This is a genomic window from Arthrobacter zhaoguopingii (assembly GCF_009828605.1).
In the GTDB taxonomy this organism is placed as follows: domain Bacteria; phylum Actinomycetota; class Actinomycetes; order Actinomycetales; family Micrococcaceae; genus Arthrobacter_D; species Arthrobacter_D zhaoguopingii.
The window spans coordinates 115344-171840 of the sequence record NZ_WIAE01000003.1; the positions used below are offsets into that span (position 1 = coordinate 115344).

Annotated in this window: 55 protein-coding genes, 1 other RNA gene, 1 pseudogene and 1 riboswitch (2 of these 58 only partly in view); of the genes and pseudogenes, 27 read left to right on the forward strand and 30 right to left on the reverse strand. The window is 68.3% G+C overall.

The window, feature by feature from the left end; all coding sequences use genetic code 11:
* The 5 genes from GVV77_RS05665 to recR all read left to right on the forward strand — a co-directional run.
* Positions 1-540 carry the 3' end of an HNH endonuclease signature motif containing protein gene (locus GVV77_RS05665; RefSeq protein ID WP_159617192.1) on the forward strand. It extends 918 nt beyond the left edge of the window, so 540 of the gene's 1458 nt are visible here — the last part of the coding sequence; the start codon falls outside the window, past its left edge; it ends in the stop codon at positions 538-540.
* A 366-nt stretch (positions 541-906) separates the two neighbouring features.
* An RNA gene (gene ffs, locus GVV77_RS05670) (signal recognition particle sRNA small type) lies at positions 907-1002 on the forward strand.
* A 68-nt stretch (positions 1003-1070) separates the two neighbouring features.
* Positions 1071-1994 carry a tRNA glutamyl-Q(34) synthetase GluQRS gene (gene gluQRS, locus GVV77_RS05675; protein ID WP_201293182.1) on the forward strand — a complete coding sequence of 308 codons (924 nt, stop codon included), beginning with the start codon at positions 1071-1073 and terminating at the stop codon, positions 1992-1994.
* A 9-nt stretch (positions 1995-2003) separates the two neighbouring features.
* Positions 2004-5867 (forward strand): DNA polymerase III subunit gamma and tau, encoded by a 3864-nt coding sequence (locus tag GVV77_RS05680; RefSeq protein ID WP_159617194.1) that lies wholly within the window; start codon positions 2004-2006, stop codon positions 5865-5867.
* An 81-nt stretch (positions 5868-5948) separates the two neighbouring features.
* The gene (recR, locus tag GVV77_RS05685; protein ID WP_159617195.1) at positions 5949-6545 is read left to right on the forward strand and encodes a recombination mediator RecR; all 597 of its coding nucleotides are present in this window, start codon (positions 5949-5951) and stop codon (positions 6543-6545) included.
* A gap of 57 nt (positions 6546-6602) precedes the next feature.
* Here recR and GVV77_RS05690 read toward each other — a convergent pair whose 3' ends face one another.
* Together GVV77_RS05690 and GVV77_RS05695 are read right to left on the reverse strand one after the other, a co-directional pair.
* Positions 6603-7736: an ABC transporter permease gene (locus tag GVV77_RS05690; protein WP_159617196.1), complete on the reverse strand. Its 1134-nt coding sequence runs from the start codon at positions 7734-7736 to the stop codon at positions 6603-6605.
* Positions 7733-8665, reverse strand: a complete 933-nt coding sequence (locus GVV77_RS05695; protein ID WP_159617197.1) for an ABC transporter ATP-binding protein — start codon at positions 8663-8665, stop codon at positions 7733-7735. Before GVV77_RS05695 ends, GVV77_RS05690 begins: the two co-directional genes overlap by 4 nt.
* A 216-nt stretch (positions 8666-8881) precedes the next feature.
* On the opposite strand from GVV77_RS05695, the gene GVV77_RS05700 reads away from it, so the two are divergent.
* On the forward strand, positions 8882-10168 hold the full coding sequence (locus tag GVV77_RS05700) for an aspartate kinase (protein ID WP_201291367.1): 1287 nt from the start codon (positions 8882-8884) through the stop codon (positions 10166-10168).
* A gap of 53 nt (positions 10169-10221) precedes the next feature.
* On the opposite strand, the gene GVV77_RS05705 is transcribed toward GVV77_RS05700, so the two are convergent.
* From GVV77_RS05705 to GVV77_RS05715, 3 genes are all read right to left on the reverse strand, one after another.
* A complete protein-coding gene (locus GVV77_RS05705; protein ID WP_159617199.1) occupies positions 10222-10461 on the reverse strand; it encodes a hypothetical protein in 240 nt (79 codons plus the stop codon).
* Between the two features lie 59 nt (positions 10462-10520).
* Positions 10521-10733 carry a hypothetical protein gene (locus GVV77_RS05710; protein ID WP_159617200.1) on the reverse strand — a complete coding sequence of 71 codons (213 nt, stop codon included), beginning with the start codon at positions 10731-10733 and terminating at the stop codon, positions 10521-10523.
* A 124-nt stretch (positions 10734-10857) separates the two neighbouring features.
* Positions 10858-13992: a S8 family serine peptidase gene (locus tag GVV77_RS05715; protein ID WP_159617201.1), complete on the reverse strand. Its 3135-nt coding sequence runs from the start codon at positions 13990-13992 to the stop codon at positions 10858-10860.
* A gap of 223 nt (positions 13993-14215) precedes the next feature.
* Here GVV77_RS05715 and GVV77_RS05720 point away from each other — a divergent pair, with 223 nt between their 5' ends.
* From GVV77_RS05720 to purL, 5 genes are all read left to right on the forward strand, one after another.
* A complete protein-coding gene (locus tag GVV77_RS05720; RefSeq protein WP_159617202.1) occupies positions 14216-15136 on the forward strand; it encodes a 3-methyladenine DNA glycosylase in 921 nt (306 codons plus the stop codon).
* A gap of 221 nt (positions 15137-15357) precedes the next feature.
* Positions 15358-15732: a subtilase-type protease inhibitor gene (locus tag GVV77_RS18095; RefSeq protein WP_201293177.1), complete on the forward strand. Its 375-nt coding sequence runs from the start codon at positions 15358-15360 to the stop codon at positions 15730-15732.
* Positions 15733-15929: 197 nt separating this feature from the next.
* Complete coding sequence (gene purS / locus GVV77_RS05730) at positions 15930-16190, forward strand: phosphoribosylformylglycinamidine synthase subunit PurS (RefSeq protein WP_133404448.1); 261 nt, start codon at positions 15930-15932, stop codon at positions 16188-16190.
* Positions 16187-16975 (forward strand): phosphoribosylformylglycinamidine synthase subunit PurQ, encoded by a 789-nt coding sequence (gene purQ, locus GVV77_RS05735; RefSeq protein ID WP_201291369.1) that lies wholly within the window; start codon positions 16187-16189, stop codon positions 16973-16975. Before purS ends, purQ begins: the two co-directional genes overlap by 4 nt.
* Positions 16976-19261 carry a phosphoribosylformylglycinamidine synthase subunit PurL gene (gene purL, locus GVV77_RS05740; RefSeq protein ID WP_159617203.1) on the forward strand — a complete coding sequence of 762 codons (2286 nt, stop codon included), beginning with the start codon at positions 16976-16978 and terminating at the stop codon, positions 19259-19261. It abuts the gene before it with no gap.
* A gap of 124 nt (positions 19262-19385) precedes the next feature.
* Here purL and GVV77_RS05745 read toward each other — a convergent pair whose 3' ends face one another.
* Complete coding sequence (locus GVV77_RS05745; RefSeq protein WP_159617204.1) at positions 19386-19952, reverse strand: DUF1990 domain-containing protein; 567 nt, start codon at positions 19950-19952, stop codon at positions 19386-19388.
* 180 nt (positions 19953-20132) lie between these two features.
* On the opposite strand from GVV77_RS05745, the gene GVV77_RS05750 reads away from it, so the two are divergent.
* A complete protein-coding gene (locus GVV77_RS05750) occupies positions 20133-20960 on the forward strand; it encodes a DUF1206 domain-containing protein (protein WP_159617205.1) in 828 nt (275 codons plus the stop codon).
* A gap of 9 nt (positions 20961-20969) precedes the next feature.
* Here the strand turns inward: GVV77_RS05750 and GVV77_RS05755 are convergent, their stop codons facing one another.
* Positions 20970-21386, reverse strand: a complete 417-nt coding sequence (locus GVV77_RS05755; RefSeq protein ID WP_159617206.1) for a CoA-binding protein — start codon at positions 21384-21386, stop codon at positions 20970-20972.
* A gap of 310 nt (positions 21387-21696) precedes the next feature.
* Between GVV77_RS05755 and GVV77_RS05760 the strand changes: the two genes are divergently transcribed.
* From GVV77_RS05760 to acs, 4 genes are all read left to right on the forward strand, one after another.
* Positions 21697-22509 (forward strand): ABC transporter ATP-binding protein, encoded by an 813-nt coding sequence (locus tag GVV77_RS05760; RefSeq protein ID WP_159617207.1) that lies wholly within the window; start codon positions 21697-21699, stop codon positions 22507-22509.
* 199 nt (positions 22510-22708) lie between these two features.
* Positions 22709-23746 (forward strand): aliphatic sulfonate ABC transporter substrate-binding protein, encoded by a 1038-nt coding sequence (locus tag GVV77_RS05765; RefSeq protein WP_159617208.1) that lies wholly within the window; start codon positions 22709-22711, stop codon positions 23744-23746.
* Complete coding sequence (locus GVV77_RS05770) at positions 23743-24561, forward strand: ABC transporter permease (protein WP_159617209.1); 819 nt, start codon at positions 23743-23745, stop codon at positions 24559-24561. Before GVV77_RS05765 ends, GVV77_RS05770 begins: the two co-directional genes overlap by 4 nt.
* Entirely contained in the window at positions 24558-26501 is a 1944-nt protein-coding gene (gene acs, locus GVV77_RS05775) for an acetate--CoA ligase (protein WP_343033043.1), read from the forward strand. The genes GVV77_RS05770 and acs overlap by 4 nt, the downstream gene beginning before the upstream one ends.
* Positions 26502-26781: 280 nt before the next feature.
* Here the strand turns inward: acs and GVV77_RS05780 are convergent, their stop codons facing one another.
* The gene (locus GVV77_RS05780; RefSeq protein ID WP_159617210.1) at positions 26782-27876 is read right to left on the reverse strand and encodes an NAD(+)/NADH kinase; all 1095 of its coding nucleotides are present in this window, start codon (positions 27874-27876) and stop codon (positions 26782-26784) included.
* 107 nt (positions 27877-27983) lie between these two features.
* Positions 27984-28088, forward strand: a riboswitch (SAM riboswitch).
* Between the two features lie 4 nt (positions 28089-28092).
* On the opposite strand from GVV77_RS05780, the gene sfnG reads away from it, so the two are divergent.
* From sfnG to GVV77_RS05795, 3 genes are read left to right on the forward strand one after another with little or no spacing between them, the layout of a single operon-like run.
* On the forward strand, positions 28093-29247 hold the full coding sequence (sfnG, locus tag GVV77_RS05785) for a dimethylsulfone monooxygenase SfnG (RefSeq protein WP_159617211.1): 1155 nt from the start codon (positions 28093-28095) through the stop codon (positions 29245-29247).
* Entirely contained in the window at positions 29247-30632 is a 1386-nt protein-coding gene (locus GVV77_RS05790) for an O-acetylhomoserine aminocarboxypropyltransferase/cysteine synthase family protein (protein ID WP_246199664.1), read from the forward strand. The genes sfnG and GVV77_RS05790 overlap by 1 nt, the downstream gene beginning before the upstream one ends.
* Entirely contained in the window at positions 30629-31123 is a 495-nt protein-coding gene (locus GVV77_RS05795; RefSeq protein WP_159617212.1) for a CoA-binding protein, read from the forward strand. The genes GVV77_RS05790 and GVV77_RS05795 overlap by 4 nt, the downstream gene beginning before the upstream one ends.
* Positions 31124-32487: 1364 nt before the next feature.
* Here GVV77_RS05795 and GVV77_RS05800 read toward each other — a convergent pair.
* Complete coding sequence (locus tag GVV77_RS05800; RefSeq protein ID WP_159617213.1) at positions 32488-33042, reverse strand: RNA polymerase sigma factor; 555 nt, start codon at positions 33040-33042, stop codon at positions 32488-32490.
* Positions 33043-33494: 452 nt separating this feature from the next.
* Here GVV77_RS05800 and GVV77_RS05805 point away from each other — a divergent pair, with 452 nt between their 5' ends.
* The gene (locus tag GVV77_RS05805; protein ID WP_159617214.1) at positions 33495-34880 is read left to right on the forward strand and encodes an FAD-binding protein; all 1386 of its coding nucleotides are present in this window, start codon (positions 33495-33497) and stop codon (positions 34878-34880) included.
* On the opposite strand, the gene GVV77_RS05810 is transcribed toward GVV77_RS05805, so the two are convergent.
* A complete protein-coding gene (locus tag GVV77_RS05810; RefSeq protein ID WP_159617215.1) occupies positions 34786-35592 on the reverse strand; it encodes a carbon-nitrogen hydrolase family protein in 807 nt (268 codons plus the stop codon). The two genes, GVV77_RS05805 and GVV77_RS05810, sit on opposite strands and share 95 nt — an antisense overlap.
* A gap of 80 nt (positions 35593-35672) precedes the next feature.
* On the opposite strand from GVV77_RS05810, the gene GVV77_RS05815 reads away from it, so the two are divergent.
* On the forward strand, positions 35673-36167 hold the full coding sequence (locus GVV77_RS05815; RefSeq protein WP_159617216.1) for a DUF427 domain-containing protein: 495 nt from the start codon (positions 35673-35675) through the stop codon (positions 36165-36167).
* Between the two features lie 28 nt (positions 36168-36195).
* Here the strand turns inward: GVV77_RS05815 and GVV77_RS05820 are convergent, their stop codons facing one another.
* Positions 36196-37485 (reverse strand): adenylosuccinate synthase, encoded by a 1290-nt coding sequence (locus GVV77_RS05820; RefSeq protein WP_159617217.1) that lies wholly within the window; start codon positions 37483-37485, stop codon positions 36196-36198.
* 158 nt (positions 37486-37643) lie between these two features.
* Here GVV77_RS05820 and GVV77_RS05825 point away from each other — a divergent pair, with 158 nt between their 5' ends.
* Positions 37644-38243, forward strand: coding sequence for a hypothetical protein (locus GVV77_RS05825; RefSeq protein ID WP_159617218.1), 600 nt, complete (start codon positions 37644-37646; stop codon positions 38241-38243).
* 99 nt (positions 38244-38342) lie between these two features.
* Here the strand turns inward: GVV77_RS05825 and GVV77_RS05830 are convergent, their stop codons facing one another.
* From GVV77_RS05830 to GVV77_RS05845, 4 genes are all read right to left on the reverse strand, one after another.
* Positions 38343-38549 carry a helix-turn-helix domain-containing protein gene (locus GVV77_RS05830; protein ID WP_246018982.1) on the reverse strand — a complete coding sequence of 69 codons (207 nt, stop codon included), beginning with the start codon at positions 38547-38549 and terminating at the stop codon, positions 38343-38345.
* Positions 38550-38698: 149 nt separating this feature from the next.
* Positions 38699-39118, reverse strand: coding sequence for a DUF3151 domain-containing protein (locus GVV77_RS05835; protein WP_159617219.1), 420 nt, complete (start codon positions 39116-39118; stop codon positions 38699-38701).
* A 2-nt stretch (positions 39119-39120) separates the two neighbouring features.
* Complete coding sequence (gene fbaA, locus GVV77_RS05840; protein WP_133404418.1) at positions 39121-40140, reverse strand: class II fructose-bisphosphate aldolase; 1020 nt, start codon at positions 40138-40140, stop codon at positions 39121-39123.
* Positions 40141-40311: 171 nt separating this feature from the next.
* A complete protein-coding gene (locus tag GVV77_RS05845) occupies positions 40312-40914 on the reverse strand; it encodes a TrmH family RNA methyltransferase (protein ID WP_246199669.1) in 603 nt (200 codons plus the stop codon).
* A gap of 147 nt (positions 40915-41061) precedes the next feature.
* Here GVV77_RS05845 and GVV77_RS05850 point away from each other — a divergent pair, with 147 nt between their 5' ends.
* A complete protein-coding gene (locus GVV77_RS05850) occupies positions 41062-41841 on the forward strand; it encodes an HAD-IIA family hydrolase (RefSeq protein WP_159617221.1) in 780 nt (259 codons plus the stop codon).
* Positions 41842-42003: 162 nt separating this feature from the next.
* On the opposite strand, the gene GVV77_RS05855 is transcribed toward GVV77_RS05850, so the two are convergent.
* Together GVV77_RS05855 and pyrE are read right to left on the reverse strand one after the other, a co-directional pair.
* Positions 42004-43002 carry a thioesterase domain-containing protein gene (locus GVV77_RS05855; protein WP_159617222.1) on the reverse strand — a complete coding sequence of 333 codons (999 nt, stop codon included), beginning with the start codon at positions 43000-43002 and terminating at the stop codon, positions 42004-42006.
* 69 nt (positions 43003-43071) lie between these two features.
* On the reverse strand, positions 43072-43662 hold the full coding sequence (pyrE, locus tag GVV77_RS05860) for an orotate phosphoribosyltransferase (protein WP_159617223.1): 591 nt from the start codon (positions 43660-43662) through the stop codon (positions 43072-43074).
* Between the two features lie 176 nt (positions 43663-43838).
* Here pyrE and nadE point away from each other — a divergent pair, with 176 nt between their 5' ends.
* From nadE to GVV77_RS05875, 3 genes are read left to right on the forward strand one after another with little or no spacing between them, the layout of a single operon-like run.
* Complete coding sequence (nadE, locus tag GVV77_RS05865; RefSeq protein WP_159617224.1) at positions 43839-44663, forward strand: ammonia-dependent NAD(+) synthetase; 825 nt, start codon at positions 43839-43841, stop codon at positions 44661-44663.
* Positions 44664-44689: 26 nt separating this feature from the next.
* Complete coding sequence (locus GVV77_RS05870; RefSeq protein WP_159617225.1) at positions 44690-45499, forward strand: exodeoxyribonuclease III; 810 nt, start codon at positions 44690-44692, stop codon at positions 45497-45499.
* Complete coding sequence (locus GVV77_RS05875) at positions 45496-46350, forward strand: DUF8083 family protein (protein WP_246199665.1); 855 nt, start codon at positions 45496-45498, stop codon at positions 46348-46350. Before GVV77_RS05870 ends, GVV77_RS05875 begins: the two co-directional genes overlap by 4 nt.
* Positions 46351-46414: 64 nt before the next feature.
* Here GVV77_RS05875 and GVV77_RS05880 read toward each other — a convergent pair whose 3' ends face one another.
* From GVV77_RS05880 to GVV77_RS18195, 13 genes and pseudogenes are all read right to left on the reverse strand, one after another.
* Positions 46415-47425: a LacI family DNA-binding transcriptional regulator gene (locus GVV77_RS05880; RefSeq protein WP_159617226.1), complete on the reverse strand. Its 1011-nt coding sequence runs from the start codon at positions 47423-47425 to the stop codon at positions 46415-46417.
* Between the two features lie 5 nt (positions 47426-47430).
* Positions 47431-48396 (reverse strand): carbohydrate ABC transporter permease, encoded by a 966-nt coding sequence (locus tag GVV77_RS05885; RefSeq protein ID WP_159617227.1) that lies wholly within the window; start codon positions 48394-48396, stop codon positions 47431-47433.
* On the reverse strand, positions 48393-49358 hold the full coding sequence (locus tag GVV77_RS05890) for a carbohydrate ABC transporter permease (protein WP_159617228.1): 966 nt from the start codon (positions 49356-49358) through the stop codon (positions 48393-48395). Before GVV77_RS05890 ends, GVV77_RS05885 begins: the two co-directional genes overlap by 4 nt.
* Before the next feature lie 154 nt (positions 49359-49512).
* Positions 49513-50862 (reverse strand): ABC transporter substrate-binding protein, encoded by a 1350-nt coding sequence (locus GVV77_RS05895; RefSeq protein ID WP_159617229.1) that lies wholly within the window; start codon positions 50860-50862, stop codon positions 49513-49515.
* A gap of 211 nt (positions 50863-51073) precedes the next feature.
* Entirely contained in the window at positions 51074-51676 is a 603-nt protein-coding gene (locus GVV77_RS05900; RefSeq protein WP_159617230.1) for a hypothetical protein, read from the reverse strand.
* Positions 51673-52269, reverse strand: coding sequence for a DUF6286 domain-containing protein (locus GVV77_RS05905; protein WP_159617231.1), 597 nt, complete (start codon positions 52267-52269; stop codon positions 51673-51675). Before GVV77_RS05905 ends, GVV77_RS05900 begins: the two co-directional genes overlap by 4 nt.
* Complete coding sequence (locus GVV77_RS05910; protein WP_159617232.1) at positions 52266-52655, reverse strand: hypothetical protein; 390 nt, start codon at positions 52653-52655, stop codon at positions 52266-52268. The genes GVV77_RS05905 and GVV77_RS05910 overlap by 4 nt, the downstream gene beginning before the upstream one ends.
* Entirely contained in the window at positions 52652-52843 is a 192-nt protein-coding gene (locus GVV77_RS05915; protein ID WP_133404402.1) for a DUF2273 domain-containing protein, read from the reverse strand. Before GVV77_RS05915 ends, GVV77_RS05910 begins: the two co-directional genes overlap by 4 nt.
* Positions 52844-52865: 22 nt before the next feature.
* Positions 52866-53312 carry an Asp23/Gls24 family envelope stress response protein gene (locus GVV77_RS05920; protein ID WP_159617233.1) on the reverse strand — a complete coding sequence of 149 codons (447 nt, stop codon included), beginning with the start codon at positions 53310-53312 and terminating at the stop codon, positions 52866-52868.
* A gap of 610 nt (positions 53313-53922) precedes the next feature.
* Positions 53923-54555, reverse strand: a complete 633-nt coding sequence (locus GVV77_RS05925; RefSeq protein ID WP_159617234.1) for a hypothetical protein — start codon at positions 54553-54555, stop codon at positions 53923-53925.
* 94 nt (positions 54556-54649) lie between these two features.
* On the reverse strand, positions 54650-55171 hold the full coding sequence (locus tag GVV77_RS18280; RefSeq protein ID WP_246199670.1) for a hypothetical protein: 522 nt from the start codon (positions 55169-55171) through the stop codon (positions 54650-54652).
* Between the two features lie 335 nt (positions 55172-55506).
* Positions 55507-55917 (reverse strand): annotated as a pseudogene (locus GVV77_RS18525) (DUF2254 family protein); the annotation flags it as partial.
* Positions 55918-56135: 218 nt separating this feature from the next.
* Positions 56136-56303: a hypothetical protein gene (locus tag GVV77_RS18195; protein ID WP_210252840.1), complete on the reverse strand. Its 168-nt coding sequence runs from the start codon at positions 56301-56303 to the stop codon at positions 56136-56138.
* A gap of 85 nt (positions 56304-56388) precedes the next feature.
* On the opposite strand from GVV77_RS18195, the gene GVV77_RS05935 reads away from it, so the two are divergent.
* Positions 56389-56497 carry the start of a hypothetical protein gene (locus GVV77_RS05935; RefSeq protein ID WP_159617235.1) on the forward strand. 173 nt of this gene lie beyond the right edge of the window, so the window shows 109 of its 282 coding nt (coding positions 1-109); the start codon lies at positions 56389-56391; its stop codon lies off the right edge, out of view.

Sequence of the window (56497 nt, forward strand, 5' to 3'; positions counted from 1 at the left end):
CCCGGCGACCTTGAGGGGTACGGCCCGATCCCGGCGAGTATCGCCCGGAAACTCGCGGCAAATGCACCTTCCCTGCTGCGGCTGCTCACCGATCCGGTAGATTCGGCGGTGCTCGACGTCGGCCGGCGCCGATATCGGGTACCGACGGACCTCAAAACCTACCTGCGCGTCCGCGACAAGACCTGCAGGTATCCGGGATGTAACCGGTCAGCGGCCACGGCGGACCTCGACCACACAGTCCCCTGGGAAGACGGCGGAAGGACCCGGCCCGGGAACCTCGCCTGCCTCTGTCCCAAGCACCACCGCATGAAACACGAGGCCGGATGGTCGGTGCGGCAGCATCCCGGAGGGGTGCTCGCCTGGACGTCGCCAACCGGAAGGAACTACTCGACGAGACCGGAGGATCCCCCTGCCGCGGTGCACCCCGATGCCGGACAGGCGTCGGCGTCGGCCCGGGTGTCGGGGCGGACACCCGGGTCGGCCTGGCACTTGCCGCCGGCTGAGGATCCACCGCCAGCTGAGGATCCACCGCCGTTCTAGCCTTCTTCGCACCCTCCGGAAACCCATGGATACCCGACCTGACGGTCTCCACGGACTGACGACCCACCGCCGTTCTAGTCTTCTTCGCACCCTCCGGAGACCCATGGATACCCGACCTGACGGTCACCGTCGCCTGACGACCCACCGCCGTCCTAGTCATGTCACCCGCCGGAGACCCATGGACGCCCGACCTGACGGTCGCCGTCGACTGACGACCCACCGCCGTCCTAGTCATGCAACCCGCCGGAATGGTAAGCGCGCGGCCATACCGCCGTCGCCGTTGCCCACTGGAGGTGCCCAAATTGAAGCGCAACGCGGGGCCAGCGTCGGGCTCAGGAGCAGTCCTGAAGTTCCTGTAGACTATTTCCCGGCCCCTCATGTGGTGTCATCCTGTGAACTCCCCCAGGACCGGAAGGTAGCAAGGGTAAGCGGGCTCTGGCAGGTGCATGGGGGGTCTTCACTTTAACCGTCGGCCGAATGGGCCGACCCCCTGGCAGGGAATGCGGCGAGGGAGCTAGACCATGGAGACGATCCCAGGGGCGGGACGCTTTGCGCCAAGCCCTTCCGGCGAGCTGCACCTCGGCAACCTACGGACGGCGATCCTCGCCTGGCTGTTCGCCCGGTCCACAGGACGCCCTTTCTTCCTCCGCATCGAAGATCTCGACACTGCCCGCGCCGGCGCCGAGGAGGCCCAGCTTAGGGAGCTCTCGGACCTGGGTCTGGACTGGGACTCACCGCCCATCCGCCAGAGCGAGCACCTGCCGCGGTACGAGGCGAGCATCGCGGCCCTGACGCAGGCGGGCCTGCTGTACGAGTGCTTCTGCACCCGCCGCGACATCGCGGAGGCCGCTACCGCTCCCCACGCGCTACCGGGTGTCTACCCCGGAACCTGCCGGAACCTCACCGACGCCCAGCGCGAGCTCCGCCGCCGTGAGCGGCCGCCCGCGCTCCGGCTGCACGCCGGCGTCGAGGCCCTCACCATTCAGGACCTGTTGCATGGCGAGTACACCGGTCCCGTCGACGACTTCGTGGTCCGGCGCAATGACGGCGTGCCCGCCTACAACCTCGCGGTCGTGGTCGACGACGCCGAGCAGGGAATCGATCAGGTGGTGCGCGGCGGGGACCTTCTCAGCTCGGCCCCGCGCCAGGCGTACCTCGCCGGCCTGCTCGGCGTTCCGGTTCCGCTGTATGCGCACGTGCCGCTCGCGCTGGGCAAAGACGGGCGCAGGCTCGCCAAGCGGGACGGGTCGGTGACCCTGGAAGCGCTCGGAGCGGAGGGGCTCCCGGTCGAGGCCGTCCGCGCCGTCATCCTGAAATCGTTGGACCTGCCGCCCGGCCCGTTGAGTTCCGTCCTTGAGGAATTCGATCCGGACCTGCTCCCCCGCGATCCGTGGATCGTCGAGCCTTCCCTCTTCTCCTCCACCGGAATGCGTTCCGTCACCCCCAACCGATAAGGTTCATCTGTGAGTACAGCCCTTTACCGTCGGTACCGCCCCGAGACCTTCGCGGACGTGATCGGCCAGGAGCACGTCACCGACCCGCTGATGGCCGCCATCGAAAAGGGCCGGGTCAATCACGCCTACCTGTTCTCCGGTCCCCGCGGCTGCGGCAAGACCACCTCGGCACGCATCCTCGCCCGCTGCCTGAACTGCGCACAGGGCCCAACGCCGACACCCTGCGGTGTGTGCGACAGCTGCGTCGAGCTGGCCCGCAACGGCTCCGGCAGCCTCGATGTCATCGAGATCGACGCCGCCAGCCACGGCGGTGTTGACGACGCCCGGGACCTCCGCGAGCGCGCCACCTTCGCCCCGGTCCGTGACCGCTACAAGATCTTCATCATCGACGAGGCCCATATGGTGACCTCGGCCGGCTTCAATGCCCTGCTCAAGATCGTCGAAGAGCCACCGGAGCACATCCTCTTCATCTTCGCGACGACCGAGCCGGACAAGGTGATTGGGACGATCCGCTCGCGGACCCACCACTACCCCTTCCGGCTTGTGCCGCAGGAACCGCTGATGGCTTACCTCGAGCTGCTGTGCCGGCAGGAAAACGTGCCGGTTGCTCCGGGCGTGCTCTCCCTGGTGGTGCGGGCCGGCGGTGGATCCGTGCGCGACTCCCTCTCGGTGCTCGACCAGCTGATGGCGGGCGCGGGCGAGTCCGGCGTTGACTATGAACTGGCCGTCTCCCTGCTCGGTTATACCCACGCGACACTGCTTGACGACGTCGTCGACGCCGTCGCTGCCGGGGACGCCGCGACCGTCTTCACCGCAGTGGACCGGGTGATCCAGACCGGTCACGACCCGCGGCGATTCGTTGAGGATCTCCTCGAGCGTTTCCGCGACCTGATCGTCATCAACGCCGTCCCTGAGGGTGCAGCCTCCGTCCTGCGAGGCATCCCCGAGGACCAGCTGCACCGCATGCGGACCCAGGCGAATCAGCTCGGCGCCGGTGAACTGTCCCGCGCCGCCGACATCACCAACACCGCGCTCACCGAGATGACCGGAGCCACGTCGCCGCGGCTGCACCTCGAGCTGCTGTGCGCACGGATCCTGTTGCCCGCCGCTGACGAGTCGGTGCGCGGAACCCTTGCCCGGGTCGACCGGATCGAGCGCCGGCTCGCCTACGCCGGCACCGAACCGGCTCCGGTGACAGCGACCCCGCCGGCACGCACAGTGGGTCAGGGACCGGGCCGTCCCGCTGAGACCGCTGCCGCCGATGGCGCGCAGGTCGCCGCACGCGGCACGGCCGGTACACCGTCGGCTCCGGCCGGAGGTGCAACCCGCCCGGCAGCCGGTTCGCCACCCGCCCCGGCATCAAGTGCTTCACCAGTCACGATGGCATCGGGGCCGACGACGGCGGGTGACCGCCCTTCGGACAGCCGGACTGCCGATACTGCGGCGCCGGCCACCCCGACGCCGGACACCGCGTCACCGGCGGCAGCGTCACCGGCGGTAGCGCGCGGCGAGGCTGCCCGGGCCGGTTCCGCGCCCGAACCACGGCGCGGCCAGGGCAGTGACGCCGCACCCGACGCGACGCCCACCGGTGCTGCCCCAGCGGCTCCTTCGCCCTCGCCGGCCGCCGCGTCGGCTGATTGGGGCAACAGTTGGGGCAGCGAACCCCCCGCGCCTGCTGCGCCCGCGGCAGCTGCACCCGCGGCAGCTGCACCCGCGGCACCCGCGGCCGAACCCTCCGCCGACCGTGCACCGGTGAACCGCTCCGCTGCAGACCCCGCCGCGCACAGCCCGGCCCCCGCCGTCGATCCGGGCACCGGGACTCCTTCTGGAGCTCCGGAGCGGCCAGCCCAGGCCACCCCCGCCGAAGCGCCTTCGGCCCCGGGCGGTTCAGGACAGATTGAGATGGTCCGCCGCGCCTGGCCGGAAATCATGGATGAACTCGCGAAGATCAAGCGGATCACCTGGCTGAATGTGAATGTCGATGCCAAGCCGCGGTCGATGGAGGGCAATAAACTAATCCTCGCCTTCACCACTCCGGGGAATGCCATAGCCTTCCAGCGCGGGCCGCATATGGACAACGTGCGCCAAGCCATCCAGAAGGTCCTGGGGCTCGACTGCATGATCGAGGCCATCCTCGACGGTCCGGGTCGGGGTGAGTCGGACCCAAAAGTACCGGCCAGCCGGCCAACGCCGGCTAAGGGCACTCCCGACCCGCAGTCGAACCCCGGGGTTAGGTCGCCCTCGGCCGCAGGATCCCTCTCCCAGCGTTCGGGCGCGCCCGTAGCGTCTCCGGCCGGCCCTGCCGCCGCGCCCAACCGACCCGAGGCGCAGCCCCCTGCGCAGCCGTCTGCGCAGGCGGCACCAATGGGCGCTGCTCCTGGTCCGGCAGCCCCATCGACTGCTCCCGGTGTGCCCAACCCGTTGGGAGCCTCTCCCCACCCCCAGCAGCCGCACGAGCGAACGGGCTCGGTGGCCAATCCCGCCAGCCCCGCAAGTGGTGCGGCTGGCCCCGGCCGTCGACCGAAAACATCCGACTCATCTGCGGCGGGTTCACGCACGCCGAGTTCACCTAAACCGGGATCATCAGCGCCCGGCTCACCCACGACGGGCCCATCCGCGCCCGGCTCACCCACGACGGGCTTGCCCGCGCCCGATGCGTCCGCGCCCGGCTTACCCACCCCAAGCTCATCCGCACACGGCTCACCTCGAACCAGCGACATGCCTTCCCGTGGAAAACGTCCGTCAGCAGGAGCCCCCACGGTCCCTACCGGCGACCGCAGGGGTCCAACCGACGGCCGCGCTGTGCCGCCGACCGGCCAGGGAGGCCTGGGTGCAGGACCGGTCGCAGGACCGACCGCAGGCCCGGGTGCAGGACCGCAGGGGAACTCGGCCAGCGGACCTTCTGCACCCCGGACCGCGCGGAATGACAGCGCGCCGTCACCGAGTTCTGAGCCGCCTCCGTACTGGCAGAACCCGGACCCCGATGACGACTCGTGGGCACTGATCGAGCCCCCCGAGGATGCGTACGATCCGGGCGCCGGACACGACGGCGCCCCCGGCGCACCCGCCTCTCCATCGCTGCCGCAGGAACCATCGTCAGTCCGCCGTGCACCGGCTGGGCCAAAGGTGCCGGCGCAGACCGCTGGTGCACACGCCGCACCCCACGCTCCGGCGCAGGGCTTCTCCGGCACATCGGCACGGCCGCAGTCACCGGTCCAGCCGAAGGATCAGGCGCAGGTTCAGACGCAGGCACAAGGGGTACCACCGCAGGCACAAGGGCTACCGTCACAGGCACAGGGCTCCCAGCCCCAGGGCCACCAGACAGCGAATGGCCCGCAGCCAGCCGCTCCGGCCCAGGCTCATACTGGCGTCCCGGCGCGGCCGCAGGCAAAGGCCACCTCCCAGGCACCAGCTTCGGCTTCGACTTCGACTTCGACAGCAACCTCCTTCTCGGGACCAGGCGACGGCCGGCCGCAAGGACCAGCGCAGCCACCAGTCCAACCGCAGACACCGGCACCGGCACCGGTCCAACCGCAGTCGCCCGTCCCGCGGCAGGCCCCAGGCCAGCCACAGACATCGGCTCAGCCCCAGTCTCCGGATGCCGCTGCACGTGGTTCCCAGGATGCCCCTGCCCCGGCACCCGAGACGTCCACCAAACCCATCAGCCGGTACCAGCGGTTGCTCGATGAAGCAGCCAGGAAGCGGGCGGAGGAGGCCGCGGCCGGGTCCGGAACCGTAGACTTGAGGTACGTCGAAGACGTTCCCAGCGCCGACGATGAGACGATCGAGGAAACCGGTCTCGTCGGGCGGTCGGCGATCGAACGGATCCTGAACGGCCGGCTCGTCGAGGAGCGTAGAATCGACGCCCAGTAGCAGGCGGGGCACCCCAAAGAATTGGGGGCGGACCGATGCATCGTTCGCCCACCCGCAACATCCAACAATGAAGAAGGTCACGTGTACGAAGGCGCGGTTCAAGAGCTTATCGATGAGCTCGGTCGCCTCCCCGGTGTAGGACCGAAGTCCGCCCAGCGGCTCGCCTTCCACATCCTTGAGGCGGACGGAGACGACATGAAACGGCTCGTCAACGCCATCACCACCGTCAAGGAGCGCGTGAAGTTCTGCGCGATCTGCGGAAACGTCGCCGAGCAGGAAACCTGCGGCATCTGCAGGGATACCCGCCGCGACCCCTCGATGATCTGCGTCGTTGAAGAGTCCAAGGACGTCATCGCGGTGGAGCGCACCCGCTCCTTCCGCGGCCGCTACCATGTGCTCGGCGGCGCCATCAATCCCATCGCCGGAGTCGGACCGGACCAGCTGCGCATCCGGGAGCTCCTCAACCGGCTTTCCGATGATCAGATCAAGGAAATCATCATCGCCACCGACCCCAACCTCGAGGGGGAGGCGACGGCGACCTACCTGGTGCGGATGCTCAAGACCATCGGCATCCCGGTGACCCGGCTCGCGTCCGGCCTGCCGGTCGGCGGAGACCTCGAATACGCTGACGAGGTGACCCTCGGGCGCGCCTTCGAGGGCCGCCGCTCCATGTCCTAGCAGAACCTGGGAGCTCCCAGGTTCTGGCGGTCCCTGCGCGAGGGACCGCCAGAATCATCAGGCGATCCGGGTGCCCTGCGCCAGTCTCCGTACCGGAGTCCGCAGACGGCGGTGGCCCAGCACCAGCAGGCTCCCGGCCAGCAGCGACTGAAGCAGGAGCCCCAGCGGCCAGATCGGGAACTTGTCGTCGACGTCGCGGGCCAGTCCCTGCGACTCAGCACAGGTGACGTTGTAGTCGGGGCCCGCCTGGAAGTCCCGGACCTGCTGGCTGATTCCCTCCATCACGCCCGGAGGTCGATAGCTTTCGACGTAGCCGAAGTCGCCGGACTGACCGGCACCCGGGGTGCTGCGTGAGTAGGGAACCGCGTCGGCCACCACCACGAAGGGGTTGGCGGCAAGCATCCACGTGATCCGTTCGGTGTGGGCCACCGGCTGCACGAAGGTTTCCGTGGTGCACTCAGGGTCCCCGGGCTGCGGCTCCGGGCTCTGGTCGTCGAAGTCTTCGGCCGGCATGGGGTAGCTGTAGTAGGAGGTGGTCACCTCGGCCTCCTCCATCACCAGCGCCGTGCTCAGCCCAAAGGTGATGAGCGTCCCCAGGGACAGCAGCGCCACTAGCATGTAGGTGGCCACAATGGAGAACAGGGGCCGGTTGGCGATAGCGGAAACTCCGACGCCGATGGCACAGACGAGACCCAGCTCAAGGGCGAGCATGCCCAGCGAAATGAAAGCCTCGGAGGCGGGCACCCCACCCAGGGCCAGCGCCCAAAAAATGAACGGTGCGCTGAGCACAAGGAACGCCAGGGAGCCGACCCAGGAGGCCAGCCACTTCCCGGCGAGCAGCTGGCCCGGGGTCAGCAGCGTGACCTGCAGGACCGCCAGGGTACCGGCCGCCCGGTCACCATTGACCGCATTTGCGGAAAGACCGGGCGCCACGAGTAGTCCGAAGAACAGCACGAATCCGACCACGAGGTCGAAGAGCATCGGGCCGATATCCATATACGAGCCCATCGTGGCCAGGGCGAGGAGGAAGACCGCCCCGATCACCACAAACCACACGGCGAGCATGATGTACCAGGCTCGGCCGCGGAGGCGCTGACGCATCTCCAGGCCGAACACCGTTCCGACGGCGGACCGGGTGGAAAGGGTTCGTTCGTCCGCCATCTGCGGCGGCTGCTGCATCTTCACGCTCATCGTCTGTCCGTATCCAGGCTCATGTAGGTTTCTTCGAGCGCGCCACCGGCCGGCGCGAAGGCGGTGACGGCGACGTCCGCAAGCACGAGGGTGCGCAGGAGCCACGCCGCCTGCTGGGTGCTGTCGAGCAGCACCTGGTACTCGACCCGCCGGGAATCCCCGCGCTCCTCGAACCGCATCCCATGGCCGGAGAGTTCCGCGGCGAGGGCGTCCATCGGCTCGGCCTGGATGTTGTAGCGCCGCACCTGGTTTCCGGCCTCGTCAAGGGTCTGGCTGCGGACCGATTCGCCCCTGCTGACGAAGACGGCACGGTCGGCGATCTCGTCAAGCTCCGACAGCACATGGCTTGAGACAACAACCGTCTTGCCTGCGGCGGCAAGGGTCCGCAGCAGGGTCCGCAGATCCACCCGGGAGCCGGGGTCGAGGCCCGATGCCGGTTCGTCGAGAAGGAGGACCTGCGGGTCATGGATCAGGGCACGGGCCAGGCTGAGCCGCTGCTGCTGGCCACGGGAGAGCACCCGCGCCGGCTGGCGGGTGTACTCGGTGAGGCTCACCGTTTCAAGCAGTTCGTGGGCACGGGCGGTCCGTTCCTCCGGAGACATCCCGTAGAGCGCCCCGGTAGTGGTGAGGACCTCGAGTGCCGAGAGGGAGTCCCACCTGCCGAGGGAATCGGGCATCCAGCCGACAAGCCTGCGCACCCCCTGCGGGTCGGCCACCGGGTCGATCCCGCCCACCCGCACCGAGCCGGAGTCGACGGCAAGGAGCGATGCGAGGATGAGCAGGAGGGTTGTCTTGCCGGAGCCGTTGGGTCCGATCAGGGCGGTTACTTCACCGGGTGGGGCCTCGAAATCGATGTGCCGGACGGCCTGCACCGAGCCAAAGCTCCGTGCGGCGGCGTGCACAACGATTCCCCCAAATTCGTTGGTCATCCCGTGACCCTATGCCAACCGGCGCCGAATCGGTGGAGGTTCGCAGAGATATTTTGACGGGCCGTCCATATTCGGTCATGCAATTGGAGGGCCGCTTCGGCCCGCCGCTAGACTGGCTGCGTGTGGCACTCCGCGGGCGAGGGCCGGCCCGGCCGTTGTGCCGTGCACCGAAGCGCCGCACTGCAGCAGATTCCGACGATGTCAGTGAGCGAGTGCATGAGCCTTCTAGTCCAGAAGTTCGGTGGGTCATCGGTGGCGGACGCCGAAGGTATCAAGCGCGTGGCCCGGCGTCTCGTGCAGTCCCAGGCGGCCGGCAACCAGGTAGTCGCTGTGGTCTCCGCAATGGGCGACAGCACCGACGAGCTTCTCGACCTTGCCGCCCAGGTTTCGGGAACCGCTGACCCGCGCGAAATGGACATGCTCCTGAGCGCCGGAGAGCGCATCTCCATGGCGCTGCTGGCCATGGCGATCCATGGGCTCGGCGCATCCGCCCAGTCCTTCACGGGCAGCCAGGCCGGCATGATCACCGACGCCATCCACGGCAAGGCGCGCATCATCGACGTCTCACCCCACCGGATCCGTACCGCCATCGAAAAGGGCGACATCGCCATCGTGGCCGGCTTCCAGGGCATGAGCCGGGAGAGCAACGACATCACGACGCTGGGCCGCGGCGGCTCCGACACCACCGCGGTCGCCCTGGCGGCGGCGCTGAACGCGGACGTCTGCGAGATCTACACCGACGTCGACGGCATCTACACCGCCGATCCGCGCGTCGTGCCGTCCGCCCAAAAGATCGACACGATCTCCAGCGAGGAAATGCTCGAAATGGCGGCCTCCGGGGCGAAGATCCTTCACCTGCGCAGCGTCGAGTACGCCCGCCGGTTCGGGGTTCCCCTGCACGTGCGGTCCTCCTTCAGCGACCATGAGGGCACCTGGGTTCTGCCCAGCCCCGATGACCAAATCAAGATTCAAGAGGGAGAGCCCTTGGAACAGCCAATCATTTCAGGCGTCGCACACGACCGCTCGGAGGCCAAGGTCACCGTCGTCGGCGTTCCCGACATCCCCGGCAAGGCCGCGGAGATCTTCGGAATCATCGCGGGCGCCCACACGAACATCGACATGATCGTGCAGAACGTGTCGACCCACGGGTCGGGCCGCACCGACATCTCCTTCACGCTGCCCATCGTCGATGGAGCGCAGGCCCTCGCCGCCCTGGGCGAGGCGCAGGCGCGAGTCGGATACGAGTCCGTCGACTACAACGAGCAGATTGGGAAGCTGTCGCTGATCGGCGCCGGCATGCGGTCCAACCCCGGGGTGTCCTACAAGTTCTTCAAGGCGCTTTCGGACGCCGGCGTGAACATCGACATGATTTCGACGTCGGAGATCCGCATCTCGGTGGTCACGAGCGCCGAACTGCTCGATACCGCCGTCCGGGCTGTCCACGCGGCCTTCGAGCTCGACGGCGAGGCCACCGCCACGGTGTACGCGGGCACCGGGCGCTGACGCCCCGGCCCGCACCGTCCTGAGCGGAGCGCGCTGGGCTTTCCGCCGCGCCCCTACGTCTCGTCGGTCGGCCTCCGCACCGCGTAGTGGTGGCCCTCCGAGTCTTCTTTCATCTCGATGCCGGCCAGCTGACTTTCGCTAAGGTCCTCGGCTGCGTCGTGTCGATGGACAACGGGGGTTTCCGATCCGCCGCGGTCGGCGGGGCCCAGGAACAGTCGGACGAACGAGTCGAGGCGGCTATAAGGGGGGCGCCGGACCCGGCGTCGCTTCTCGTGTTCCGAAAGATTTTCCATGATGCACCTTCTTTCGAGGTACACCTCATTTTACGCCGGGTGGGTGCGGAAAGCGCCGGTCAGGACGGCCGGCGGGGAACGATGTAGGTCGAGCCGTCGGCCCGGGTGATCGTCTCCCACTGATCCGCCTCGGACTGCCTTTGCTTCAGCAGCTCCTGATTTTCGACAGTCATTGGATGGTCGAGGGAGCTTGACTGCGCCGGGCCGAAGAAGGTCCGCGCCCGGCCGGTAAGACGCATGAAGCGCTCGATGAAGCCTTCTCGATTCGGCATGCCCGTCCCTCCCGCATTTCTGCTGTCTTCGGTATTTTCCCACGGCGGGCCCAGAAAAAGGCAGGTGGGGCCGGCGGCCGAAGCCGCCGGCCCCACCTGCCGGTGGTTTGGTACTACTTCTCGGTCAGCGGAGGGTCGAACCTCCCGCGGCCGGCGCGGCCGTGGCGTCCTCGACGAGGACCGGGGACCCGGCCGGTGTCACCGTGGTGGCACCGTTCGCACCCACCTCGAGGCTCACCGCCGTCGAACCGGCGTCGCCGAAGAACACCCGTCCCACGTAGCTGCCCGGCTCGAGGCCGGTCCAGGACAGGCTTACCGTGGATTCCTTACCGTTCTTGAACTGGATCGGATCCGGGGAGACCTTGAGGTTCCCCTCGTCACCGCCCAGCACGACGGCGTCGACGGTGGCCTTGGTGGGCCGGTTGTCGGGGCTGCTGTAGAGGTTGGCAACGACCGTGTAGGTTCCCGGAGCCGGGTTGTTCAGCAGCAGCGACTCGCTTGCCGACGCCGTCGCTGCCGAGAGTACCCCTCCTGCAGGGGTGATGACGAACAGGTCGAAGTCGGCATTCGCGTCGGCCGAATTCACAGCGAACCGGGCCAGCGACGTACCCGCGGGAACCTCGACATCCCTTACGCTGTTGCTCGCATCGGCGGTCCCGTTGCTGGGGCCGGGAACCAGTTCGACGGCGGTGCTGTCGGCCTTCGCCAGTCCCTTGACGGAGAGGTCGACGGTGCCCGTCGTCCCCGCCGTGACCTTGAAGGTTCCGGATCCGGTTCCTGCTGCAGACGTGAAGGACACCGCAGCGGGCATCACGGCGGTGACCGGACGGACGGCGATCGGCGAGGCCACCGTGGCGCCCTGAGCTTCGGTCCAGGTCAGCGAGCCCATCGCGAAGGCGTCAAGCGCCGCCGACTTGTTCTCGAAAGTCACCTTGAAGCTCTTGGACTCGCCTGCGGCGGCGAAGTCGAGCCGTGCCGGCGCCACCTTGGTGGCGATGCCGGGGAGGTCCACCGCGGCGGTGTAGCTTCCCGGTGCGGTAGCGGTGACCGTACGGGTCACCGTGACCTTCCCGGTCAGCTTGCCGACTGCGATCGAGGGAACGTTAACGTCCTTCGCTCCGACGACCTGCGGCTTCCGGAGCCCAAGGGGTGCGCCGAGGCTCTGCAGGAAGCCGTTCCAGTGGGCGGCATCCGCGTCGTACACGAGCCCGGGGGTCAGCATCGCGGCGGGGTTCACATGGCCGGCGCCGACGGCGAAGACGTCCTTGTTGGCCGCGCCCTCCTCGGTCAGCACGTCACCTGCGGTGGTCATCAGGGCCGATTTCACGGCGGCTGGGGACCAGGCGGGGTTCTTCGCCAGGACCAGGGCGCCGAGACCGGCGACCTGCGGGGCAGCCATGGACGTACCGGAAAGGAATCCGAAGTTCTCCCCGGTCCCGACCGGGGAGACACCGGCCAGGACGTTGACGCCGGGAGCCGTGATGTCGGGCTTCAGGAAGTCCGAGTTCACTGCCAGCGACGGTCCACGCGAAGAGAACGCAGCGATCTGCGGGTCCTTCGGAGTGGGAAGGTCCGTGGTGTCCTCGTCGACGAGAGCCGCGGTGAGCGCCGGGGTGGCCTTGAGCTTCTCCTTGATTTCGACGCCGTCGATGTGGACGGTCGGCACTGCGTGGAGGTCAAGGTCGAGTGACCCGGGCACCACGTTGACGAGGATCATGCCAACGCCGCCTGCCTTCTCGACGGTTGCGCTCTTAAGCACCCGGTCAACCACGCCGCGGTCGCAGACGACGATCTTGCCCGTCACCTTGGCGGCATCGAGGCTGTCCGTCTTGCACAGGGCCGCGTCGGCCGCAGTCACTCCGGCGGCTGCGGCATCGGCCGCGAGGACGACGGCGGTCTGCGGGACCTCGCGGTTCATCACCGACGTGCCGCGGTACTTGGTGCCGTCCGAGAGTTCGACGGTGCCCTGCAGCTCGTGGGAGAACGTGCTTGCGGCCACCGTGGTGAGCCACGGGGAGCTGTGGTTTACGGTGCTGGCGGTCGGCCCGGAGTTGCCTGCCGAGGTGGAGACGAAGATCCCCGCGGAGGCCGCGGAGAGGAAAGCAAGCGCCACCGGGTCGGTGGTGGAGTTGTTGTTGCCGGAGATGGAGTAGTTGAGGACATCCACCCCGTCGAGGATCGACTGCTCGATCGCCTCGACCGCGGAGGAGCTGTAGCAGCCTCCCGAGTTGGGGTCGTTGTCCTCCCAGCAGATCTTGTACACGGACACGGCGGCGGCGGGGGCGACGCCGGCGCCCTTGCCAAAGCTCCTGCCGTCGACGGTGGCCTCTACGTCGGCGTTGCCCGCCGCGGTCGATGCGGTGTGGGTGCCGTGGGAGTCCACGTCGATGGGAGAAATCCGCTCATCGGGTGAACGGTCCGTCTCGGGCACGGAGCCGAGGAAGTCGTCGGCGAAGTAGCGGGCGCTGAGGACCTTGGAATTGCAGGCGCTGCCGTCGAAGTCCTGGCCGGTCTGGCACTCGCCCAAGAAGGTGCTGCCGTCGGCCTTGAGCATCGCGATCTTGCCGTCGGGGGTGAGGTAGGGCTCGCCCACCACGGGTTCCCCCTGGAGCGGCTTGACCTCGGCGCCGGTCAAGAAGGCGTTTTCCGGGCGGTAGCCGGTGTCGATCACGCCGACGACCGTTCCCTTGCCCGCGTTCGCGGCTCCACCGAGCTGGGTGGCCCAGAGGCCGTCCTCGCCGGTCAGGCCGAGGAAGTCGGCGCTTGAGTAGTCGGGGCTGTTCTGGGTGTCCGGCGCGACGACGTAGACGTTCGGGTTCTTGGAAAGCAGCGCCGCCTGCTCGGCGGTGAGATTTGAGGTGAATCCGTTGAGGGCTGTGGTGAAGGACTTGCCGACCTCCGCGTTGACCGCGGCCGCAACAGCTGTCTGGCTCTTCTTCAGCCGGGCCTCGTAGGCGCGGGCGTTCGGAGACTCCTTTGTGAGCTTTTCGCCCTTGCCCGGCTTCGTTGCCGGGATGCCGTCCGCGCCGCCCTCGTACATGGCAAGGGGGTGTTCCTTGAGGACGACGATGTAGCGGCCATCCGTGAAACTCGATGGGGAAACGCCTGGAAGCTGCGTTGAAGTCTGCGCGGGTACCTGGGCCGCGAAGACGGCGGGGGTCACTGCCGCAGACGACATCAGTAGCGGCACCCCCAGCGCGATCGCCGTGACGCGGCGGAGCCGTGGGCTCCGCAGTCCGGCTTGTCCTCGTTGGATCATTAGGAGAAGAGCCTTTCATTCAATGCGGGCTCGGCGGGAGTAACCGTGTGCCCCTCATGCTGTGGGCTTCCGCCACCGGATCCCCATCTGTGACAGGAGTCACAAACGCCACAGCAGTATTAATTTACCCGAGGCAACTCACACTTGGATAGCAGAAGAAATCACTTTCCCGGCGAGGCTTGACAGGACGCCCGACGCCGTTTCTAAGGCTGATAATAGAACCATGTCGCCGGTACCCCAACAAGTCCTCGAGCAGGAGGATTGGCTCCCCCAGCAGGAGGAGTATTCGGCGCGCGTCCGGCGCTTCACGGAGCCCTACCTCCAGCGCCGAGCTGCCGGAGAGAAACACCCGGTGGAGGACTTCCTCTTCACCTACTACAACCACAAACCCGGCCAGCTGCTGCGCTGGCACCCCGGAGCCGGCACCGCCCTGCGCGGTCCGCTCGCTGGGGAGCGGCGCAACTGGAAGTACTACACCCCCCTTCCCGACGGCGCCGTCACCGTCGACCTCGACGCCTTCCGCTCGGAGCGGGCCGAGACCCTGGCTTTCGTGCGTGTCATCCTCGCGGGGACCCTGCGGCGGCCGGGCCAGTACGGCTGTTTCGGACTGCACGAGTGGGCCATGGCATACAAGTCGGAGCTGAACGGCGTCCGCCACGACTACCTCGGCCTGCGCCTCGGCGCCGGGGGCACCGACGCCGTCGTCGAGGAATCCCGGATCCGCTGTTCACACTTCGATGCCTTCCGCTTCTACACCCCGCAGGCCGTCCCGCTCAACGAGCTGGCCCCCACACGGGAAAATCAGCGCCAGTTGGAGCAGCCCGGCTGCCTCCACGCCAATATGGACCTCTATAAGTGGGCCTACAAGCTCAGTCCCCTCCTGCCCAGCACCCTGATCCTCGACTGTTTCGAGCTGTCCTGGCGCATCCGGATCCTCGATATGCAGGCTTCGCCGTACGATCTCAGCAGCTGGGGTTACCCGCCGGTCCGCATTGAGACGCCCGCGGGCAGGGCCGCCTACGTCCGGGAGCAGCGCCGGTTCTCCTCCGAATCCCAGCAGCTGCGCTCCCGGCTCCTTGAGCACCTTGACGCCGCCGAAGCCATGTCCCGCCCCATCACCACCCGGAACGGAGGCACCCCGTGAGGCCCCACCTGACGGCCGCGGCAGCCACGGCCCTGCTCCTTGCCGCACTCACCGGCTGCACCGGGGGCGGAACCGACGGCAACGAAACCACCACTTCTCCGTCGGCCACTGCTCCGTCGGCGTCGTCCGCTCCCGGCTCCGCTGCGCCCACCACTCCCGGCCAGCCTGCGCCCGCCCCACCGTCCGCAAGCCCAGGCCCGACTCCCACGGAGGCACCGACAATGACTTCGAAAACCCCAGCACCGCCGCCCTCGGCCGGCGGAACCCGCCTGGCGGTCACCATCCGGGAGTCCCCCGACGTCGAACCCGCCGAGTACATCCTCGAATGCGTTGAGGGCCGGCCCGGCCCCGGCACTTCCCTGCCCAACGCCGAGGCCGCCTGCGCGGTCGTGTCCCGGCTCGGGGTGAAATTCTTTACGGCCATCCCGGACAAGAACATCGTGTGCACCGAAATCTACGGCGGACCACAGACCGCCTCGATCACGGGCACCGTCGACGGCAAGCCCGTCCGGGCGCGCTTCGCCCGCACCAACGGGTGCGAAATCTCCCGCTGGGACGCCGTCAAGGAGATCCTCGGCACCGGCGGGGCGTTCTAGGGCCTGCCCGCCCTCTGCTTCGGTGCCCCGGCCCCGGTTCGGGCCGGGCATCCCGGGCCGGTAGACTGAAGGGGCAAGCTCGCGGAGCGCCGGACCTGTCGACCCCTGGTCCACCCGGCGTGAGACGGCACTTCCGGGCCCCTGCATTTAATGCTGGCACCCCCAGCACTTGCCGCTTCACTCACAGGAGTTGCCGGATGCCCCGGATCGTTGTTGACGTCATGCCCAAACCCGAAATCCTCGACCCGCAGGGCAAAGCCATTGCAGGCGCGCTCCCCCGGCTTGGCCTTACCGGTTTCGCCGGGGTCCGCCAGGGCAAGCGGTTCGAACTCGAAGTCGCCGGGGAAGTCACCCCCGAACTGCTTGAGCAGGCCCGCAGCGCGGCCAGCACGTTGCTCTCCAACCCGGTGATCGAAGATGTGACCCGCGTGGAGGTCATCCAGGAGGACGCCGAGTGAGCGTCGAAACCCCTTTGATCGGTGACTTCCAGCCGTTCCCCTCGGCCTCGACCGAGGGCAGCCTCGCCGGGGTACGGGTCGGCGTCGTCACCTTCCCGGGCACCCTCGATGACCGGGACGCAATGCGGGCCGTGCGTCTGGCCGGCGGGACCGCCATCTCCCTCTGGCACGGCGACCACGACCTTCGGGGCGTCGACGCCGTCATCATCCCCGGCGGTTTCTCCTATGGCGACTACCTCCGCGCCGGGGCCATCTCGCGCTTCGCGCCCCTGATGGAACAGATCACCGCGGCGGCCACCGGCGGGCCGGGCGCGCTGCCCGTCCTCGGCATCTGCAACGGCTTCCAGGTCCTCACCGAGGCACACCTGCTGCCGGGCTCGATGATCAAGAACAACTCCCTCCACTTCCTGTGCCGCGACCAGCGCCTGCGCGTCGAGAACGCCGACACCCTGTGGACCTCCGACTACGCGGCCGGCGAGGAGATCGTGGTGCCGCTGAAGAACCAGGACGGACAGTTTGTCGCCGACGAGCACACCCTCGACGAGCTCGAAGGTGAGGGCCGCGTCGTGTTCCGCTACGTGGGAGACAACCCGAACGGCTCCCGCCGCGACATCGCCGGAATCTCCAACGCCGCAGGCAACGTTGTCGGGCTCATGCCGCACCCCGAACACGCCGTCGAGCCCGGCTTCGGCCCCGACTCCTCGGCCCGCGGCGAGGTCGACCTCCGCGGCGGCACCGACGGCCTCGGCATCTTCACCTCGGTACTCAAGAAACTGGTTGGCTAAGTGACTGCAGAGACAATGTCCAAGAAGTTCAACATCGACACCGTCGCCAACGCCGAGGCAACCCCCGGCCAGGCGCTCCCCTGGGCCGAACTCGGGCTGAAGCAGAACGAGTACGACCGCGTCGTCGAGATCCTCGGCCGCCGCCCCACCGGCGCCGAACTGGCGATGTACTCGGTGATGTGGAGCGAGCATTGCTCCTACAAGTCCTCAAAGGTCCACCTGCGCCAGTTCGGCGACAAGGTCACCGACGCCATGAAGGAACACCTGCTCGTGGGCATCGGCGAGAACGCCGGCGTCGTGGACATCGGCGACGGCTGGGCCGTGACCTTCAAGGTCGAATCCCACAACCACCCCTCGTTCGTGGAGCCCTACCAGGGCGCAGCGACCGGAGTCGGCGGGATCGTCCGCGACATCATCTCGATGGGCGCCCGCCCGGTCGCCGTCATGGACCCGCTGCGCTTCGGCGCGATCGACCACCCCGGCACCGCGCGCCTGGTTCACGGCATCGTCTCGGGCATCGGCGGCTACGGCAACTCCCTCGGCCTGCCCAACATCGGCGGCGAAGTCGTCTTCGACTCCTCCTATCAGGGCAACCCGCTGGTCAACGCGCTGGCCGTAGGCGTCCTGCGCCACGAGGACATCCGCCTCGCCAACGCCTCGGGCGTCGGCAATCGAGTCGTCCTCTTCGGTGCGCGCACCGGCGGCGACGGGATCGGCGGGGCCTCCGTCCTCGCCTCCGAATCCTTCGACGACGCCAAGCCGTCCAAGCGCCCCGCCGTGCAGGTGGGCGACCCGTTCGCGGAGAAGGTGCTCATCGAGTGCTGCCTGGAACTGTTCAAGGCCTCGGTCGTCGAGGGCATCCAGGACCTCGGGGCGGCCGGCATCTCCTGCGCCACCTCCGAGCTGGCCTCGAACGGCGACGGCGGCATGCACGTCGAACTCACGAAGGTCCTCCTGCGGGACCCGACCCTGACCCCCGGCGAAATCCTGATGTCGGAATCCCAGGAGCGGATGATGGCCGTCGTCACCCCGGCCAATGCCGCGGCGTTCGAAGCCATTATGGACAAGTGGAACGTCGAATACTCCTGGCTGGGCGAAGTCACCGACACCGGCCGGCTGGTCATCGAGTGGGACGGCGAGACCATCGTCGACGTCGACCCGCGCACCGTCGCCCATGACGGGCCCGTCTACGAGCGGCCCTACCACCGCCCGGTCTGGCTCGACGGCGTCCAGGCGGACTCCTTTCAGGGCTCCGCCCCGGACCTGCGCGCCGCGGTGCTCGAACTCATGTCCTCCCCCAATATGTGCTCGAAGGACTGGGTCACCAACCAGTTCGACCGCCATGTGCAGGGCAACACCGCCCTGGCCATGCCCGACGACGCCGGCGTGATCCGCGTCGACGAGGAGACCGGCCTCGGCGTCGCCCTCTCCACCGACGCCAATGGCCGCTACTCCTACCTGAACCCGTACGAGGGCGCCCGTCTGGCCCTGGCGGAGGCGTACCGCAATGTCGCCACCTCCGGCGCGAAGCCGCTGGCCGTCACCGACTGCCTCAACTTCGGATCCCCGGAGGACCCCGAGGTGATGTGGCAGTTCGCCGAGACCGTCCGCGGACTCGCCGATGCCTGCCAGGAGCTCGGCGTGCCCGTCACCGGCGGCAACGTCTCGCTCTACAACCAGACCGGGGGCGTGGCGATCCACCCGACCCCCGTGGTGGGCGTGCTGGGCGTGTTCGACGACGTCGCCCGCCGGACCCCCTCGGGCTGGCGCGAGGACGGGCAGGCCATCTACCTGCTCGGCACCACGCGGAACGAACTCGACGGATCCGAATGGGCGAACCTGCGCGGCCACCTCGGCGGCACGCCGCCGGTGGTGGACCTGGCGGCGGAGAAGACCCTCGCCGCGGTGCTGGTCAACTCCTCGCGCGACGGCATGATCGACGCCGCCCACGACCTCTCCGAAGGCGGCCTCGCCGCCGCCCTGTCCGAGGCGGCACTGCGGTTCGGCGTGGGGGCGCGCATCGGCATCGACGAACTGTGCGAGCGCGACGGCATCGACGCGTTCACCGCGCTGTTCAGCGAAAGCCAGGGCCGGGCAATCGTCAGCGTTCCCCGCTCTGAGGAGGTGCGCTTCAACGACATGTGCACCGCCCGGAACTACCCGGCGCTCCGGATCGGCATCGTGGACACCGAAAACCAGGCCCTCGACGTACAGGGCCACTTCACCCTGCCGCTGGCCGAGCTGAAGGAAGCCCACGAGGGGACCCTCCCCAAGCACTTCGCCTAGGGACCGGGCTCTCAAGGACAGGGCACTCTGAACAACCGGGCACTCTGAAACGACAGGGCACTCTGAAACGACAGGAAAGGGCCGGGACCGGGGCGGAGACGCCCCGGTCCCGGCCCGCGTCGGGTTAATTCCTCCCGGCAAGCAGGCGGGCCGCCTGGACGTACCGGGCGGTGACGTGCCGCTGCACCAGCCGCAGCGCCGGAGCCCCGAACCGGTAGAACGCCGAGGCCGGGACGCTGTATGCGCTCACCCGGAAGACCAGCTTCCCGTCGGGAGTGAGCTCGGCGTAAAACCCCTCCTCACCGCGCACCGGGTGGCCCCTCCGCGTGCCGTAGCCGAACCCCGCCCGCTGGCCCGGCACCGGCCGGCCCGAGCCGTCGCGGAGCACCTCCCGCGACCACAGCACCGTGCTCGGGGCGGGCAGCCGGAAAGGACCGACCCCCAGAGCCGTGCTGACCTCCGCTCCCGGAACGGCCCGCGGAGTGACGGTGTCCACCCGCAGGCCTGCGCCGCGGTGCAGCCGCCAGCTAAGAATTCCCTCGGCCAGGGCCTCGAAGGCAGCGGCAGGGTCCCCGGCCTCAAGCGGGTACGCCCCCACCGCCACCCGGTAGCCCTCCGGCCAGCCGCCGGTCATCGGCTCGGGGAAGGGGCGGTCCGTGCTGCCCTGCTCCGCGTAGCTCAACCCGTTCATCCGCCCGTCTCCCACCACCGTCTCCCACCACCGTCTTCCACCGCCGTCTCGCACCACTGTCCGGCCCCGCTGGAGGGAGCCGCTGCTTCGAGCGTAGCCGCTTGAAAGTACTCCCTCACCGGCACCGCCGGAGGTCGGCAAAGGTGGGAGGATGGTGCCACACACCTGCAGGAGGAAATCATGGGCGAGGCAAAACGTCAGGCAACGAAGGCGGCCGACGCCGCCGAGGACGTAGCCGACTCGAAGGGCTTCCAGCTGGCCGCACGGGCCGGTTACATCGCCGCGGGGCTGCTCCACCTGCTGATCGGCATCATCGCCCTGCGGATCGCCACCGGCGGTTCCGGCGAGGCCGACCAGAGCGGGGCGCTGCAGCAGCTGGCCGGCGGGCCCGGAGGAAGGATCCTCATGTGGGCGTGCTTCCTGGGCTGCATTGCCCTGTCGCTGTTTCTGCTGAGCCAGGTTTTCTTCGGCGTAAAGCACGTCAGCGGCAAGGAACGGACCAAACAACGGCTCAAGTTTGGCGCACAAGCTGTCGTCTACGCGGCGATCGGCGTCGGCTTCGGGCGCTACGCCGTCGGCGGAACGAGTGACAGCGGCCAGTCGACGCAGTCGACCACAGCGTCCCTGATGGCCCACCCCGCCGGGGCGGCCCTGCTGATCGCCATCGGGCTCGGCCTGCTCGCCACCGCCGGCTACTTCGTCTACAGCGGGGCCACCAAGAAGTTCAAGGAGAACCTCACCCGGCTTCCCTCGGGACAGGCCGGTTCGGCGGTCGTCACGCTGGGCCGGGCAGGCTACGTCGCCAAGGGTGTAGCTCTCGCGGTTCTCGGTTTCCTGCTCGTCCTGGCGACCCTACGGAACAACCCGGAGCAGTCAACGGGACTCGACGGAGCCCTAAAGACCCTTGCCGGGCAGCCGTTCGGCATCTGGATCCTAGGCGCTGTCGCCGTCGGCCTGATGTGCTACGGGCTGTTCCTGATGGTCCGCTCGCGCTACCAGCGTATGTGAGTCGCCCCGTCAGAGTCCGAAGCGGGGACTTTCGGTGACCGGGCAGGTGTCCATCACGACGTCGAGCCCGGCATCCTTGGCGCGCTGCGCGGCCGCTTCGTCGATGACGCCCTGCTGCAGCCAGACCGCCTTGGCACCGACGGCGATCGCCTGGTCCACCACGGCGCCGACCCGGGTGGAGTTCACGAAGCAGTCGACGACGTCGATGGGGCCCGGGATCTCGCCCAGGGTGGTATAGCCTTTTTGGCCGTGCACGTCGTCGCCCTTGAGGCTCACCGGCACGATCTCCTTGTCCAACCGGTCCATCAGGAACCGGGAGACGCCCAGCGCCACCCGCCGCGGGTTGTTCGAGAGGCCGACGACGGCCCACCGGCCCGGCTCGCTCAGGAGCCGCCGGATCACCGCGGGATCATTGGAGTGCTTCACCGTTGTCCTTCCTTTCCGTGGCCTTCAGCCTATGAGAACCCCTCGAGTGCGGGAGCCGTCAAGAAGGCCGGCGCGTGTCTGTTTATTACGGGGAAGATTTGCCGCCTCCGCGGGGAGAGGCGTTTAGTGGTGCTTGACCATCCCGAGCGGCTGAGAGACCTGGATCGATGAAGCCGCAGCAACCCTGGTTGTCCGTGTCCCCCTGATACCGGGCAATAACGAGGAGCAGGCCGCGGGTGCCGGGCGCCGAAAGGCGCCGGGCTAAGGCATGTTCCGTAGGGTGCTACTGCCAGGATCGATGGAGACCTCTATGACTGCTGTTCTGGCATCTTCGACAACCACGGACCCGCGCCGCAGGCCGCCCCTTGAGGTGAGCTTCAGCCGGCTGGGGCGCAGTTTCGGCACCTCAAGCGACCGGCGGGTGGTGCTGCGGGACGTCACCGTGAACATCCGGCCCGGTGAAGTCCTCGCAATCCTCGGCACGAGCGGCTGCGGGAAGTCGACGCTCCTGCGCGCCGCGGCGGGCCTCGACACCCCCGACGCGGGCAGCGTGCTGATCGATGGCACCGAAGTCCGCGGCATCGACGAGCGCTGCGCCGTTGCCTTCCAGGAACCCCGCCTGCTGCCCTGGCACACGCTGCAGGCCAATGTCGCCATTGGCCTACCCAAGTCCTCGAGTGCGAGCGCGGGCAAGGCCAAGGTGGCCGAACTGCTTCACCTTGTGGGCCTTGACCGCTTCGCCAAGCACCGCCCCCGGGAGGTCTCCGGGGGAATGGCGCAGCGGGCCTCGCTCGCGCGCGCCCTGGCCCGCACCCCCGGCGTCCTGCTGCTCGATGAGCCCTTCGGCGCCCTCGACGCGCTGACCCGCCTCAAGATGCAGGACCTGCTCCTGGAGATCCACGCGGCACAGCCCACAACGGTGCTGCTGGTGACCCACGACGTCGACGAGGCGCTCCAGCTCGCCGACCGGATCCTCGTGCTCGGCAGCAGCGAGGACGGGCCGGGGTCAACGGTTAAAGACCTGATCCCCGTCCCCGGGGCCCGGCCCCGCGACCGCAGTTCCCGCGAACTCGCGGAGCTGCGCCGGAACCTGCTCGCCCTGCTCGGCGTCACCGCCCACTGACTGCAGGCCGACCGGCAGAGCTGACCGGCAGGGCCCATCCGCCCGCCTAAAGCTCCCTCCGGTTCCTCCCGCGCTTCGTCGAGCACCGCTCCGCCGTACCTCCTCCAGCCATACCCTCGTTCAGCCATACCCTCCTCAGGCCGTACCCCCTGCGGTTCTGCGCCGCACCTCCACTCCCTCCACCAACCGAAGGAACCCCATGACCCGTCTCACCCTTCTCCGCACCGCCTCCGTTGCCGCAGCCCTGTCCCTTGGGCTGAGCGGATGCATGGCCGGAGAGAACACCGCTACCGGCGGCAACGCAGCCGAGACCGCTACGACAGGCGGCACGCTGAACATCGACTTCGCGACCTACAACCCGCTGAGCCTCGTGATCAAGGAACAGGGCTGGCTTGAGGAGGAGCTCGCCGACCAGGAAATCACGGTGAACTGGGTCCAGTCCGCCGGCTCGAACAAGGCCAACGAGGCCCTGCGGGCCGGGGCGATCGACGTCGGATCCACCGCAGGGTCGGCTGCGCTGCTCGCACGCTCCAACGGGTCACCGATCAAGACCATCGAGATCTACTCGCAGCCGGAGTGGGCGGCGCTCGTCGCCTCCCCCGATTCGGGAATCACCACGGTGGAGGACCTTCGCGGCAAGTCGGTCGCGGCCACCAAGGGCACCGACCCCTACTTCTTCCTGCTTCAGGCCCTCGAGTCCGCGGGAGTCGATCCGGCCGAGGTGACGGTGCAGAACCTTCAGCACGCCGATGGCCGGACCGCCCTTGCCAACGGCGCCGTGGACGCGTGGTCCGGACTTGACCCGATCATGGCGGCGGCCGAACAGGACGGCGCCGAACTGTTCTTCCGGAACATCGACTTCAACAGCTACGGGTTCCTCAACGCCACCGAGAGCTTCCTCGAGGAAAAGCCCGACGTCGCGCAGACGGTGGTAAACGCCTACGAGAAGGCCCGCGAGTGGGCCTCGGACAACCCCGAGGACACTGCGGCGATCCTTGCGGAAGTCGCCGCGATCGACCCGGCGGTCGCCAACTCGGTCATCCTTGAGCGCACCAACCTGGACGTGGATCCCGTGCCCGGCGACGCCCAGCGGGAGGTCCTCGAGAAGATCGGCCCGGTCTTCGTCGAGTCGGGGGATGTCAGCTCCCAGGAGCAGGTCGACACGGCCCTGAACTCCCTGTTCGATGACTCCCTGGTGAAGAAGGCCGACGCCTCCGCCGTCGGGGCCTCCTCATGACAGCGCCCACCACTTCGGAAGTGGCGGCACCGCCGCGGTCAAGGAACCGCGGCTCCGGCAGCGCCCGGCGGGTGCGGGGTGCCCTGCTGGGGCTGATCGTCCCTGCGCTGCTGCTTGGGGCCTGGCAGCTGAGCTCGGTGACGGGAACCAACACCCCCGCGCAGCTGCCCCCGCCGGGCGCCGTAGCGGCCGCCGGGGCCGAACTTCTCGAGCGCGGCGAACTCGGCGTCCACCTCGGCATCAGCACCCAGCGCGTCCTGCTGGGCTTCGCCGCCGGAGCCGCGCTCGGCCTGACCGCGGGGGCGGTGCTGGGGCTCTCCCGCACGGCGGACGCCCTCCTTGGCCCCACGATCGGCGCCGTGCGCGCCGTCCCGTCGCTGGCCTGGGTTCCCCTGCTGATCCTCTGGATCGGCATCAACGAGGACTCGAAGGTCACCCTGATCCTGATTGGAGCGTTCTTCCCGGTCTTCACGACGGTGTCCCTCGCGCTGCGCCACGTCGACCGGAACCTCGTCGAGGCGGGTCGGGCCTTCGGCCTTACCGGGTTCCGGCTCCTCACCACCGTCCAACTGCCAGCCATCATCCCGGCGGTGTTCTCCGGACTGCGCCTCGCCCTGGCCCAGTCCTGGCTGTTCCTCGTCGCCGCCGAACTCATCGCAGCCTCAATGGGCCTGGGCTGGCTGTTGAGTGACTCCCAGAACAACGGCAGGGTCGATCGGATCTTCCTGGCCATCGTGCTCCTCGCCGTCCTCGGCAAGACCACCGACGCCCTCCTGGGGCTCGCCCAGCGCTGGGCGGTGCGGCGGTGGGCCTGAACGCACCCGACCCTCAGGCCGTACCGGCGGCGGACCCGGCCCCGGACCTCGACACCGACCGCATCCGCTTTTGGGAGGAGCAGGCCCGGCGCCTGAACTGGGAGGCGGACTGGCAAACGGCGCACACTTTCGAGCCGGCCCGGCCGGGCCCGGACGGCGAGCTCTCGGTGCCACGGATCGAGTGGTTCTCCGGCGGCCGCCTCAATGTCGCCGCCAACTGCGTCGATCGGCATGTTGCCGCCGGCCACGGCGCCCGGACGGCCCTTCACTTCGAGGGGGAGCCGGGGGACCGCCGGAGCGTCTCCTACGCCGAGCTGCTCGAGCAGGTGAGCCGGGCGGCCAACGCCCTGCTGGCCCTGGGTATCGGCAGGGGCGACCGGGTGGTGATCTACCTTCCGGTGCTCGTCGAGACGGTCGTCGCCGCCCTCGCCTGCGCCCGGATCGGAGCGGTCCACTCCCTCGTCTTCGGCGGATTCTCAGCCGAGGCCCTGCGCTTCCGGGTGAAGGACACCGGGGCGAAGCTGCTCATCACCAGCGACGGCCAGTTCCGGAGGGGAACCGCTGTCCCGGTCAAGGACATCGCCGACGCCGCGGTCGAGGGCATCGCGGGCCTCGACCATCTGCTCGTGGTCCGGCGCACCGGCTCGGACATCGCCTGGACCGCCGGCCGCGACGTCGACTGGCACGAGGCGCTCGCGGCCGCCTCGCCGGAGCATTCCCCCGAGGCGTTCGACGCCGAAACCGCGCTGTTCATTATGTACACCTCGGGAACCACTGGCCGGCCCAAGGGGCTGCTCCACACTTCGGGCGGCTACCTGACCCAGGCGTCGTGGAGCTTCCAGCACCTCTTCGGCCCGCCGGTCGGCGTGCGGCGGGACGGCGAGGTCCACTGGTGCACCGCGGACCTCGCCTGGGTGACGGCCCACACCTACGTGCTGTACGGGCCGCTGTCCAATGGCGCCACGCAGGTCCTCTTCGAGGGGACACCGGACACCCCGCACCCGGGCCGGCACTTCGAAATCATCGAACGCTACGGGGTGACCAGCTACTACACAGCGCCCACGCTGGTGCGCGCGCTTCGCTCATGGTTCCCCGCCGGCGTCCCGGAATCCTACGACCTCTCGAGCATCCGTGTGCTCGGCACCGTCGGTGAGGCCGTCAACCCGGTGGCCTGGAACTGGTTCCGGGACCAGCTCGGCCGGCGCACCGTGCCGGTGGTTGACACCTGGTGGCAGTCCGAGACCGGCGCCGCAGTCCTCTCCCCGAGCCCGTCGGACTCCGCCTTCAAGCCCGGGTGCGCCGCCCGGGCCCTGCCCGGAGTGAGCACCCGCATCGTCGATGAGGAGGGCGCAACCATGCCGCCAGGCGTGCCCGGGCTGCTGGTGGTCGACCGTCCCGGCCCGGCTCTTGCCCGCACGGTGTGGGGCGACCCGCGCCGCTACCTGGACTCGTACTGGCGCAAATTCGCTCACCAGGGCTGGTTCCTGTCCGGGGACGGCGCCCGCTACGACGACGACGGCGACACCTGGATCCTGGGTCGGGTCGATGACGTCATCAATGTCTCCGGGCACCGGCTCTCGACGATCGAGATCGAGTCGGCCCTCGTCGCCCACCCGCTGGTCGGCGAAGCGGGTGTCTGCCCGGTGGGCGACCCGATCACCGGCCATGCCATCGCCGCCTTCGTTGTGCCCGCGCCCGGCGCGTCCGGTACGCCCGGCATCGAGGACACGCTGCGCCGCCACGTCGCCGCCCGGATCGGCCCGGTCGCCCGGCCCGCGGCCGTCGTCGTGGTTAAGGACGTGCCCAAAACGCGCTCGGGAAAGATCCTGCGCCGCGTGCTGTCCGAACTGTACGAGGGCAGCCCGCTCGGGGACACCACCTCCCTGCAGAACGAGGAGTGCCTGCCCGGCATTGCTGAGGCACTCGCCGCCCGCCGCTGAGGCACTCGCCGCCCACCGCTGAGGCACCCGCCGCCCACCGCTGAGGCACCCGCCGCCCACCGCTGAGGCACCCGCCGCCCACCGCTGAGGCACCCGCCGCCCACCGCTGAGGCACCCGCCCGGTAAATCTCCCTCCGCCGATAAACTTCCCCGTCGAGACTGCACTTCACCACGCTTCACCGACGCCACAGCGTGGTGAGCTGCAGTTTCGGCGGGGCCGGCAGAGCGGCGGAGCCAGCCGGGGTGGCCGGAGTGGCGGGTGGCAGCCCGGGCGGAGGACCTAGCGGTCCAGCGGCTCCGTCCGCGGCCAAGTCCACGCCTCAAAGGTCGGGGTGGGGATGTGCACGTGTTTCATGTCGTCGGGTTTGGGCGTGCTGGGGATGTGCGCAACCGGCGAATCGCCGTCGGCGGCCGCGGCTGCGGCGTCGACGAGGCCGAAACGGTCGCGGACCCGGCCGAAGAAGTCGGGTTCCTGAAGCCTGAGCATCCGCACCTCCGTTGGCCGGGCGTAGACCGACACCCAGTCCCCCGGGTCGAGGACCCCGACGATCCGGCCGTCGATCGACATCGAAACCTGTCCGCTGCGTTCGAGCACCCGCACCGAGACGAGCTCATCGGCGGCGACGATCAGGCTCCGGTCGAAGACCATGTGCGCAGCGACCGGGGTAAACACCAGGACCTGGGCACGGGGCGACACCACCGGGCCTCCCGCCGCGAACGAGTAGGCGGTCGAACCGGTGGGCGTGGCGATGATGAGCGCATCGGCCGAGTAGGAGACGAAATGGCGGGACCCGACGTAGACCGCCACGCTGGCCTGCCGGTCGCGGGTGAGTTTTTCGAAGACGACGTCATTGAGTGCGGTGACGTCCATGCCGATGCCCCAGCCGGTCTCCTGGGCGGCGTCCGCGCGGACCTCGGGCGGCTCCGTCGTCGGCCCCCGCTCATAGTGAAGCAGTGCGCCGAGTTCCTTGGGGATCCGCAGCGGCCGGCTTGAGCGCATGGTGAGGGTGAGGCGCCGCTCTTCAAGTGCCTCGTTCGCCATGACCGCGTTGAGGGCTTCAATCAGGTGCTCCGGTTCTACCTCGGTGAGGAAGCCCACCCGGCCCACGTTGACTCCCAGGATCGGAGAGTTTGAGGCCTGCGCCACTGCAACCCCGCGCAGGAAGGTGCCGTCGCCGCCGATGGTGACAACGAGGTCGAACGTGCCCGGCGGGGAGTGCTCGATCCTCAGGTGTCCGTGTTCGTCCGGAGACCAGACGTCGATCTCCGCGACGTCGATACCGTGCTCCCCGGCCCACGCCGTCAGCCCTTTGGCCGCCTCGATGGCCCGCCGTTTGCCCCCGTGCACCACGAGCCCCAGCCTGCGTAATTCCACCGGCAGCTCCTTCGATTCGTCCGCGTGAGCAAACCTTACCTGCAATGCCGCGACCCGCAACGACACATTTCTTGGTTCCCGCGCCGCGTCCCTGTCAGACTCGGGGGGAACCATCCCGAGCGGCCGAGAGATCTGGCTCTATGACGCCGCAGCAACCCTGGCCAGCGCCTCCAGCGCTGACAGTAGGGTGCTACCGCCAGAATCGATGGAGGAATAATGAGCACTGCCGATTTTTCGCAACCCCTGAAGTTCGCCTACTGGGTGCCGAACGTGAGCGGCGGGCTCGTCGTCTCAACGATCGAACAGCGCACCGGCTGGGACTTCGAGTACAACCGGAAACTTGCGCGGATCGCCGAGGACGCCGGGTTCGAGTACGCGCTGTCCCAGACCCGGTATTCCGCTTCCTACGGCGCCGACAAGCAGCACGAAGCCACAGCCTTCTCACTGGCCCTGCTCGCGGCGACGGAAAAACTCAAGGTCATTGCGGCCGTCCACCCGGGCATGTGGCATCCGGGGGTGCTCGCGAAGTTCATTATCACCGCAGACGTCATCTCCAACGGCAGGGCGGCGGTCAATATCGTCTCGGGCTGGCTGAAGAGCGAATTTACCGGCTTTGGACTCCCCTGGCTGGAGCACGACGAACGGTACGTGCGCACCGAAGAGTTCATCCGCGTGCTGCGCGGCCTGTGGACCCAGGAGCACTACAGCCAGGCCGGAAAGTACTACAACATCACCAACTTCACGCTGAGCCCGGCGCCCGTCGAGGTGCCCGGACGGGCACACCCCGAGATTTTCTTCGGCGGAAACTCGACGGCGGCACAGGCCACCGCCGGCCGGGTGGCCGACTGGTACTTCTCCAACGGGAAGGACCTCGAGGGCTTCCGGGAGAACATCGCCGGCGTGCGGGCCTCGGCAGCCGCGGCCGGGCGGCACCCGCGCTTCGGCCTCAACGGGTTCGTGATCGCCCGGGACTCCGAGAAGGAGGCCCGCGAGACCCTCCGCGAAATCGTCGCCAAGGCGCACCGGCCGGCCGTCGAAGGGTTCCGGGACGCAGTCCAGGAGGCCGGCCCCTCGACCCGTGACGGCAAGGGCATGTGGGCGGACTCCACCTTCGAGGACCTGATCCAATACAACGACGGCTTCCGCACCCAGCTGATCGGCACTCCCGAGCAGATCGCCGAGCGGATCATCGAGTACAAGAAGCTGGGTGTGAACCTGATGCTCACCTGCTACCTGCACTTCCAGGAGGAGGTCGAGGCGTTCGGCCGGGATGTCCTGCCAATCGTCCGCGCGCTCGAGGCGGACCTCGCGGACCGGGCCGGCCTCGACTTCCACCTCCCCACCCCCTCAACCGTGAAAGCAGGGCTCTGATGGCCGAGCGAACCTTTGGATTCCGGACGCGGGCGCTCCACGCCGGCGGTACCCCCGATGCGGCGCACGGCGCCCGTGCAGTCCCCATCTACCAGACGACGTCGTTCGTCTTCAAGGACACCAACGACGCCGCCAGCCTCTTCGCGCTCCAGAAGTACGGCAATATCTACTCCCGGATCGGCAACCCCACGGTTGCGGCGTTCGAGGAGCGCATCGCCTCCCTGGAGGGCGGGATCGGCGCGGTGGCGACGGCGTCGGGCATGAGTGCCGAGTTCATCACCTTCGCTGCACTGTGCCAGGCCGGCGATTCCATCGTCGCCGCCTCCCAGCTGTACGGCGGAACCGTGACGCAGCTCGACGTCACGCTGCGGCGCTTCGGCATCGACACGACCTTCGTTCCCGGGACGGATCCGGCCGACTATGCTGCCGCAATCCGGCCGAACACGAAGGCCGTCTATGCGGAGGTCATCGCCAACCCCTCCGGCGAGATTGCCGACCTTGAGGGCCTCGCGGCGGTGGCCCACGACGCAGGGGTGCCGCTGATCATCGATTCCACCCTCAGCACCCCCTACCTCATCCGGCCGATCGAGCACGGGGCGGACATCGTGATCCACTCGGCCACCAAGTTCATCGGCGGCCACGGGACGACCCTGGGCGGCGTCGTCGTCGAGAGCGGGAAGTTCAACTGGGGCAACGGCAAGTTCCCGGGGATGACCGAGCCCGTTCCCTCCTACGGGAACATCCAGTGGTGGGCGAACTTTGGTGAATACGGCTTCCTGACGAAGCTGCGCACCGAGCAGCTGCGCGACATCGGGCCGTCGCTGTCGCCGCAGTCGGCTTTCCAGCTGCTGCAGGGCGTCGAGACCCTTGCCCAGCGGCTCGACGAGCACCTGAAGAACGCCAAGGCCATCGCCGAATGGCTGCAGGCCGACCCTCGGGTCGCCTACGTCAACTACGCCGGGCTACCCAGCCATCCGCATCACGGGCGGGCGGGAAGGTACCTGCCCCAGGGCCCGGGCTCGGTGTTCAGCTTCGGCATCCGCGGCGGCCGCGAAGCCGGTCAGCGGTTCATCGAGGCGTTGCAGCTCGCATCCCACCTGGCGAACGTTGGGGACTCGCGCACGCTCGTGATCCACCCCGGGTCCACGACCCACCAGCAGCTCTCGCCCGAGCAGCTCAGCGCGGCGGGCATCCCCCAGGATCTGGTCCGCATCTCGGTGGGCCTTGAGGACCTCGAGGACATCCTGTGGGACCTCGACCAGGCACTGACCGAAGCCGTCGAGCGCGATGGCTCCGCGTCCCTGCCGCAGGTACCGGCGGAGGGCGGCACCGGGAACTCCGCCGACGGGCAGGCCCCGACGTGCGCGGTGGGGGTCGGGGCATGAGCGCGGCAGAGCGGACGTGGGAAGGTCCCTCCGCACCGGAGCGGCTCGCCCTGCTGCGCGGCGCCAAGTCGGTGGCAATCGTCGGGGCCTCGGACAAGCCCTCGCGCGCCTCGTACTTTGTCGCGACCTACCTTCAGTCCTCGTCGCCCTACCGGCTGTACTTCGTCAATCCAGTGGCCACGCAGATCCTCGGTCAGCCGGCGTATGCCTCGCTTGCCGACCTTCCAGAGGTTCCCGACGTGGTCGACGTCTTCCGCAGGCACGACGACCTCCCCTCGGTGCTCGAGGAAACCCTCGACGTCGGCGCGCGAACGCTGTGGCTGCAGCTGGGGTCCTGGCACGAGGACGTGGCCCGGCGGGCCGAGGGCGCAGGGCTATCGGTGGTGATGGACCGCTGCCTGAAGATCGAGCACGCCCGCTTCCACGGCGGACTGAACCTCGCCGGGTTCAACACCGGCGTCCTCTCCTCGAAGCGGCAGCTCCTCTCCTGACCGCGGCGCGGATTCCCGCGACGGCGGTGACGGCACCGGGACCTGCAGTGCTGGTTCCGGTGCCGGTGCGTCCCCGACCCGGGGCAAGGGTCCTCCGAGAGCGGCGGGGCCCGAAATCCCGCCGATCGACGGTTTCTCCGGGTCTGAAGTCTCCAGCGCTTCTGGATTCTCGGGGGCTGGTGGCTCGAGGTGCGAAGCATCCGAACCTGGGACTTCCAGGCCTGATGGCTCTGGTTCTGATGGTTCTGGTTCTGACAGCTCCGGCGTAGCCCGGTCCGGGGCCGAGGGATCGAGGTCGAGCCAGCCCCCGGTTTCCGGCCCTGCCGGCGTCCACGGCTCCGGCCGGCGATCGGCGCCCTGGTCCACTTCGGCCCCGGGCTCCTTCGACGCGGGCAGCGACTGACGCTTCCGCGCCCATTCCGGCGCCTCTCCGGGCGCCTCGAGCTCCGGTCTGGCTTCTCCGCCGGCGCCTCGTCTGTCTCCGGGCGCAGCAGGCTGCGGCTTGGCCGGCTTCGCCTTCGTCGGCTTGGGCTTCGACGGGTTTGACCCCGCAGGCTTCGGCCCGGTGGGTTTCATTTGTGCCGGCGTGGATTCCTCCGGCTGGGATTCCGCAGGCCGGGATTCCGCAGGCCGGGATTCCGCAGGCCGGGATTTCGCAGGCCCGGATTGTCCCGGCTTCGGTCCCGGCTTGGCAGCCCCCCGGTGCCCCGCATCCGGCGCTGGAAACGACCTGTCGGGCGCCGCCTCAGGGGTGACGCCTTCCCGGTCTCCACCCGTCGCACCGGATCCACCGGAGGAGGGACGTGTCGGTTTGTGCCATGGTCCGGTACTCCCGGCGGCGCCTGACGCTTCCGGCCCGGTCTGCCCAGTGACTCCCTCGGCCTCCGTTCCCGTGGGCCCGGCGGCACCGGCAAGTCCGCTTCGATCGGCAGTATTCTGGGCCGCCGGCCCGCCCTGAGGTCTGGCGAGGTCCGGCAGATCCGATGCAGATGGCCGCTGCGTGGGGTCAATGAGTGCGGGTCCCGCCGCCGTCCCGTCCGGCCGGCCCATGACGGAATGGACCGCGCTGCCGAGGTTGTCCGCGAAGGTGCCCGGCCCGGCGGCCACGCCGGACATGCCCAGTCCCATTGAGACCACAATGGTGCCGCCGATGATGGGACCCCGCAGCCGCTTCCGGCGTCCACGGTCCGGCGCATCCGCTGGAGCGAAAAAGGCCAGGAGGTCCGCTCCCGGAGCGGGAACCGGCCCGTCCCCCAGGCTCTTCACGCAGCCCAGCACCCCAAGGAGCTCCGGAGCCACGGGAAGCGCCGCCTCATCGAACAGCTCGGAAAGGCCCTCGTCATCGGCCGGTGGCTTGCCCGCCGTCATGACGCCTCTTTCTGGTCGAGTTCCACAAGTTCCTTAAGACGGAGCAGCCCCCGCCGCTGTAGCTGCTTGATCGAACCTGTCGACCTGCCCATTACGTCCCCGACCTGCTCAAGCGAAAGCCCGGCAACGACGCGCAGCAGCAGGACCTCCCGGTGCTCGTCCTTGAGTGCGGTCAGGAGTTCCTCGATATTGCCTTCACCGAACCGGTCGAGTGCCACGGATTCCGCCGACGCGCTGGTGCGGGAATCGGCGTCGGGCTCGTACCCGGTGAGTATGGGACCGCGTGCCCTTCTGCGGACCTCATCCACCCACCGGGCATGGGCGACGGAGAAGACGAACGTCCGCAGCGCCCCCGGCCCGCCCTGAAGCGAGGTGAGCTTGGTGAACACGGTGAGGAAGACCTCCTGGGTGAGGCCTTCCGGATCCTCGGCACCCCGGCCCGTAAAGTAGCCGAGCACCAGTGGGCTGAGCTGCGAGTAGATCCATTCAAAGGCCGCCGGGTCCCCCTTCTGAGCGCGTGCGAGCGCTTCGTCGGGCAGCATGCGGACCATGGATTTCCTCGCGAAAGGTGGGTGGAGAAGTCAGCTTATCCGCTGGGTACCGCAGGGGGTGGAAGGCCTGCCGCACATCGGCGGGCGCGTCGCGCTGCGCGGAAGGACGTTCCGCACTGGCGGGTCTGCACGGGCCGGGGCGCCGGGCGGGCTGTACCGGCCGGCCGGCCGGCCGGGCGGGGCGACGGCGGCCCCACAAAAGAAAGGCCGCACCGAGACCCAATGGGGGATAAGCCTCGGTGCGGCACTTACACACAGGTAATCGTCGGCGGGGCCGCAAAGGTTACGCGGTTGGAGGTCTATTTTTCGGGCTCGGTTCCGGGGTGCGTCGTGAACCTGCATACCGTTGGCCCGGTCCGCCAGCCCGTCGAACGGTGAAATGCCGCTTCGAGTGGCGTCGATGGCAGAGTTGTTCGGGAACAAAAATGGCGATGAAAAAGGATTGGTAACCGATGACGACGGAACACAACTGGGCCGGCAATCTGGTGTACCGGCAGGAACGCCTTGAACGCCCCACCGAAGTGCACGCCCTTCAGGAAATTGTCGCCGCGGCGTCCTCGGTGCGTGCGCTCGGCAGCCGCCATTCCTTCAACGACATCGCCGACACCACCGGCACGCTGGTATCCCTTGAGAAGCTGCCTTCGGACATCAGGGTCGACGGCGCGGGACGAACCGTGAGCGTCAGCGGAGCGGTCCGCTACGGTGAACTCGCCGCCGAACTCCAGCGGCAGGGTTTCGCCCTCGCCAACCTCGCTTCCCTGCCGCACATCTCCGTGGCCGGAGCGGTCGCCACGGCCACCCACGGCTCGGGGAACCGCAACGGGAACCTCGCCACTGCCGTAGCAGCGATCGAGTTCGTCACGGCCTCCGGGGACCTGCGTACCGTGCGGCGGGGCGAGGACGCCGATTTTGGGGGCATGGTGGTGAACCTTGGGGCGCTCGGGATCATGACCCGGCTCACGCTCGACATCGAGCGGTCCTTTGCCGTGCGCCAGGACGTCTACACCGACCTTCCCTGGGCCCGGGTGCTTGGGAATTTTGAGGAGATCACCGGCGCCGCCTACAGCGTCAGCCTCTTCACCGACTGGGCCGGCGACACCGTCAACCAGGCCTGGCTGAAGTTTCGGACCTCGGCGGACGACGGCGCCCCGGCCGCGGAGGCGTTCTCCGGCGGCACGAGGGCCGAGGAGCCGCTGCACCCGGTCCCCGGCATGTCCTCGGTGAACTGCACGCAGCAGCTTGGCGTGCCCGGACCCTGGTCGGACCGCCTCGCCCATTTCCGGCTCGCCTTCACCCCCAGCAGTGGAGCGGAACTGCAGTCCGAATACCTGGTCGGCTCCGAGCATTCCCGGGCGGCGATCGACGCCGTCCGCTCCCTCGCACCGAAGCTCGCACCGCTGCTCCAGATCTCGGAGATCCGCACAATGGCGGCCGACCGCCTGTGGCTGAGCAGCAACTACGGCCGTTCGGGGATCGGCCTGCACTTCACGTGGAAGCCCCTGCAGCGCGATGTCGAGGCCTTCCTTCCCGAGCTCGAGTCCAGCCTTGCCCCCTTTGCGGCCCGGCCGCACTGGGGCAAGCTGTTCACCGGGCAGGCCGGCCCGCTCGAGCGCCTGTACCCGCGCCTCGCCGATTTCCGGGCGCTGGCCGACGACTGGGATCCGCAGGGCAAGTTCCGCAACGGCTTCCTTGAGCGGACGGTGTTCGCCCACCTCCCCGGCGTGCTGAGCGGAAGCCACGGCCCTAGTGCGCGTCGACGATGGCCTCGTTGGGCCCGAAGCGGCGGTTGCGCAGCACGGGGAGGAACTCGCGGACGTCGTCGACCCGGTGCCTGGTGACCTCCGTCGTCACGACGGCCTCGGACTCGTGTTCGAGGAAGGCATGCGCCACCCCCATCGGGTCGAGGATGGCCGAGTGGCCGATGGTGTGGTCGCTCGAGGTGCCGGCCGCGGCGATCCAGACGGTGTTCTCGATGGCGCGGGCCTTGAGGAGGGTCTCCCAGTGCTCGATCTTGTGCTCGCCCTGGAACCAGGCGGCGGGCACGCAGATCAGGTCGGCGCCGGCGTCGGCGAGCGCCCGGGCCTGCTCCGGAAAGCGGATGTCGTAGCAGGTCATCAGGCCCACGGACATCTCCCCGAGCGGCACGACGGTGAGGCCGCCGTCGCCGGGTTTGATCCGCTTCGATTCCTGGTAGCTGAACGCGTCGTAGAGGTGAAGCTTCCGGTAGGTGTCGGTGATCCGGCCGGTCCGGTCGATCAGCACGAGCGTGTTGTAGGGGCGTTCCTCCCCGCTTGACTCATAGCCGCCGGCCACGATCGCGATGTCGAGTTCCGCGGCCAGAAAGGAGAGCTGCTGCACGAAGGTGCTCCAGCTGCTGTCGACGGCGGCCTGCAGCGGGCCGGTGACCTTGCCGATCGTGAACATCGACTCTTCCGGGAACACGATGAGCTCCGCGCCGTCGGACTTGGCCTTCCGGGCCAGCTTCCGCATCACCAAGAGGTTCGCCTGCACGTCCCCGCCCGGCCGGAACTGTCCTACGCTGACTTTCATATTCCCCGCCTCCGCGTCGCTGTCCCCTGCGCACCAGCCTACAGACTGCGCGGCGGGTTGCTAAAGGCTAGCGTTGGGCCATGAGTATTCGACGCGCAGTCCCCGGTCCCGGTCAGGAATCCGTCTGGGACTACCCGAGGCCACCACGGGTGGAGGCGAGCACCGAGGAGATCGTCGTGCGGTTCGGCGGCGAGGAGATCCTGCGGACCTCCTCGGCCCTGCGGGTGCTCGAGACGAGCCATCCGCCGGTGTACTACCTGCCGGCCGCGGACTTCGTGCCCGGGGCGCTGGAGGCGGCGGAGGGGAACTCCTTCTGCGAGTTCAAGGGCACCGCGGGCTACTTCGACGTTGTCGGCGGCGGGCGGCGCGCGGCTCGGTCGGCCTGGACCTACCCCTCCCCGTCGGCCGGCTATGAGGAACTCGCCTGCCGCGTCGCCGTGTACCCGGGGGCGATGGATTCCTGCACCGTGGACGGTGAACAGGTCACCGCTCAGGCCGGTGACTTCTACGGGGGCTGGGTCACCGCGCGGATCGTCGGGCCCTTTAAGGGCGGGCCGGGAACCCGGGGCTGGTGACGCCCCGGGCCGCGCCAGGGGTGCCGCGTCAGCCGGTGATGAGGTCGTTCACGACGATGGTCTGGTCGCGGTCCGGGCCGACGCCGATGGCCGAGAACCGGGCCCCCGACATCTTCTCGAGCGCCCGCACGTAGACCTGCGCGTTGTCCGGCAGGTCCTCGATGCTGCGCGCACCGGTGATGTCCTCGGTCCACCCCTCGAAGTATTCGAAGATCGGCTTCGCGTGGTGGAACTCGGTCTGGGTCATGGGCATCTCATCGTGGCGTACGCCGTCGACGTCATAGGCGACGCAGACGGGGATGCGCTCGATGCCCGTGAGCACGTCAAGTTTCGTCACAAAGTAGTCGGTGAAGCCGTTGACGCGGGACGCGTGGCGCGCGAGCACGGCGTCGTACCAGCCGGTGCGGCGCGGACGCCCGGTGTTCACACCGAACTCCCCGCCGGTCTTCTGCAGGTAGAGGCCCATATCGTCGAAGAGCTCAGTCGGGAACGGTCCGGCACCGACGCGCGTGGTGTAGGCCTTGATGATGCCCACGGCCCGGGTGATGCGGGTCGGCCCGATGCCCGAGCCGACCGAGGCGCCGCCCGCCGTCGGGTTGGACGAGGTGACGAACGGGTAGGTGCCGTGGTCGACGTCGAGGAAGGTGGCCTGGCCGCCCTCCATGAGCACAACCTTGCCCTCGTCGAGCGCCTCATTGAGGGCGAAGGTCGAATCGATGACCAGGGGCCGCAGTCGCTCGGCATAGGACAGGAAGTACGAGACGATCTCGTCCACCTCCACGCTGCGGCGGTTGTAGACCTTCACGAGCAGTTCATTCTTCTGCTTCAGGGAGCCTTCGACCTTCTGGCGCAGGATCGACTCGTCAAAGACGTCCTGGACGCGCAGGCCAAGCCGGGCGACCTTGTCCATGTAGGCCGGGCCGATGCCGCGGCCGGTCGTGCCGATGGCGCGCTTGCCCAGGAAACGCTCGGTCACCTTGTCGAGCACCTGGTGGTACGGCGCGACGAGGTGCGCGTTGGCCGAGATCTTCAGCTTGGAGGTGTCTGCACCCCGGGCCTCGAGTCCGTCGATCTCATCGAACAGCGCCTCGAGGTTGATCACGCAGCCGTTGCCGATGATGGGGATGGCGTTCGGGCTGAGAATGCCGGCGGGTAGGAGCTTCAGCTCATACTTCTCGCCTCCGACGACCACCGTGTGCCCGGCGTTGTTGCCTCCGTTGGGCTTGACCACGTAGTCGACACGGCTGCCGAGCAGGTCGGTGGCTTTGCCTTTACCTTCATCGCCCCACTGGGCTCCGACAATCACAATCGCAGGCATGGGATCCTCCCCCATTGTGGCGGCGCGGTGCGCGGTTCGGGTGCAGCCGCTGCCGTCATGAGAATGCCCCCGGACATGCGCCCGTTCCCGGCCGCATCAGGGGCTCTTACGTCCCAAGTTTAGCCGAGCGCGCGGTAACGGCGCTGCACAATGGTCTCATGGACCGATTTACAGGACATATCGCCGGCATCGGCACCGCCTCGGGCACCCGGCTGGTGGTGGGCCGGTGGGACGAGTCGCCCTTCGGCGCCTTCACCGACGTCATGATGGAGGACGCCGGCGGCCTCCGGACCCTGCTGGCCCCCTCGGAGGACATCGCCGCCTACGTTGGGTCGACCTACTCCTTCGACGAGGTCCGGGTGGTTCCGGTCCGGTCGACCCTGTCCGCCTCGCACCTCACGGTCGAAGCCGGCGGCCTGCATCTCAGCGCCGACCTCGGAGCGCCCACCCCGCTCGGACGGCTGCTCGGGCTGGTCCCCCGAGCCCGCGCCACGAGTCCCCGGTGGCTCGCGCTGATCTCCCCGGCGGCGGCACTTCTCCTGCCGGGGGTCCGTACCGCAGGCTCGGCCGGCAACGGCCGCCGCGAGTACTACGGAGTCACCTCCGCCCGGGCCATCACGGCCGTATCGGTCGAACTCCACGGGGCGGGCCTGGGGCCGCTCGCACCGCTGCAACCTGCGGTCCGGTTCGGCTTCAGCTCCGCCCCTGCAGCGCCCCAGATCGTCAGCGTCGTGACGACCATTTCGCACCTCGGCTGAACCGGCTGTTCGACCACCGGGTTCAATCACCCAAGTTCACTCACCCCGGGTTCAATCACCCCGGGTCGACCATCCGGGCCGCTGCTCCCCTCGGAAGGGTTATCCCACGGAGCGCCGCTCCGGATTCATCGCATCCAGGTACTGCTGCACCGCGTCCTCAGGGACCCGGTAGGAGCGCCCGAAACGAATCCCGTGAATCGCCCCCGACTGCACCAGCCGGTAGACCGTCATCTTAGAGACCCGCATCATGGAGGCCACCTCCGATACGGTAAAAAGGTGGGTTGGAATTGTCTTGTTGTCCGCCACGGCACACCCGCTTCCACAAACCCAGCCGCCACTTTGGCGACTCCCTTAACTGTGTTGGTTCCAGTGGAGGCCTCACAAGGGATCGCGCTACTCGTTTCCCGATACAGCAAAGACGAGTAGTTCGGTGGAGCGGGTGCGCGCCGGCGGAATCAGGACCCGAGCTGGGCGCTTGCCTCGGGGTCGGACTCCCGCAGGAACACCGCAATCCGCTCCGCTTCCTCGATCTCACCGATCGAGGCGGCGGCCCGGCCCAGGGCGTAGAGGGACCTCAAGAAGCCCCGGTTGGGCGCATGGGAGTACGGCACCGGCCCGGCGCCCCGCCAGCCGTTGCGGCGCAGCGCGTCCAGGCCCCGGTGGTAGCCAGTGCGGGCGTAGGCGTAGGACTCGATGGTGCGGCCCTCGGCGTAGGCCTCGTCGGCGAGGATGGCCCACACCAGCGACGACGTCGGGTGCTTCGCCGCCAGGTCCACCGCCTCGTCGCCCGCCTTGAGCCGGGCCTCGACCTCGGGTTCCTCGGGCAGGTACGTCGGCTCGGGCCCGAGCAGGTTCTTGCGGAATTCGTCGGACATTTCTAGAGCTTCTTTCCTGCCGAGCCCAGGGACTGAGCCGCTTCGACGACGCGGGCGGCGAGGGCCGCTTCGGCCGAGGCGCCCCAGACGCGGGGGTCGTACACCTTCTTGTTGCCCACTTCGCCGTCGACCTTCAGGACGCCGTCATAGTTGCGCAGCATGTGGTCCGCCACCGAGCGGGTGAACGCGTACTGGGTGTCGGTGTCGATGTTCATCTTGATGACCCCGTACGACACGGCGTCGGCGATCTCCTGCTCGCTTGAGCCGGAGCCGCCGTGGAAGACCAGGTCGAACGGCTTGTCCTTGCCGAGCTTGGAGCCGACCTGCTGCTGGATGTCCTTGAGGATCTCCGGACGCAGCTTGACTCCACCGGGCTTGTAGACGCCGTGGACGTTGCCGAAGGTCAGGGCGGTGATGTAGCGCCCGTGCTCGCCGGAGCCCAGGGCGTCGACCGTGGCCAGGGCGTCTTCGACGGTGGTGTAGAGCTTGTCGTTGATGGCGTTCTCGACGCCGTCCTCCTCACCGCCGACGGTGCCGATCTCCACCTCGAGGATGATCTTGGCGGCAGCCGCCCGGGGCAGGATCTCGCGGGCGATCCGGAGGTTCTCCTCAAGGGTCTCGGCGGAGCCGTCCCACATGTGGGACTGGAACAGCGGGTTGCCGCCGGCCTTGACCGCTTCCTCGGAGGCCGCAAGGAGCGGAAGCACGAAGTCGTCGAGCTTGTCCTTGGGGCAGTGGTCGGTGTGGAGGGCGATGTTGACGTCGTACTTCTTCGCCACTTCGTGGGCGAAGGCCGCGAAGCCCCGGGCTCCTGCCACCATGTCCTTCACGCTGGCCCCGGACCAGTAGGCCGCCCCGCCCGTCGAAACCTGAACGATGCCATCGGAACCCGCCTCGGCGAAGCCGCGCATGGCGGCGTTGAGGGTCTGCGACGAGGTGACGTTCACCGCCGGGTACGCGAAGCCACCGGCCTTCGCGCGGTCGATCATGTCGGCGTAGATTTCGGGTGTGGCGATGGGCATGGTCGACTCCTTGTAGCTGGGTTCGTGGACGCCGGGCGGAAAGCACCCTGTGCGATCGTTCCCATCCTAGCCATCCGCCCGTGCCCCCGGGGGGCTAATCGGTGCGGCGTCCTACTGCCTGCGCTCAGCCCTCCTGCCCAGAAACCCGGCTGCGCGCAGCCCCGGCCGTGCCTAGACCCGCTGGTTGAACACGTGCCGGCGGATCCACCCGTGCATGGCGATGGCCGCGGCCGCCGAGGCGTTGATCGACCGCGTTGAGCCGAACTGGGCGATGGAGAGGGTCGCCTTGGCGGCGGCATGGACCTCCGGCGTCAGCCCCGGACCCTCCTGCCCGAACACGAGGACGCACCGCTCGGGCAGGTCGTAGGTTTCCAGCGGCACCGAGTCGGGGAAGTTGTCGATGCCGATGACCGCCAGGCCCTCGGCATCCGCCCAGGCCACGAAGTCCTCGACCGTCGGGTGGTGGCGGACGTGCTGGTAGCGGTCGGTCACCATGGCCCCGCGGCGGTTCCAGCGGCGCCGGCCGATGATGTGCACCTCGGCGGCAAGGAAGGCATTCGCGGTGCGGACCACCGAGCCGATGTTGAGGTCGTGCTGCCAGTTCTCGATGGCGACGTGGAACCCGTGCCGGCGGGTGTCAAGGTCGGCGACGATCGCCTCGTGGTTCCAGTACCGGTAGGCGTCCACCACGTTGCGGGTGTCCCCCGCCTCGAGCAGCTCCGGATCCCAGTGCGGCCCCGAGGGCAGCTCGCCCTCCCAGGGCCCCACGCCCACCGGTGCGGCAGCGTCCGAGGTCCCTGCCGGCGGTGTGTCCTGCCCGAAACCCTGGAGGGCGTCGTCGTTTTCGCCTCGATTTTTCACCTCTCAAGCCTAAGGTGAAAGACTGATGCGGATTCCCGCCCGGCCCACCGAAGGAAGCAGATGCGCAACAACGACTACATTGAGTGCTGGCTGACGGACATGGACGGCGTACTGGTTCACGAGAACCATCCGATTCCCGGTGCCGCGGAGCTGATCGAGCGCTGGGTCGCCACCTCCAAGCGGTTCCTCGTGCTGACGAACAATTCGATCTACACCCCGCGCGACCTCGCGGCACGTCTAGCGGCGTCGGGCCTTGAGATCCCCGAGGAAAACCTGTGGACCTCGGCGATGGCCACCGCCGAATTCCTCAAGGGCCAGCTGCCGGGCGCCCGCGCCTACGTGATCGGCGAGGCCGGCCTCACGACGGCCCTCCACGAGGCCGGCTTCGTGCTCACCGACACCAACCCCGACTACGTGGTGCTCGGGGAGACCCGCACCTACTCGTTCGAGGCCATCACCATGGCCATCCGGCTGATCCTCGAGGGGGCGCGGTTCATCGCGACGAACCCAGACGTCACAGGCCCGTCCAAGGAGGGCGTGCTTCCCGCCACCGGCGCGATCGCGGCGCTCATCACCGCGGCGACGAACCGGGACCCCTACATTGTGGGAAAGCCCAACCCGATGATGTTCCGTTCGGCCATGAACCAGATCGAGGCGCACTCGGAGACCACCGCGATGATCGGCGACCGGATGGACACCGACATCATCGCCGGGATGGAAGCGGGCCTCCACACCGTCCTCGTGCTCAGCGGAATCACCCAGCGTGCAGACATCGATGCCTACCCCTTCCGGCCGGATCAGGTGATCAACTCGGTCGCGGACCTGATCGACACCTTCTAGCGGCGGGCACTACTCACCCGTACGGCACCGGGTCGCTGCGGGCCGAGTCACCCCGGCTCAGGTCGCTGCAGGCCGAGTCACCGCGGCTCAGGTCGCTGCGGGCCGAGTCACCGCGGCTCAGGTCACCCCGGCTCAGGTCACTGCAGGTCGGGTCACTGCGGGTCAGGTCACTGTGGCGCGGCCGCCGCCGCGGGGCAGCGGAATGAGCTGCTCCTGAATCCGCTGCAGCAGCGGACGGTAGGTCAGCGGGTTCCACTGGGGGCTCGCGTGGGCCGGACGGGCCCCTTCGGTCACCAGGTCGCTCAGAATGAGGTTCCTCGGGAAGATCTCGGCCCAGCCGGCCCGCGCCGTGCCGTAGTTGACCACGGTGTCATGCGGATTCCCAAGGAAAGCCAGCTGCGTGGGACCCAGGGCGTCCCGGAACCGCGTCGGGTCGAAGTGGTAGATGTAGGACGCCTGCGACTGGATCAGGACACTGCTGGGCGCCAGCGGCGAGAGCTGTTCGAGGCTCTGGTCGATGATCTTGCGCCACGTGCGTTCGTTCTTGTGGACGATGCGCTCACCGAGTTCGTACCCGCCCCGCACCACCGTGGGGATCTGGTAACCGGCCTCGTACAGGAACACGACGCCCTCGAACATCTCCTGTTCGAGCACGTCGAACTTCGTGTGGGGGCTCGAGTCGAGCACGATCAGCTCGACGGGGATGCCGCGGGCGGCGAGCCGCGCCGCGACCTCGACGGCGACCATCCCGCCGAAGCTGTGCCCGTAAAAGTAGAGCTTTTCAAGCTGGAAGTTCCGCACGTACCGATTCAGCTCCGCGACGATATTGCTCACGTCCAGCCCCCGGTTCGAGTACCCCACGGCAGCCATCTGCGCCCGCCGCGACAGCGTGGGCCGCAGAGAATTCAGGATCCACAGGGCCTCCTCCCAGCTGGTCTTGTATCCGGGAAAAAGCACCCAACGGGAGTGCGGGAAGGCGGCCCGGGCGGCGTCGTCGGGCACGGGGAGCAGGCGCAGGGTTTCGCGCTCCTGCTGGATCCTGCGGGTGAGGACGAGGTCCGCGGCGAGCGCCAGGCCGAGCGAGGAGCCGGTCAGGAACGCCCTGCGGGAGAAGGCACCGACCTCACTCGCGTCCCCCAGCAGGCGGCGGGCATCATCCATGGCGGATTGATCGCCTCCCGTCTGTCCTGATGTTGTCCCTCCGCACTTCCGCCGGCGGCTGCCGGCACCTCAGCCGAGGCCGAGTTCTTCCTTCCCGAAGGCGTAGAGGTAGGGGACCCCAGCTTCGGCTTCAATCCGCTCCCGCGAACCGGTGTTCCGGTCGACAATGACGGCGACTGCGCGCACGTCGCCGCCGGCCTTCCGGACGCCTTCGACCGCGGTCAGCGCCGACCCCCCGGTGGTCGAAGTGTCCTCAAGGACCACCACGGGCCTGCCGGCGACGTCGGGCCCTTCGACCTGGCGTCCCATGCCGTGGGTCTTCGAGGTCTTCCGGACGACGAAGGCGTCGATCGGGCGCCCGGCCTGCGACGCGGCGTGCATCAGCGCGGTGCCTACCGGGTCCGCGCCCATGGTGAGCCCGCCCGCGCTCTGGAATTCAATTCCCGCGTCATCCAGGAGCCGGAGCATGACGCGCCCAACGAGCCGGGAGGCCTCGTGGTGGAGGGTGATCCGGCGCAGGTCGATGTAGTAGTCGGCCTCGACCCCGCTTGAAAGCGTCACCTTCTCATGCACCACGGCGAGCTCCTTAATGAGTTCGAGGAGCCGGGCGCGGTCGGCGGCGGGTGCTGAGGTGTCGGCGGGCGAGGTGTCGGCGGTCATGGACCGAGTCTATCGAGTCCCCGGGCCCACTACGCCCGGCCCGGGAGGGCCGGACGGCCCCGCTCGGCAGACCGGTCCGACTTCCTCTGGCTTTAGGAGTCCCCCCGCCTGCCACGCTCGAGGCACCCGCGCCGCCGCGTAACGCCCCCGAAACCTGCGCGTAGTAGCCTGAGCGCATGCGCGAACTCCAGGCGAAAATCATCGAGGAAATGGGCGTGCGCCCCACCATCGACCCCGCGGGGGAAATCCGGACCCGGGTCGGGTTCCTCAAGGACTACCTCCGGGCCAGCCGGACGAACGGGTTCGTCCTCGGCATCAGCGGCGGACTCGACTCGACCCTCGCCGGCAAGCTCGCCCAGCTCGCCGTCGATGAACTGCGCGCCGAAGGCGAAGACGCCGACTTCCTCGCCGTCCGCCTGCCCTACAACGCCCAGAAGGACGAGGAGGACGCCCAGGCCGCCCTCGCGTTCATCGAGCCGCGCAGCACGCGCGAGTACAACGTCGCCCCCGCCGTCGAAGGCTTCCAGGACGAGTATGTCAAGACGACCGGCGAGAAGATTTCCGACTTCAACAAGGGCAACATCAAGGCCCGGGCCCGGATGGTGGCCCAGTACGCCCTCGCCGGCCAGCACAACCTCCTGGTCCTCGGCACCGACCACGGCGCGGAGTCCGTCACCGGCTTCTTCACCAAGTACGGCGACGGCGGCGCCGACATCCTGCCGCTGTTCGGGCTGAACAAGCGCCAGAACCGGGCGCTGCTGAAGGAACTCGGAGCCCCCGAGGCGCTGTACAACAAGGTTCCGACGGCGGACCTGCTCGACGACGCACCCGGGCAGGCGGACGAGAAGGAACTCGGCCTGACCTACGACCAGATCGATGACTACCTCGAGGGGCGCGAGGTCGGCGAGGTGGCCGCGGCGGCCATTGAACACCGTTACTGGATCACCCGCCACAAGCGCACCGTCCCGGTCACCCTTTTTGATTCCTGGTGGCGGGGCTGAAGCAACCCGTTGATAACCTAGTGCCCGTGAAGATCGCCACCTGGAACGTCAACTCCCTCCGTGCCCGTGCCGACCGTGTCGAGGCGTGGCTCGGCCGCTCCGACGTCGACGTCCTGGCTATCCAAGAGACCAAGTGCAAGGACGAGAACTTCCCGTGGGAGATGTTCGAGAACGCCGGCTACGAGGTCGCCCACTTCGGGCTGAGCCAGTGGAACGGCGTGGCCATCGCCTCGCGGGTGGGGCTCGACGACGTCGAACGCACCTTTCCGGGCCAGCCCCCCTTCGCCAAACCCGGGATTGAGCCCGTGCAGGAGGCCCGCGCCATCGGCGCGACCTGCAACGGGATCCGCGTCTGGAGCCTCTACGTGCCCAACGGCCGCTCCCTCGACGACCCGCACATGCCCTACAAGCTTCAGTGGCTCGACGTGCTCCGCCAGCACGCGAAGGAGTGGGTGACCGCCAACCCGGAGGCCCAGATCGCCCTCATGGGCGACTGGAACATCGCCCCGCAGGACGAGGACGTGTGGGACATCGACTTCTTCGTCAACGGCGGCCACACCCACGTCAGCCCGCCCGAACGCAGCGCCTTCCAGAGGTTCCTCGACGCCGGCTTCGCCGACGTGGCCCGACCCTTCACCCCCGGGCCCGGCGTCTACACCTACTGGGACTACACGCAGCTGCGCTTCCCGAAGAAGGAGGGCATGAGGATCGACTTCGTGCTCGGCTCCCCCGCCCTCGCGGCGCGGGTCGCCAATGCCTCGATCGACCGGGAGGAACGCAAGGGCAAGGGCGCCTCCGACCACGCGCCCGTGATCGTGGAGCTCGACGGACAGTGACCCGCCGCCACCCCACCGGAATCGCCCGGCCGTTTCCATACGTCTCGTTCCTGCGGGTGTACGAGCCCCTCGACGCGTTCGACGACGCCCAGCAGCTTGTCATCCTCGGACAGCGCGCGCGCGGACGCCGCATCACCGAGCAGATCGACTACGAGCAGTCGCTGCGCCGGGTGACCCGCACTGTGTCCGACCCGTTCCCGCACCATGAACCCGATCTGGTCCGGGTCCTCCACTTCCCTGGGAACAGCGGGAGCACCACGCCCTACTACTGCCCGAACCAGCTCTCGGTCCGCACCACCCTCGCCGCCGAGTCCCTCGACGCGACCCTGCGGGGCCCGCTCGTCGACGTCCTCGTGCCCGAGGCGGCCCGCGAGGCCCAGCAGGCCCGGCTCGACCCGGACACGTTCGCGGATTCCGTGGCGAAGCTCCACACCCGCTCCGCCACGTGGGGCGTGCCCTTCGCCTGGTTCGTCCTCATCCACGAGGACGACCTGACGGAGGTCATCGAGGACAACGGCAGGGTGAGTACCGTCCGCATCTCGGCGCGGGTGCACGAATGCATCGACCGGGCCCGGCACGCCATCGCGCAGCTCGCCATCGGCGCCCCCGAACTGGACCTGCTTGAGGAGCTGACCGAGCTCACGCAGTGGCTCGAGGTGTTCCGCCGGGACGCCATCGTGGAGATCGACTACGGTGCCGTTGCCGACCGGGTCTTCCCTGATGAGTCGCCGCACGATGTGCGGATTGGGATCGAAAGCCTCGCCGAGGCGGACATGACCGGGGCAGCCGCGTCCTACCGCAGGTTGGCCTCGCGCTGGATTCCGATCCGGCAGCTCGCGCGCGCCTCCTGACGCCCGCGCAGCCTTCCCCTGACCGGCCCTGGTCAGTGGGCAGCTTCGACCGCAACACCCCGGCTCAGCGCGGAACGGGCCCGGTCGAGCCGCGCACGATCAGCTGGTGCGGCTGGACCGGAATGACGTCGGCCGCGGGCTGGCCCTGAAGTTCGTCCAGGAGGATGCCCGCCGCGAAGTCACCCTGGTCGACGGGACTCTGCCGGATGGTGGTCAGGCCCATGGGGTCGGAAAACTCGTGGTCGTCGATACCGATCACCGAAAGCTCGCCCGGCACGTCGATGCCCAGTTCCACGGCCGCCCGCAGCACGCCGAAGGCCATCTCGTCGGAGGAGCAGAAGACCGCTGTCGGCCGGTTCCCGGGATCGGCGAGCATCTGCAGGGCCCCGGCGAGGCCTTCCTTGAACCGGAAGTCACCGAAGACCTCCCACTCCGGACGGATTCCGAGCCCATGGTCGGCCATGGTGCGCCGGTAGGCCGTTTCGCGGATCCGCGGAACCTGGAAGTCGATGCCGAATGACCCCCCGCCGCGCAGGTGCCCGATGCGGGTGTGCCCGAGGCCGATGAGGTGTTCGACGGCGTCGCGGGCCGCGGCGCCGTCATCGATGCCGACGTGGCGCACCCCCTCGACCGCGCCGCCCACCACGATGGTGGGCGACTCGAGCTCGAGGAGGGAGGAGCGCTCGGAGTCGGTCAGTTCAAGGCAGAGCACCAGCAGCCCGTCGATGCGCTTGCGCAGGATGGATCGGTGGAACACCCGCCCCCGGTTGACACCGGACCCGCCGAGGCTGAACAGCACCAGGTCGTAGCCCGCCGCCCGCAGCCGCCGGTCAACCCCCTCGAGGACGGCCGAGAAGTACCACCGCTCGATCTGCGGCAGCAGGACCCCCAGTGCCATGGTGCGCCCCGAGGCCAGCCCTGCTGCCGCCGACGACGGGACATACCCGAGGTTCTGCGCCTCCTGCTCCACGCGGGAACGGGTGCTCGGCGACACCCCGGGCAGTCCCCGAAGGGCGCGCGAGACCGTGGCGGTGGAGACCCCCAGCGACTTGGCAACATCTTCGATGCTCGTCACCGGAGTTACCCCTTAAGGCCACCCGCCAGCAGCCCACGGACGAAGTACCTCTGCAGCCCGAAGAAGACCGCCAGCGGAATGAGGATCGAGACAAACGCACCGGCCGTAAGCCGCTGCCATTCACCGCCCCGTGAACCCTGGAGTTCGGCGAGCCGCTGGGTGATCGGCGCGACGTCGGCACCGCCGCCGGAGAAGACCAGCGCGACCAGCAGGTCGTTCCACAACCACAGGAACTGGAAAATCCCGAAGGAGGCGAGCGCCGGTGTGGCCAGGGGGATGATGATCCGCCAGAAGATGGTGCTGTGCCCGGCGCCGTCGACCCGTGCGGCTTCAATCACCTCGCCGGGGATTTCCGCGATGAAGTTGTGGAGCAGGAAGATGGCCAGTGGGAGCCCGAAGATGGTGTGGGCGACCCAGAGCTGGGCGTAGGTGCCGCTGGGGAACAGCTGCAGGTCCCCGATTTTCAGGACCTGGGTGAACAGCTGCAGCAGGGGGATCAGTGCCATCTGCAGCGGCACGATCTGCAGGGCGAAGACGAAGATGAACAGCCCGTCCTTGCCGCGGAATTTGCCCCACGCGAACATGTACGCCGCCATGGCGCCGATGACCAGGGTGAAAATGGTCCCGGGAATGACGATGGCGAGGGAGTTCACGAAGTAGGAGCCGAGGTTCGGCGACTGGCTTCCGCCCGGAGCCAGGACGTCCTGGTAGTTGGCGAGGGTGAACTGCCAGTCCGTGAAGACGTTCCACCAGCCGTTGCCCTTGATGTTGTCCTCGGGGCGGAAGGATGAGACGAACAGGCCGAAGGTCGGAATCGTCCAGATGACGGCGATGATGACGGCGGCCGCCGTCGCGCCCCGGGAGGTCAGCCGCTGGCGGACCCGCCGCTGGATCGGCGGGCGTTCCGCCGTCTCGATGTCCTTGAGTTCCGGGAAGACCTTCTTGGTGTTCTCGGCGGGGATGGCGCTCATCGGATCTCCTTCTGCTGGCGGAGCAACCGCGCGTTGTAGACGACGACCGGCAGGACCATCAGGAACAGGACCAGCGCGAGGGCGGCACCGCGGCCGGGCTCGCCGGCGCGGAACGCCTGGGTGTACATCTCATTGGCCACGACCGAGGTTTCGTACTGTCCGGCCGTCATGGTGCGCACGATGTCGAACACCTTGAGGGTGCCGATGGTGATGGTGGTGACGACGACGATCAGGGACCCGCGGATGGTGGGGATCGTGACGTTCCTGAACTGCTGCCACGCGCTGGCGCCGTCGAGACGGGCGGCCTCGACGATTTCGGTGGGGATTCCCTTGATCGCGGCGGAAAGCACCACCATGGCGAACCCGGTCTGGATCCAGATCATGACGGCAATCAGGAAGAAGGTGTTCTCGGGGGCGTCGAGGAGGAACTGCTTGGGGGTCTGCCCGAACCAGACAAGGATCTGATTGACCAGGCCGATCTGGTCCGCCTCGGCACCCTTGTAGGCGTAGACGAAGCGCCAGATCACGCCGGCCCCCACGAAGGAGATGGCCATGGGCATGAACACCAGCGCCTTGAGCGCCTTCTCGCCGCGGGCCTTGTCGATGAAGACCGCGTAGGCGAGGCCGATCGACGAGGCGAGCAGGGGCACCAGCACCACCCAGATGACGGTGTTGCGCAGGGTGATCAGGGCCTCGGGCTGGGTGAACATCCACACGAAGTTATCCAGTCCGATAAACTCTCCGGCCGCGTTGGTGAACGAGAGGTAGGTCGTCTGCAGCGCCGGGTACACCAGCCCGACCGCGAGCAGGACCAGGGCCGGGGCCAGGAACCCGGCGATCTGGACCTTTTCCCGGGCGGATTTCGGAGCCCGGTCGACGATGAGCATGATCACGCCGATGATGGCGGCGAAGATGGCCAGAGCCACCACCACCTGTAAACCTTTTTCTGCTAAATCTTCCACAGCCCAGCCTCCTTGGTGCGCCTGGTGGATGAAACGATGAACGGTCCGGACGCGGGCGCCTGCGCATATGTGCGGCAGCCGGCGCGGCGCCGGAGGGCACTAACGCCGCCGGCCTTCCCTGCGGGGTTCGGCCGGCGGCGTTAGATGCATCGAACTACGAGCTGGGCCAGCTGCTTTCGACCGAGTCGGTGACCTTCTTGGTCTCGTCGCCGTTGATCCAGTTCACGATGCCGCTCCAGAAGGAGTTGGCACCGACGGCTCCGGGCATGAGGTCGGAGGCATCGAAGCGGAAGACCGTTTCGGGATCCTGGAGCAGTTCGATCGACTGGCGGTCGAGGTCAGATCCAGCCAGCTCGGGATCGAGTCCCTTGTGGGCGCTGATCGCACCGCCCTGCTCAACGCGGGCGTTGGCGAAGTCGGCGCTTGCCATGTACGACTGCAGGGCAACGACCTCGGGGCTGTCCGAGTAGGCGCCGACCATTTCGCCGCCACCGGTGATGGCGGTGCCATCGGCCGGGTCAACGGGAGGGGTCATGAAGGCCCAGACGTCGCCGTCTTCGGCCACCTCGGTGCCTTCGGGCCAGTTGGCTGCCTGGAAGGAGGCCTGGTGGTGCATGGCGCAGGAGCCGTCGAGGACGGGCTGGCCCGCCTCGGCGAAGGCCGTCGACAGGATGGAGCGCGAGTCGCCGAAGCCGCCGTTGACGTAGTCGTCGTTCTTGAGGATTTCCCCGACCTTGTCGAAGGACTCGACGATCTTCGGGTCGTTGAACGGAATCTCGTGGGCGACCCACTGGTCGTAGACCTCGGGGCCGTGATCGCGGAGCACTGCGTCCTCGACCCAGTCGGTTCCCGGCCAGCCGGTTGCCTCGCCGGATTCGAAGCCGGCGCACCAGGGCTTCATTTCCTCTTCTTCGCTGGCGATCGTCTCGGTCAGCTCCATCATCTCGTCCCAGGTCGTGGGAACTTCCCAGCCCTTCTCTTCGAAGGTGGCCGGGACGTACCAGACGTAGCCCTTGATGTTCGCGAGCATGGGGGCTGCGTAGAAGGTTCCGTCGACTGTGCCGTACTTCTTCCAGTCCTCGGACCAGCCCTCATCAACGAGGTCGGAGACCTCCTGGGGTGCCGGCTTCAGGTTCTCCGCCTGGGCGGCGAGCAGGCCCGGCTGCGGGAAGATGGCGAGGTCCGGCGGGTTGCCGGCCTTGGCGCGGACGCCGATCTGGGTTTCGAATTCCTTCGACCCTTCGTAGGCGACCTCGATGCCGGTGCATTCGGCGAAGTCGGCCCATGAGTTTTCAAGCAGCTCTGCCTCGACGTCGACGATCGTGGAGTAGACGCTTACCTCGGTGCCTTCGTGTTCTCCGTAGGCTTCGTAGAGGGAGCAGTCGGCGTCTCCGCCGCCGCCGGCTTCACCGGATCCGCCGGATCCGCAGGCGGAGAGTGCGAGCGTTAGAACGCTCAGAGCCGCGAGCGGCGCCAGCGCTTTCTTGGTGCGAAACTGTGGCATTAAAGAGACTCCTTTGTCTGGCAGCACGCATCGGTGTGCTCCGGGCCATCTGACCCTGAAACCCAACCGTGCCGCCGCCTCACCAGATTGATCTCCCGAGAGTAAGCGCTTACGTAAGACCGCGGCAACTCAGGGCGGCCCCGGGCGCCCCTTTGATACCGAATCGTGACTCTCGTCACTCAGATCCCAGGCGCACCAATGCGGGGCTGGGTCAGCTGACCCGGTCGGCGTGGGTGAAGCGCGCGCGGGCGCCGGCGCTGATGCTGATCAGTACCGGCGCCCGGTGGCCCAGGACGGCGTCGAGCGCCTCGACGAGGGCCGCGACTTCCTCAGCGACCCGTGCGGGCGCGGCTCCCTGCCGCGGATAGACCCGGATGCGCAGCGCGGAGGTGCCCCGGAACCGCCAGGTCGTCACGGCGGCGTTCACGAGGTCGCGCCGGTCCTGCAGTGCCACCTTGAGCGCCTGCTCGGCTGCGGCCGCGGTGATGGTGACCGTTCCGGCGGCCTCCCCGGGTTCCTGCCCGCGGTCCTGGAGAAAGTCGCCGGTCCTGCCCCGTCCCTGTACGGCCAGCCAGATGATCATCAGCGTGGCCAGCAGCAGGAACACCAGGGCCAGCAGGATCCACAGCCAGTCCTCGCCGCCGCGCACTCCGAGCGAGCGGATCCCGGCCGCGGCGCTGGAGGAGACGGCCCGCCAGGTCCGGGCGGCCTCCGGGATCAGCGCCGCGGCCACTGCGGCGGCCCCGGCGGCCATGAGCACCAGGCCGAACAGCCCCAGCAGGATCCGGTTGAGTGCGCGGGGGGTCGAATTCACTGCCCGATCACCCCGCTTGGGGCGATCGACACCTGAACGGTGGGGAACGGCTCAGTCACTGTGTCGCGGAGATCCTCCTCGACGGCCCGCCGCACCGCCTCGGCGTCCACTGGAATGCCGGAGGTCGGGCGCACGGAGACCTCGACTCGACGCCGCCCCACGGTGACCAGGACCTGCTCGGGTCCGACGCCGGCCGCCAGGCGGGCACGCCGGGCCAGTGTCGCGGCAAGGATTTCCGAGTCGACCACCACGGCGGCCCTGGCGTTGGGCACCGCAAAGCGGGCCCGCCTGCCCGGAAGGACGGCCGCGAGGGCAAGGACTAAGCCCAGCACGAACACCAGCAGGCCGGCGGGAACCAGGACGGACGCGGGCAGGAGGCCGGGCAGGCGGCCCAGCGCCGCGGCCACCTCGTCGAGGTCGATCAGGAACGGTGGGTCCCCGACCGCCTCCAGGACGGCTTCGAGGAACAGCAGGATGCAGGCGGCGGCGACGAAGATGCCCGTGATGACCGAGGGGACGGCGCGGGAGGCGTGGAGTTCCCGACGAAGGGCACGGGCCGTCACCCCGTCATTGGAGGCGGTGGTCGCGCTCATTGGACCCGGCCCTGCACCGAGGCCGTCCCAATGATCCGGATATCGACACGGCTGAGCCGGGTGCCGGTGAGGGTGGCAACCGTCGCCAGGATGCCTGCCTTCGCCTGCCGGGCCCGCTCAAGGACCGATCCGCCGGACGGCGCAGAGAGGAAAGGCTCCGCGGCCAGGCGCGCCAGCGGCGGGATGGGCATGGGCAGTGACAGCTCAAGGGCGAGCAGACCGCCGTCGTCGGTGTACACCGCGCGGACCTGCGCTGCCTGAACCCCGAAGTGCTCCGCCGCGGCGGCCTGTGCCGTACTGACGAGGGCCTGGGTGGTGATCCGGTTGTGCCCGGCGACCCGCGGGGAGGCCGCAGGCTCGGGCGTGCGGACCGCTGCGGTGCTCACGAGGACGATCGGCGCCCGGTGAGGGCATCCCGGACGCCGCGGAAGTCGAGCTTGCCTTCGGCGCTGCGTCCCAGCAGCGCCCCGGTCCCCATCAGCAGGGCTGTCAGCAGGAAGCCCCAGAATCCGAAGGCGAGGCCGGCGAAGGCGAGAACCGCCCCGGCCGCCATGCCGGTGACTGTCGGTGTCATGAAAAGTCCTTCGTTGGACGGGTCAGAGCTGGGAGGAGCCGAGGGCTCGGGTTTTCTCGCTGGAGCGTACGTCATTCAGCCCAGGCACGTGCACGTCGCAGACCTCGACGTTGACCTCGATCACCTCGAGGCCGACGAGGTCGCTGACGGCCTGGTACACGGCCACCCGGACGGCGTCGGCCAGCCGGTGCAGCGGGTAGCCGTATTCGGCGACGAGGCTGACATCGACCGCGACCTGGGTCTGGCCCACCTCCACCCGGACGCCCTGGACCGGCTCGGCCGCGCCGACGGCGTCGCGGAGCGCCCCCAGCGCCCGGCCCGCGCCGCCGCCGAGGGCGTAGACGCCCGGCACCGAACGCGCCGCCACGGAGGCGATCCGGACGGCCGCCGGGTCGGCAATCACCGTCCGCCCGGGTGCCGATTCCGAAGCGGTGGAAGGAAGAGGGGGTTCAGTGGGAAGCGGGTCCATGCGCGCGCACCTTTCGTCTGTGCCCAGCCTAAGCCCTTGTCCCGGTCGGAGGAGAGGACCTAAGGCCGCGCCGGATCCTGCGTCGGCGGACCGGACCGGGACCGCGGCCCGTTCGGCACTGTGGGTTGCGGCTTAAACAAGAAAACCCCGGATTTCCGAGAAGGGCACCGCGGGGTATTCAGTGGTGGCTCCGACCGGCGTCGATCCGGTGACCTGCCCCAAGACTGCCCCGCAGGAACACAGCGGTAACGGAATTTTCGCTAAGCCCGCGCTCAGCAACTCCGGGAACCTTCGGCGATCCGCGATCGATTCGTTCACCGTGGCGGCCGCCCCTCCGGCATTTCGTCCTTGAAGGGGCCAGCGACGCGCGAATTAGTTGTCCTGGCAACTAGCGTTCATGCCCGAATTCTCGATCCCAGCCTACGCGCTCAGCATCCGTCGCCGGGTGCATGTTTAGCTCCTGAGATCGATGTGGTGTGCAGGCTAGAGTCCAGTGTGGCCGCGTGGAGCCGGCGCCAAGGACCACAGCATGAGCCCGTGCGTTGTGTCCCTCCAAAGAAGACGACGGCACCCCGGTGCTTGCGCGCCCTGCCGCGTCGTCCCTCGCCTCTCAGCTGGACAGTCCCGCTTGGTGGTTGACCGTGGCCTCGTCCACTTTGCGGTGGAAGTGCATTCCGGCCCGGCCTCCGAGCACCGCCCCTGCCAGCGGGATCAGCAAGGCCAACGCGAGCGCGATAATGCCCGCGGTGGTCAGTATTCCCTCATCAACCGGAATCCGTGGGAAGGCGTTGATGCTGCCGAGAATATTGAACTGGCTGCCGGCAATGATCCCGAGGATTGCCATCATGACGGCTACGGCCACGGCCCACAGCCAGACCGCTACGCCCTGTTTCGTACCATCGAAGCGGGCCATGCGCCCGGCGACGTATCCGCCGCAGTAGTAGGCCAGAAACAGAACCACCGCAAGAATGATGCCACCGGTGATCCCAATGGTTTCGATGGTCTCGGAGGTCGAGGGCCTCTGCCTGGTCCCCGGGGGGAGGTTCACGTTATTCGCCACGCCGATACTGATTCCCACGGCGGTGAGGAGGGAAGTCAGGAGCACGGCGATCCCGGTTGCGGTCATCCAACCAAAAAACGCTGAACCGAACCTCATGCCGCCGAACTGCTGTTTTTCCGTGGTAACAAGGGAGTCCCTCCTACCGCGGGGCGAGGAGGCGCCCGAATGATCCTTCTTCATCATTTTCTCCATACTCATAGGGTGGTGAAGTGGGTTCCCTGTTGTGGGATCCGTGCTGCGGGCACCCGCACGCACCGGTTCGTGCCGGAGGTGGTTACTAGTCGGCGATCACCGAGGTGTCCACAGCCGACGCCTCGATGTAGGGCTGGCCGTTCCAGCCCCGGTACAGCGCTTCGTTCAGATCGACGCCCAGATCGGTTTCTGCGTCCTGGACATCGAACGAGGTGTGGACGGTTCCAGTGACGCTGACAGTGAGTCCTTCAAGCAGATCTGACTCTTCGGCGGCATGCACGATGAGCAGTTCATCGGCCAGCGTGTCTTCGGTCCCGGCGATGGTGAAGGCTGCCGGTGAGATGATTTCGTTCACCTCGGCCGAAACGGTGACCCGCTCCCCGTCGTACCGCGCGAAGTTGTCGCTGAAGGTCTGGTCGTACGCTCCGTCGTAGGGCGGGGCGCCACCGGGGGCCGGGGCTGTGCCGAGGGTTGGCTGGCTTTTCTGTCCCTGCGGTGCGGCGCCGGGCTCCTGGGTGCCGCAGGCAGTGATACTAAGCGTCGATAGCGCGAGCGAGGCCAGAAGTGCCGCTCGTGCCCGGTGCACGGTCCTGGGTTGCTGATACATTCCGATTCTCCTTCGGCGCTCCGAAGTCGCTGACGGCTTCGCCGCGGTAGTGATGCGGTTTGTGTCCTGCAGTTCCACGCTAGGCAGGCGTCCGGGTATCGCCCATCACCTTCGCCAAACTGTGACCCGCCGGTCCTGCCAGCACGGCGCGCGTCCTGGCAAGCTGCCACAGCACGTCCTGCCGGGGCTGCCCTGAGGCGTCGGTCCACGTGATTTCCCGGAGCATGTTCACCTTGCGCTGCGCGGTGCGGGGGTGCGGCGAGTAACAGGACCGGGGTGTTGTGGACGAACCGGTCCCGGGTGAAGGTGCGCAGCAGCCGCGGGGAGAACTGGCTGCTGGCCAGCTGGAGGGTCACCACGGTCAACGAAAATGTCAGTGAGTTGACGGTGACCATTGACCCGGCGATGGTTTCCATGAGCGAGCGCGCCGCCTCCGGGCCTCCGCCGAACAGCACTCCCGACACGTCCGGCGGAAGATCATCTTTCAGCACCCGGTCCAGGAACGGCAGGTTTGCCCGAGGAAGAGCGCCACACACAGGGCCAGCAGGGGGACGGGCCAGAGCTGGGTGCGCAGGGAGTCCCTCAGCAGGCCTGGGTCGAAACGCCTGCTCACGGCGGACCGTTTTGGGTTCTCGATGGGGCGGTGGAATCGTCCTGCATGCGGTGCATTTTAGAAGAGTAGCCCGCCTCCGAACCGACTCCCGGGTGCAGGGATGACGTGCCGGGGACCGCCGGGGCGTGATCACCGTTTGTGGATTGGGTCTGGCTGGTGTGCACCTCCGTCATTCCGGGCGCCCGGTCTGGTGTCCTGTGAACCGCCGGGACAGGGGTTCGGGTGGAAGATGCCGGGTCGTCGCGGCGGCACGGTGGGCATACTGTAATGGAGTGCGGCTGGTGGTGCCGCCGGCCGGTGGAATCACGAAGTGAGGGGTGGGCTCGCTGTAATGAGTGTGAAGGTGTGCGGTCATGCTGGAAAACCGAGCGTGGTGCGGGCTCTTGCAGCAGCGGTGATCGCCGCCGTGATGACCGTTGGGTGCGTGCCGGGGCCCGGCGCGCCGCCCCAGAACAGGCCCAGCCCCTCGGGCCCGTCCCCGACCCCGGCCGAATCGGTGCCGCCAGAGCCTTCCCCCACGCCGTCGATGTCACAGTCCGGGCCGGGCAGTAGCCCCGGTGACAGGTGGGGGGCCCACGGGGATCGGGAAGAGGCCTGCACCGCGGTGACCGACGATGTGCTTGCGCTGTCCCTGGTGCCCACCAACCTGCAGCTGGGGGCGGACTCCGAGGACATCGACGGTATCGCCGACACAATCCAGGAGAGGGCCTCCC

Coding starts and splice junctions, on each gene's coding strand:
- GVV77_RS05705 (WP_159617199.1), bottom strand. CDS start 10,461: ATGGAAAATCTTTCGGAACACGAGAAGCGACGCCGGGTCCGGCGCCCC.
- GVV77_RS05710 (WP_159617200.1), bottom strand. CDS start 10,733: ATGCCGAATCGAGAAGGCTTCATCGAGCGCTTCATGCGTCTTACCGGC.
- GVV77_RS05885 (WP_159617227.1), bottom strand. CDS start 48,396: ATGAGCGCCATCCCCGCCGAGAACACCAAGAAGGTCTTCCCGGAACTC.
- GVV77_RS05805 (WP_159617214.1), top strand. CDS start 33,495: ATGACGACGGAACACAACTGGGCCGGCAATCTGGTGTACCGGCAGGAA.
- GVV77_RS05920 (WP_159617233.1), bottom strand. CDS start 53,312: ATGGACCCGCTTCCCACTGAACCCCCTCTTCCTTCCACCGCTTCGGAA.
- GVV77_RS05795 (WP_159617212.1), top strand. CDS start 30,629: ATGAGCGCGGCAGAGCGGACGTGGGAAGGTCCCTCCGCACCGGAGCGG.
- pyrE (WP_159617223.1), bottom strand. CDS start 43,662: ATGACCGCCGACACCTCGCCCGCCGACACCTCAGCACCCGCCGCCGAC.
- GVV77_RS05815 (WP_159617216.1), top strand. CDS start 35,673: ATGAGTATTCGACGCGCAGTCCCCGGTCCCGGTCAGGAATCCGTCTGG.
- GVV77_RS05835 (WP_159617219.1), bottom strand. CDS start 39,118: ATGTCCGACGAATTCCGCAAGAACCTGCTCGGGCCCGAGCCGACGTAC.
- GVV77_RS05700 (WP_201291367.1), top strand. CDS start 8,882: ATGAGCCTTCTAGTCCAGAAGTTCGGTGGGTCATCGGTGGCGGACGCC.
- GVV77_RS05745 (WP_159617204.1), bottom strand. CDS start 19,952: ATGAACGGGTTGAGCTACGCGGAGCAGGGCAGCACGGACCGCCCCTTC.
- GVV77_RS05855 (WP_159617222.1), bottom strand. CDS start 43,002: ATGGATGATGCCCGCCGCCTGCTGGGGGACGCGAGTGAGGTCGGTGCC.
- fbaA (WP_133404418.1), bottom strand. CDS start 40,140: ATGCCCATCGCCACACCCGAAATCTACGCCGACATGATCGACCGCGCG.
- GVV77_RS05790 (WP_246199664.1), top strand. CDS start 29,247: ATGGCCGAGCGAACCTTTGGATTCCGGACGCGGGCGCTCCACGCCGGC.
- GVV77_RS18095 (WP_201293177.1), top strand. CDS start 15,358: ATGACTTCGAAAACCCCAGCACCGCCGCCCTCGGCCGGCGGAACCCGC.
- GVV77_RS05750 (WP_159617205.1), top strand. CDS start 20,133: ATGGGCGAGGCAAAACGTCAGGCAACGAAGGCGGCCGACGCCGCCGAG.
- GVV77_RS05850 (WP_159617221.1), top strand. CDS start 41,062: ATGCGCAACAACGACTACATTGAGTGCTGGCTGACGGACATGGACGGC.
- GVV77_RS05825 (WP_159617218.1), top strand. CDS start 37,644: ATGGACCGATTTACAGGACATATCGCCGGCATCGGCACCGCCTCGGGC.
- GVV77_RS05720 (WP_159617202.1), top strand. CDS start 14,216: ATGTCGCCGGTACCCCAACAAGTCCTCGAGCAGGAGGATTGGCTCCCC.
- GVV77_RS05915 (WP_133404402.1), bottom strand. CDS start 52,843: ATGACACCGACAGTCACCGGCATGGCGGCCGGGGCGGTTCTCGCCTTC.
- GVV77_RS05765 (WP_159617208.1), top strand. CDS start 22,709: ATGACCCGTCTCACCCTTCTCCGCACCGCCTCCGTTGCCGCAGCCCTG.
- nadE (WP_159617224.1), top strand. CDS start 43,839: ATGCGCGAACTCCAGGCGAAAATCATCGAGGAAATGGGCGTGCGCCCC.
- GVV77_RS05905 (WP_159617231.1), bottom strand. CDS start 52,269: ATGAGCGCGACCACCGCCTCCAATGACGGGGTGACGGCCCGTGCCCTT.
- GVV77_RS05715 (WP_159617201.1), bottom strand. CDS start 13,992: ATGATCCAACGAGGACAAGCCGGACTGCGGAGCCCACGGCTCCGCCGC.
- GVV77_RS05820 (WP_159617217.1), bottom strand. CDS start 37,485: ATGCCTGCGATTGTGATTGTCGGAGCCCAGTGGGGCGATGAAGGTAAA.
- GVV77_RS05810 (WP_159617215.1), bottom strand. CDS start 35,592: ATGAAAGTCAGCGTAGGACAGTTCCGGCCGGGCGGGGACGTGCAGGCG.
- GVV77_RS05925 (WP_159617234.1), bottom strand. CDS start 54,555: ATGATGAAGAAGGATCATTCGGGCGCCTCCTCGCCCCGCGGTAGGAGG.
- GVV77_RS05690 (WP_159617196.1), bottom strand. CDS start 7,736: ATGAGCGTGAAGATGCAGCAGCCGCCGCAGATGGCGGACGAACGAACC.
- GVV77_RS05800 (WP_159617213.1), bottom strand. CDS start 33,042: ATGGTCCGCATGCTGCCCGACGAAGCGCTCGCACGCGCTCAGAAGGGG.
- GVV77_RS18280 (WP_246199670.1), bottom strand. CDS start 55,171: ATGTATCAGCAACCCAGGACCGTGCACCGGGCACGAGCGGCACTTCTG.
- GVV77_RS05770 (WP_159617209.1), top strand. CDS start 23,743: ATGACAGCGCCCACCACTTCGGAAGTGGCGGCACCGCCGCGGTCAAGG.
- sfnG (WP_159617211.1), top strand. CDS start 28,093: ATGAGCACTGCCGATTTTTCGCAACCCCTGAAGTTCGCCTACTGGGTG.
- GVV77_RS05895 (WP_159617229.1), bottom strand. CDS start 50,862: ATGCCACAGTTTCGCACCAAGAAAGCGCTGGCGCCGCTCGCGGCTCTG.
- GVV77_RS05760 (WP_159617207.1), top strand. CDS start 21,697: ATGACTGCTGTTCTGGCATCTTCGACAACCACGGACCCGCGCCGCAGG.
- purS (WP_133404448.1), top strand. CDS start 15,930: ATGCCCCGGATCGTTGTTGACGTCATGCCCAAACCCGAAATCCTCGAC.
- GVV77_RS05695 (WP_159617197.1), bottom strand. CDS start 8,665: ATGACCAACGAATTTGGGGGAATCGTTGTGCACGCCGCCGCACGGAGC.